Raw genomic sequence first — 57671 nt, forward strand, 5'->3', positions numbered from 1 at the left:
GAGCCATCTTCGGCCGTTCCGCTGGCCACGATCCTAAAGAACCCGGACGCATTCAAAGGCAAGCGTGTCGGCCTGATCATAACCGGGGGCAATGTCGATCTGGACAGGCTGCCCTGGCTGAACGCGTGACATCAATCCCGACATAGGAATACGGACATGAAAGATATGACCAATCTCGACGAATTCGAAGTAGGCTTTGACATTCCGGCCAAGCCCGGAATGGATGAAGCAGATATCCAGACCCCCTGTCTTGTGCTGGATCTCGACGCGCTTGAACGCAACATTAAGAAGATGGGCGACTATGCCAAGGCGCACGGCATGCGCCACCGCGTGCATGGAAAAATGCACAAATCGGTAGACGTGGCCAAATTGCAGGAGAAGATCGGAGGCGCCGTGGGCGTCTGCTGCCAGAAAGTTTCGGAGGCCGAAGTGTTCGTGCGCGGCGGCATCAAGGACGTTCTGGTGTCGAACCAGGTACGCGACCCCGCCAAGATCGACCGTCTTGCCAGCCTGCCAAAGCTGGGCAGCCGCATCATCGTCTGTGTCGATGATCTGGACAATGTCGCGGATCTTTCAGGCGCAGCGGTGGATCACGGAACACAGTTGGAGGTCTTCGTCGAAATCGACTGCGGCGCTGGCCGGTGCGGTGTGACGACAACATCCGACGTGATCGAAATCGCCAAAGCGGTCGAAGCAGCCGAGAACCTGAAATTCACCGGCATTCAGGCCTATCAGGGCGCAATGCAGCACCTCGACAGCTATGAGGCGCGCAAGGAAAAGCTCGACACCGCAATTGCGATGGTAAAGGGCGCGATTGAAGACCTCAAAGCCGAAGGCATCGAATGCGAATTGGTCTCGGGCGGCGGCACCGGCTCATATTACTTCGAATCCAACTCGGGCGTGTACAACGAACTGCAATGCGGGTCCTACGCCTTCATGGACGCCGATTATGGCCGGATCCTGGACAAGGACGGCAACCGGATCGATCAGGGCGAGTGGGAAAACGCATTCTTCATCCTGACCAGCGTCATGAGCCACGCTAAGGCGGACAAGGCGATCGTCGATGCGGGCCTCAAGGCGCAATCGGTGGACAGCGGTCTGCCCGTTATCTTCGGCCGAGATGATGTCGAGTACATCAAATGTTCGGACGAACACGGCGTCGTGATGGACCCGAACGGTGTGCTGAAGGTCAACGACAAGCTCAGGCTGGTTCCGGGGCACTGCGACCCAACCGCAAATGTACATGATTGGTATGTCGGCGTTCGCAACGGCAAGGTCGAGACCGTCTGGCCCGTATCCGCCCGCGGACGCGCTTATTGATTCGAACTTGCTCTGTTTGGGAGGGCTGGCTCGGAAGCAGCCAGACAGCCGCCCGCGTGTATGCTCTCCTTCCGGCGGTGGCACGCGGGCGCACGAATGTTTGATTGGAGAATGAAATGCTGATCGTACCCGAGCGTGAGATCGCTGACCTTATGACCCGACAAGCGGCTTTTGACGCGGTCGAACAGGTCTTTGCCGCAATGGCGTCCGGCGACGCCTACAACTTCCCTGTCGTGCGTGAAGCCATCGGGCACGAAGATGCACTGTACGGCTTCAAAGGGGGGTTTGACCGCGCCGGCCTGACGTTGGGACTGAAGGCGGGCGGCTATTGGCCGAACAATCTGGAAAAACGCGGGCTGATCAACCACCAGTCCACCGTTTTTCTTTTCGACCCCGACACGGGCAAGCCATCTGCGATGGTCGGCGGGAACCTTCTGACGGCCCTTCGAACGGCGGCAGCATCTTCGGTATCGATCAAGCATCTCGCACGCAGGGACGCCAAGGTCATAGGCATGATAGGCGCTGGCCACCAGGCAGCCTTTCAGCTTCGCGCGGCACTGGAGCAGCGCGCCTTTGAAAAGGTCATTGGCTGGAACTACCACCCCGAGATGCTGCCGAATATCGAGAAGGTCGCCAATGAAGCCAACGTTCCATTCCAGGCGGTCGAGCTTGACGAAATGACTGAAGCGGATGTGATCATTTCGATCACTTCGGCCTTTGCGCCCTCGCTGATGGCGAACCATGTCAGCCCCGGAACTCATATCGCCTGCATGGGCACGGACACAAAAGGAAAACAGGAAGTCGAAGCGTCCCTTCTGGCCAGGGCAAGCGTGCTCACGGACGAAGTCGCGCAATCCGTCAGCATCGGCGAAGCGCAGCACGCGGTGGCCGAAGGCCTGATCCAAGAAAGCGACGTGGCGCAGCTTGGCGCGGTCATCAACGGCACCGATCCGGGCCGGATATCGGACAATCAGATAACGCTGTTCGATGGCACGGGTGTGGGCCTACAAGATCTTGCGGTCGCCGCGTCCGTGGTTGACCTCGCCGTTCGGAAAGGGGTCGCGATCAAGGTCGATTTCTGAAGCCAGACGGCGACACCTTCTTGGGCATTGTCTCGGCGGTCCTTTTGGGCGGAGAGCTTTTGACAGCAGATCTCCATTAAATGGTGACCAAAAAATGAAACGCGGCGCGCCAAGGCGCGCCGCTTCATGTTTTTTTCCAGGAAGATCAGTGTATCAGGTCGAACGCATCAGACGTGGTCGTCTTGCTCGATGGACCCAAGACCATGTCCGGCCATGCCGCCCGAGACCTCTTCCGTCGCTTCGTCGGAAAGTTCTTCGGGAAGCACCAGATTCAATACAATGGCGATGACGGCGGCGGGCAGGATTCCTGATGTCGCCAGAACCTTCAATGTGCCAGGCAAGTATTGCAACGCGTTGGGTTCCAGTTGCAAACCCAGCCCAAGGCTCAGGGCGATTGCAAAAATCACCATGTTGCGCCGGTTCCAGTTCACGTCCGACAGCATCGAAACCCCTGCGGCAACAACCATGCCGAACATCACGATCACGCCGCCGCCAAGAACCTCGATCGGAATGGACGAGATTATCGCCCCGATTTTGGGGATAAGCCCGCAAACGATCAGGAAAAGCGCGCCGATGGTCACGACCATGCGGCTCATGACGCCGGTCATGGCAATCAACCCGACATTCTGGCTGAACGACGTGTTCGGCAGCGCCCCAAACAGGCCAGAGATCGCAGTACCAAGACCATCAGCATAGGTCGCGCCCTGAATTTCCTTGTCGGTGGCTTCGCGGCCAGCGCCCCCTTTGGTGATACCGGATACGTCCCCAACGGTTTCAACGGCAGAAACAAAGGACATTGCACAGAAACCGATGATGGCCGCGACCGAAAATTCAAGGCCAAAATGCAAGGGGTTCGGCAGAGCAAAGGATGCCGCGTTGCCAACGTTGCCCAGATTCACCTGGCCAAGCAGGAAGGCCACGGCGTATCCGACCAGCAGTCCGATCAGAACCGCCGACACCGACAACATGCCCCGGGCAAAGAATTTCAGGCCAAGCGTGACCACGATTACGGTTCCGGCCATGAACCAGTTCAAACCCGAGCCATATTCCTCGGTACCAATGGCGGGCACACCGCCGGCGGCATATTGGATGCCGACTTTGACAAGTGCCAGGCCGATCATGGTCACCACAAGGCCCGTAACCAGCGGCGGAAGAGCAAAGCGAATGCGCCCTATGAACAACCCGAGGCAGGCGTGGAACAAGCCACCGACAACGACCCCGCCCATCAGGACGGCAATTGCGTCAACGCCCTTGCCCACCACCAGTGGAATCATGATCGGGATAAAGGCAAACGATGTCCCCTGCACGATCGGCAGCCGGGCACCAACAGGCCCCACACCAATGGATTGAAACAACGTGGCGACGCCCGCGAAGAACATCGACATCTGGATCATGTAGATCATCTGCGGAAAATCGGGGCTGTTCGAGCCAAAGCCGAAACCGGCCGCGCCACAAACGATAATGGCTGGCGTGACGTTGGACACGAACATCGCCAGTACATGTTGAATTCCAAGCGGCACCGCCTTCAGCAGCGGCGGAGTATAATTCGGATCGCGGAGTTGTTCCGGCGTTCCGATGGATGCATCTGACATTTGGTCTTTCCTCCCTTGAGGTTCGCAGCCGGCTCCTCTTCCGGCAACGCGCCTCATTCTGTGATTTCAAAAGCCTCCTCGAACCAATGCTCTTCGAGGTTGGGCCCGGCCCCAATTCGGTCGACCACCGCAAAAAGTCCGGGCGCATGAAGCGGGGTCAGAACGCCATGCCAGGTGTTGCGACGATAATTCACACCCTGCCCGGGCGCTGTTTTGAAGGCGATGGGGCGCCCGGGTGTTCCGTTTTCATCCGGGGCCACGACCACGACAAATGGTTTGTCCGACAAAGGCAAAAAGGCTTGGCTGCCATCCGGATGGCGTTCCACCATTTCCAACTTGATCGGCAGGCTGAAGGCTTCGGACTGAAACACGCTGATACCCGCGCGCCCATCGTGGAAATCCAACACGGCCCGGTCGTGATAGCGGGCGCATTTGCCCTGATTAATAAGCTTGTCCACCTGGCCAACCGCCTCGATGACATCGCCGAAAGGTGCAAATGCCTCTGACGTCAATGGGCGGAGTTTCAAGGCAGCCGTCATTGCGCGAACTTCTCGATCAGGCGCAATTCGGCAATGCGCTCGACCTGATGGCAGGCTTCGGCAAATTCGCTGTCGCGATCATTGTCGATGCGACGGCGAAAGGCTTCCAGAATGCTGGCTTTGGTTTTGTCTTTGACGGCAATGATGAAAGGAAAGCCGAACTTGGTCGTGTAGGCTTCGTTCAACGCCGTGAACGTTGCGCGTTCTTCATCGGTCAGCATGTCCAGACCCGCACCGGCCTGTTCCGCGGTGCTTTCCTTGGTCAGGCGGCCGGCGGCGGCCAGCTTGCCCGCCAGGTCCGGGTGGGCTGTCAGAACGCCAAGGCGCTGCTCGGGCGAGGCGGAACGGAACACACGCGCCAGCGCGTTGTGGACACCAGCGGCATTGTCATGCGTCGGGCCCAGTTCCAGTTCATACGCACCTTCGGCAATCCACGGGCTATGCTCGAACACGCCGCCGAATTCCAACACGAAGGTTGGTCGATCCATTTCGGACGGGGTCAGCCGTTGCACCGGTGGGTGTTCCCTGGCCCAGTGGTCGGCAATCTGCTCGCGCGTTGCGAACCAGACACCGTCGTGGTTTCTGAAATAATCAAGTGCGCGTTTCAGCGCCATGGCGCGACCCGGGCGACCGATCAGACGGCAGTGCAACCCAATCGAGAGCATCTTGGGCGCGCCCGCCTCACCCTCGGCATAGAGCATGTCAAAGCTGTCTTTCAGATAGCTGTCGAATTGTTCCCCATTGGTGAACCCAGCCTGGATTGCAAAGCGCATATCGTTGCAGTCCAGTGTATAGGGCATGATCAGTTGATCCTTGCCCCCTGCCTTGATCCAATATGGCAGATCGTCGGCGTAGCTGTCGGCGATATAGGCAAAGTCGCCTTCCCTGGCGGCCAGTTCGACCGTATTCATCGAACAGCGGCCCGTATACCAACCACGGGGCGGCTGACCTGTAACCTCTGTGTGCAGGCGGATTGCTTCGCGGATCTGGGAACGTTCTTCTTCTGCGCCCATGTCCTTGTGTTCAATCCACTTCAAACCGTGGCTGGCGATCTCCCACCCGGCATGCTTCATCGCCGCAACTTGAGCAGGTGCACGCGCCAAAGCGGTTGCAACGCCGTAGACGGTAACAGGCAGATCCTGCAAAAGGCGATGCACGCGCCAGAACCCCGCGCGGCTGCCGTATTCATAGATCGATTCCATGTTCCAGTGCCGTTGCCCCGGCCAAGGGGCGGCTCCGGTGATCTCGGACAGAAACGCTTCGGATGCGGCATCGCCGTGCAGAACGTTGTTTTCACCGCCCTCTTCGTAATTCAGCACGATCTGAATGGCGATTTTGGCGTCGTTCGGCCAGTTTGCTTTGGGAACTTGCCCACCGTAACCGGTCATGTCTCGTGGATAAGGCTTCACATCGGTTTCCTTCTTCTTGAATTGATCAATACCCCAGATAATCAAAGATGTTTTTCAAAAAATGCAGAAAGCAGCTTCCCACAGACTGCCTTTGCTCCTGGATGCGAAAACAGACTAGTAACTGTATAACTTGAGGAGTAGCGCAAATGACCGGTTACCTTACAACACATGTTCTGGATACGGCCCGGGGGTGCCCCGCCGAAGGATTGAAAATCGAACTGTTCCGCATTGAAGGTGCAGACCGCCAGTTGCTGAAAACTCTGGTCACCAATGGCGACGGCCGGACCGACGAACAAATTCTGCCCGAAGCAGAGTTTTCAACAGGTGACTACGAACTTGTCTTCCATGCCGGGGATTACCTTGATGCCTGCGGCACACCACCTGAAAACCCGCGCTTTCTGAACGTCATCCCCATCCGGTTTGGGATGTCCGAACATTCGCATTACCACGTGCCTCTGCTGCTTTCGCCCTTCGGGTACTCGACCTATCGCGGCAGCTGAGCGACCTACCGGGCCGTATTTGCCGCCGCAATCGACGACCCGATGCGTTCGATTATGAATTCCATGAAAAGCCGCGTTTTGGGGTCCTGCATACGGCGGTGCGTAAACAGACATGCCATCTGAATCGGTTCTGGCGGCGTCTTTTCCGCCACCGGAACCAGTGTCCCGGCCTTGAGATGTTGAGCGATCTCAAAAATCGGCTTCAACGCGATACCATGTCCGCCAAGGGCCCAGTCTGTCAGCACGTCGCCATCGTCTGACTCGTAGCGCCCGGAAACCCGGAACCGTTTTGGCCCCGTATCGGTCCTCAAAAGCCATTGAAACTCGGTCGCGCCCGGGAACCGCAAATTGAGACATTCGTGCTCATCAGCGATCAACGCGTCCCCGCTTTCGGGCATCCCGCGCTTTTTGATGTATTTCGGGGATGCACAAAGCACTCTTTCGACATCCGCGATCTTGCGAATACGCAGGTTGCTGTCCTCTGGCTGACCAAGAAAAAATGCCAGGTCCAGACCTTCGGTTGTCAGATCAACCTTTCGGTCGGTAAGCCTTAGCCGGACGTTCACCTCGGGGTACTCGGCGAGAAATTTCGGGACCTGCGGCGCAATCAACCGACGCCCGACCCCCAAAGGCGCCGCGACATAGAGTGACCCTTTCAGGTTTTCGGTAAGATTGACGATCTGGGCTTCGGCACTTTCGACTGCTTCTAGGATCTCTGCCGCGCCACGATAGAAAGATTTTCCCTGCTCGGTGGGCGTCAGGCTGCGTGTCGTGCGTTGGAACAAACGCACGCCAAGATGCTCTTCCAATTGCGATATACGCGCCGACGTGACGGCTGGCGAAACCCTCAGATCACGGCCCGCAGCGGACATGCTGCCCAATTCATAGACCCGGACAAAGGTTCTGATGTTATCAAGGTAGGACATTTTTTTGCATTTTTTGATACTGCTTGGTCTTTACCAGCAATACCAGAACAAAACACACTCGCATAGAGTAACCGGAAGCAAAGAAACTTAGGAGCAAAGCCATGTATGACTTGGCCGTGATGTGGGAGTGGATCGCTTTTTCCGTCCGCTGGCTGCATGTGATCACCGCGATGGCGTGGATTGGGGCGTCATTCTACTTTATCGCGCTGGACCTCATGCTAAAGCCGAACCCAGCCCTTCCAGACGGGGCCTACGGCGAAGAATGGGAAGTACATGGCGGCGGCTTCTACCACACCGTCAAATACCTGGTTGCGCCCTCGCGCATGCCTGAGCACCTGACCTGGCACAAATGGCAGAGTTACACGACCTGGCTGTCAGGTGCGGCGTTGCTCATGATCATATACTGGGTTGGTGGCGAGCTGTTCCTGCTTGATCCGACCAAAGTGGACCTGGCGCTGTGGCAGGGGATTCTGATTTCCGGCGGATCACTGACCATTGGTTGGCTGCTCTACGACCAGATGTGCAAATCCAAGCTGAGCGATCACCCGACCGTTCTGATGCTGCTGTTGTTCGTGATCCTGGTGATCATGTCCTGGGGTTACAACCAGATCTTCACCGGTCGTGCTGCGCTTTTGCATCTTGGCGCCTTCACTGCGACGATCATGACGGCCAACGTGTTCTTTCAGATCATGCCGAACCAACGGATCGTGGTCGAAGACCTCAAGGCCGGTCGGACACCTGATGCCAAATACGGCAAGATCGCCAAGGTACGATCCACGCATAACAACTACCTGACTTTGCCGGTCGTGTTCCTGATGTTGTCGAACCACTATCCGCTTGCTTTCGGCACCGAGTATTCCTGGATAATCGCCAGTCTGATCTTTCTGACGGGCGTCACCATCCGTCACTATTTCAACACGATGCACGCAACTGGGAAAGGCCCGCACTGGACCTGGGGCGTGACGGTTCTGCTAATGGTCGTGATCGCCTGGCTGTCTTCGGTGAGAAACACCGAGACATGGGAAGACGCCGAAGCGCGCGAGCTGACACCATACGAGCAGAAATATGCGTCCGCCGCGGGCTTCGACGATGCCTATGACACGGTCTTGGGCAATTGCTCGATGTGCCACGCCCGCGAGCCGGTGTACGGCACCATGAAATGGGCCCCGAACAAAGTTTACCTTGAGACACCCGGCGATGTCGCCCGACATGCTGACCAGATCTATCTGCAAGCCGGGATCAGCCACGCAATGCCGCCACCATCAGCAGTGCAAATGGATGAAGAGGCACGCCAAACCATCATCGCATGGGTGCGTGAAGTCAGAAACCAATAGTCGCCTGCGCGCGAAACCATGACAGCGAACCGGGCCGTGATGCCCGGTTTTCTTTACGCGAAAAAGCGTTTGCTGTGTTGCGCGATATGTTCGACAAACAGGCGCACCTTGGGATCTTGCAGCTTTTTGTGCGGATAAAGACACCCGAAAATCGTTGGCAAGGGGGGCGTCTCGGGCAGGACCTCGACCAGCCGCCCATCCTCGAGAAACTCCCGCACGTCAAAGCGCGGCTTGTTGACGATCCCACGACCGGCCAAAGCCCAGTCCGTCAGCACATCACCATCATCCGCGTCATATTTACCGCCAACTTCAAGCTTTCGCGGTCCCATGTCAGTGCGAAGGGTCCAATAGTATTCCGGAGACCTTGGATAACGCAGCAACAGGCAGTTATGGGGCATGTGCAACAAATCATCCGGTGTTTTGGGCGTCCCAAACCGCGACAGGTAATCGGGCGAAGCGCACAGAACACGATCACAATCCGCGAACTTCCGCAGTTTCATGGTTGAATCGCCGGGTTCACCAATGAAAAAGGCGATATCCAGACCGTCGGCCAGAATGTCTACCTTGCGATCAGACAGACGCATGCGAATCTCTGTTTCCGGGTAGCGGTCAGAAAATTCCGGCACCAGAGGCGCAACGATTCTGCGCCCGACACCCAAAGGCGCGGTGATGCGGATCGCCCCCCGAGGCGCATCGGAAAAGCTGGCGACGCGCGCTTCGGCGTGATCAAGCGCCAGCAGGACCGCCTTGGCTTCATCGTAAAAAACCGTCCCCACTTCGGTTGGTGTCATCGACCGGGTGGTTCGGTTGAACAGCCGCACACCCAGATGGTTTTCAAGCTCTTTCAACCGTTTGCTGGCCACCGCCGGGGTCAGCCGAAGATCACGCCCGCCAGAGGTGATGCTGCCCAACTCCATCACTCGGACAAAAACACGCAGACTTTCGATGTAAGACATTGGAACCTCCCAGCAGCGAAAGAATGCGGTATGGCCCCATCTTTTTCAACGATCTGTTGAAAGTATTTGCCATTTGCAGCGATTTTCCACCTCAATCTTTGCTCCTATGGTTCCACTGACCACCCTCCGGAAGGCAGGGGCAGAGGGAGAATTCCATGACGCATCGCACCCACATCCAATTTGTCCTCAATGGCAAGGATGTCGCCGTCCCAGACGTGTCGGCAGGCCAGACACTTCTTGATTTCCTGCGCCTGGAACGCCGGCTGACAGGAACGAAGGAAGGCTGCGCCGAAGGCGATTGCGGCGCGTGCACCGTGCTTGTCGGACGGCTTGGGCGCACGGGCCTGCGCTATACTCCGGTCAATGCCTGTATCCGGTTTCTTGCCTCTGTCGACGGCTGTCATGTCGTGACGGTTGAACATTTGTCCGGGCCTCAAGGCCGGCTGCACCCGGTTCAACAAGCCATGGTCGATCACCATGGCAGCCAGTGCGGGTTCTGCACACCGGGCTTCGTCATGGCCCTCTATGCGCTTTGGATGCAAACTCCGGAACCGACCGAATTACAGGTTGAAACCGCATTGCAGGGCAACCTGTGCCGCTGCACCGGGTATGAGCCGATCATCCGAGCGGCCATTGCCGTCAGCCGCTACGGCACCCCAGCATCTGATCATCTGAACACCGAACGCGAAACCATGACCGCGCGTCTGGCGGCCCTGAAGGACGGGCGGCGCGTGGTCTCCGGACCCGAAAACAACCTGAGCATTCTGCCATCCAGCGTCGATGATCTTGCCGAATGCCTGCAAGCATATCCAAACGCCACGATCGTGGCCGGAGCCACCGATGTGGGCCTGTGGGTGACCAAGTTCCTGCGCGACGTTGGCCCCGCCATCTTCACCGGTCATCTCGAAGACTTGAAAACAGTCGAAAGACAGGGGTCTCTCCTCCTGATCGGCGCCGGCGCCAGCTACACCGACTGCCAGGACCTTCTGTCTGAACACCTGCCACACCTGTCCTCCTACTGGGATCGCATCGCAGGGTGGCAGGTGCGGAATATGGGAACCGTGGGTGGAAACATCGCCAACGGCTCACCCATCGGGGACACGCCGCCGGTTCTCATCGCGCTTGGCGCGGAAATCACTCTGCGGCGCGGTTCCGAACGCCGAACCCTGCCTCTGGCTGACTTCTTCATCGACTATGGCAAGCAGGACCGCCGGCCCGACGAATTCGTCGAAAGCATACACGTGCCCCTGCCCCGACCCGATGATCTGGATGCGGCTTACAAGATTTCCAAGCGCCGTGACGAGGATATTTCTTCCGTGGCCGCCGGACTGCACATGAGCGTCACAGACGGGATCATCAGCAATGTGCGCATCGCATTCGGGGGCATGGCCGCCACGCCCAAACGCGCATCGACAGCTGAGGCGGCGCTGAACGGCCAACCCTGGGCACGCGAAAGTTTCGAAGCCGCCGCTGAAGCGCTGGCCGAGGAATTCGCGCCTCTTACAGATTGGCGCGCATCGTCGGACTATCGGATGCTGACCGCCCAAAACCTGCTGCGCCGGTTCTTCCTTGAAAACGACGGCGAAACCGAAACACCCGTTCAACTGGCTTGTGCCTGATCAGGAGACGAAACCATGAAAGACAACGTTTCCATCACTGGATCGGCTCACACCAGTGTAAACCATGACAGCGCGGTCAAGCACGTCACAGGGCAGGCCGATTACACGGATGACATTGCGCTGCCACAAGGCGCGCTGCACGCGTATCTCGGCGTTTCCGACGTCGCGCACGCCAGGCTTCTGGGTATCGATTTCAGCGACGTTCTGGCAATGCCCGGCGTGGTCGGCGTGCTGACCGCTGATGACGTGCCGGGCGCCAATGATATCAGCCCGACGCACCTGAACGACGAACCGGTTTTCCCGACCGACGCCATACAATTCCACGGCCAGCCGTTGTTTGCCGTGATTGCCGAGACCCGCGACATCGCGCGCCGCGCTGCGGAACGGGCAAAGATCGAATACGAAACCCTGCCCCACGCGCTGGACCCGATCACCGCGCAGAAAGCAGGATACCCGCATGTCACAGCGCCCCTCAAGCTGGAGCGGGGAGACGTGGCACCGGCTCAGGCGGCCGCGCCCAACCGGATCAAAGGCCGCATGAGCGTTGGCGGTCAGGATCACATGTACCTTGAAGGTCACATCGCCTTTGCGATTCCCGGCGAAGACGACGATGTGGTGGTGCATTGCTCGACCCAGCACCCGTCCGAGGCGCAGCACATGGTGGCGCATGTCCTTGGGGTGCCGTCCAATGCGGTCGTGGTCAACGTCCGTCGCATGGGTGGGGGGTTTGGCGGCAAGGAAAGCCAGATGAACCTGTTCTGCGCAGTGGCGGCCATGGCTGCCAAAAAGTGGAACCGCGCCGTCAAAATCCGCCCCGACCGGGATCAGGACATGACCGCAACCGGCAAACGCCACGACTTCGTGATCGACTATGATGTCGCCTTTGACGATGAAGGCCGCATTCAGGCGGTCGAAGGCAGCTTTGCCGCGCGCTGCGGCTTTTCGGCAGACCTGTCCGGCCCCGTGACCGACCGGGCGCTTTTCCACGCGGACAACGCCTATTTCTATCCGAATGTGCGCCTGAACAGTCGCCCGATGAAGACCAACACCGTGTCGAATACCGCGTTTCGTGGGTTTGGCGGCCCGCAGGGCGTGATCGCGGCGGAACGGATGATCGAAGAAATCGCCTATGCCACGGGGCAGGATCCGTTGGATGTGCGCAAGGCCAATTTCTATGGCACCACGGACCGCAACGTGACCCCGTATCACCAAGAGGTCGAAGACTGCATTCTCGACCGGCTGGTCGGAGAGCTGGAAGAGACCTCGGAATACCGCCAGCGCCGTCAGGACATCATCGCGTTCAACAAGACATCGCCGGTTCTGAAAAAAGGCATCGCGCTGACACCGGTCAAGTTCGGCATTTCCTTTACCGCGACCTGGTACAATCAGGCCGGTGCGCTGGTGCATGTCTACAACGACGGGTCGATCCACCTGAACCACGGTGGCACCGAAATGGGCCAGGGTCTGAACACCAAGGTTGCTCAGGTCGTGGCCGAGGCCTTCCAGGTCGATTTCAACCGGATCAAGATCACCAAGACGACGACTGAAAAAGTTCCAAACACCTCGGCCACTGCGGCGTCCAGCGGGACCGACCTGAATGGCATGGCGGCGTTGAACGCAGTCGAACAGATCAAGGAACGTCTGGTGAAGTTCGCATCCGAGACCTGGAACGTCTCGCCAGAGGAAGTGGTCTTCCACGCCAATCAGGTGCATATCGGCCAAGACGTTCTGGCCTTCGATGCATTCATCAAACAGGCCTATCTGGCGCGCGTGCAACTCTCGGCGGCCGGGTTCTACAAGACGCCAAAAATCCACTGGGACCGGGCCAAGGGACAAGGCCGCCCGTTCTATTACTTCGCCTATGGGGCGTCCTGTTCAGAGGTCACGATTGACACTCTGACCGGTGAATACCGCGTGGATCGCACCGATCTGTTGCACGACGTCGGACGTTCGCTGAACCCTATGCTGGACAAAGGTCAGGTCGAAGGCGCATTCATTCAAGGTATGGGATGGCTGACCACTGAAGAGCTTTGGTGGGACGATGCCGGCCGCCTGCGCACCCATGCCCCGTCGACATACAAGATCCCGCTCGCGTCAGACCGCCCGCGCATCTTCAACGTGAACCTTGCCGATTGGTCGGAAAACCGCGAGCTGACCATCAAACGCTCCAAGGCCGTCGGCGAGCCGCCATTCATGCTGGGAATTTCGGTGTTCGAGGCCCTGTCGATGGCCGTGGCCTCGGTCGCTGATTACCGGGAATGCCCCCGCCTTGACGCGCCGGCCACGCCCGAACGTGTGCTGATGGCAGTCGCGCGGCTGCAAGCAGGGTCCTGAGCCATGGTTGCCCCGGGTTCTCTGAACGAATTTCTGTCCGCGCAGCATAGCGTGATCCGCGTTGCGTTGACCCGAGTCCGCGGGTCTTCGCCGCGCAATGAGGGGACAGAAATGTTCGTCGCGCCCGGGGCGTTGTGGGGAACCATAGGCGGTGGACAATTGGAATTCCTCGCCATCAACGCCGCGCGGGACATGCTGCGTGACGGTGCGTTGCATCAGGATCTGGACGTGCCACTTGGCCCCGAGATCGGGCAATGCTGTGGCGGACGGGTCGAACTGAACCTGTCCCGCATGCGTGCGTCCGACAAATGGGCCGCGACGGAACGCGCGGCCCGGAACGAAGATGCTTTGCCTCATGTCTATGTCATGGGGGCGGGCCACGTGGGGCGTGCCTTAGCCAATCAGTTTCAGCATCTGCCGGTTCGCTGCATCCTCGTCGATACCAGACCCGAAGAGATCGCCCTTTGCGCCGCAGATGTCGAAACCCGGGTCAGCGCGATTCCCGAAGCCGAAATCTGGCGCGCGCCTGCAGGCAGCGCCTTTGTCGTTCTGACCCATGATCACGGGCTGGATTTTCTGCTGACGACCGCCGCGCTGGAACGAAATGACGCCGCTTATGTGGGGATGATCGGTTCCGCCACAAAGCGGGCAAAGCTCAGGAACTGGGCGCAGAAACACTGTGACGGACAGTCCATCGAATATTTGAAATGCCCCATCGGGGCTAGCGGTAGCCGCGACAAGCGGCCCAGCGTCATCGCCGCCTTCGTGGCGGCCGAAGTGATGGCTGAATTGACCTCTGAAACTGCCGCGACCGCCCTGACCGGGGCAAACCAGGCACCCCTGCGGGGCCATCATCACGACCGGAAAGGGAGATCGGCCTAACACCTGTCGGGCCAAACCGGTCACATCAGAGGAGGAGACCGTCATGGACGGGAGGACCTATGAATACAAGCTGTTTACCCGCAGCGATTTCAGCGCTTTCTGGGCGCTGTTTACCGACAACCTTGTCAACTTGCTGATCCTGTCCGGGGTCTGCCAGTTCGTGTTTCAAATGCCTGCGGACATCGTCTTTGGCCGCATCGTTCCCGGCGCTGCCATCGCGATTTTGGCCGGTGTAACCGTCTACGCATACCTCGCCAAATGGGCGGCAAACGCGCAGGGCAAAGACGTAACCGCGCTGCCCTACGGCATCTCGACGCCAGTTATGTTCGTCTACCTGTTCGGGGTGATCGGACCCATCTATTGGGCGACAAATGATCCAATGCTTGCCTGGCAAGTGGGCATCGGCGCCGGGTTCATGGGCGGCATCGTCGCGGCTCTGGGCGCCGTGGTTGGGCCGTATCTCAAGCGGATCACGCCACGTGCGGGGATGCTGGGGACGCTGTGCGGCATTGCCCTGGTCTTCATCGGCTCTGTGCCGCTGGCCGAAGTGTTCGAGAACCCCATCATCGGCTTTACGTCGCTGCTGTTCATCCTCTGGGGTTTGATCGGCCGTTTCCGCCTTCCGGGCAATGTTCCGGCCGGCCTTGTCGCGATTGCTGCCGGTACCGTGATCGCCCTTCTACTTGGCGAGTCCAAAATTGATGTCAGCGGCATCGGGTTCTACCCGCCGATCCCGTATTTCGGTGATCTGATCGCCGGCGTGCAATACCTTTTTGCCAACCCCGAGCTGTTTCTGGTGCTGATCCCCGTGCAGATCTACAACTTCATCGAAACGATGAACAACGTTGAATCTGCCGAAGCGGCAGGCGACCATTACCCTGTCGGGCTCTGCCAGGTGACGGACGGCGCGGGCACGATGCTGGGCGCTCTGTTTGGTTCGCCATTCCCGACAACCGTTTACATCGGCCATCCGGCCTATAAACGGCTGGATGCCCATGCGGGGTATATTGTCGGTGTGGCCGTTGTAATTGCCGCCGCCGCCTTTCTGGGGTTCCTGTCCTTCCTCGCGGGGCTGATCCCGATCGCCGCAGCCGCACCGGTACTGGTCTTTGTCTCAGTCAGCCTGATCACTAACACCGCCTGGGCCGTTAAACCGATGCACATGGCTGCGGTATCCTTTGCGATCCTGCCCCATATCTCGGCCTTTCTAATGGTCAAATGGGGATCGTTGATGAACGCGCTGCGCAGCAGCGGTGTCGGAGGGCTGCCATCCTTGGGAGATCCTGATCTGACCTCGGCCCTTCTGATGGAAGGGGCTCATTACGAGGGGCACCTTGCCCTGAGCCAGGGGGCGATCATCACCGGTCTCGTCTGGGGTGCCATCGTGGCCGATGTGATTGACGGGCGCTTCCGGATGGCCGGCGCGTTTGCTGTCGCAGGTGGGCTGATGTCTTCGATCGGCATCATCCATTCCTACACGCTACAGATGCCTCAGTTCGACGGGATAACCATCGGATATCTGATCATCGGTGCGTTCCTGTACGTCTACCCGGTGTTCGCCCCCAAAGAGGATCTTGAGCATCGTATCATCGTACCGGACGAGCCCGACCTCATCGATGACGACTCACCCGCTCAACAGGCCTGATCGGCAACGGGGCAGTCGCATGGCTGCCCCAAAAACCATCCCTTCCCGTTCAATCGCGGCCGTTCAAGAGGCAGAGTTTGCCCTACGGTCGCTTGTTGATCTTTCTCTCGCCTATCTCCGAGCAGGGCATTTGGTTCGCACAGGTCTTGCAGAGGATCACCCTTGTGAACCACGCATCTACGCCGCCTGGGCATCTTCCAACACGAACACGGGCGCCGCATCGGCTGGGTCACACAAAACAGACGACCACAGGTGATGTGCGCGGGGTCAAGACCCTCACCCGCAAGCCCCGCAATCGGCCAGGCGTGACGAATTTTGTCGTTTGCAGGCTTTTGTGTCGCTTTCCGGCTTGTTGCGGCATGCTGGTATGAACAAGAATACCTGCTGATGAACAATTGTTTTCCAAATCCCATGGACCGCCGTGCCACCGGCTGTGACCTTGTGATCCCAGCCTGATCTCAGGGCCTCTGGCCCTTACGCATCACGCTGTGACTACGGATTTTTCGGATAACCTCATGACAACTCAAACGCTGCGCCTGGCCATCGATATTGGCGGCACGTTCACGGATACGGTTCTTGTCTCTGGCGAAGAGACGATACTTGCCTCGACCAAAACCCTGACCACACATCACAACCCCGCCGACGGAGCCATGCAAGGCGCAGCGCGCGTAATGCAACAGACAGGGCACCGTCTGAGCGAAGTCACCGGTTTCATTCACGGCACCACGCTGGCCACCAACGCGCTGATCGAAAAACGCGGCGCGGTCGTGGCAACCGTGACCACCGAAGGGTTCAGGGACATTCTGGAAATCGCCTACGAGCGACGCTATTCGCAATATGACATCAATCTGGAAAAACCTGATCTGCTGGTGCCACGTGAGCGCGCGCTGACGGTCCGCGAGCGCGTTTCGGCGGATGGCAAGGTATTGATTCCGCTGGAAGACACAGCCATCGACGCGCTGTTGAAGGACATCGACGCCAGCGGAGCGGAAGCCATCGCCGTCTGCCTGATGCACGCATATGCAAACCCCGAGCACGAGCGCAGGCTGCGCGATATGCTGGCGGACAGGCGACCCGATCTGACCGTCTCGATTTCGTCGGACGTCAGCCCCGAAGCGCGCGAATTCGACCGGCTGTGCACGACAGTCGCCAACGCCTATATCCAGCCTCTGATGGCAACGTATCTGGCCCGGTTTGTCCGGCAATTCGAGGCCCAGGGCGTCACCTGTCCGATCCTGATGATGACAGCGGGTGGTGGAATGTGCACCATGCGAACCGCCGCGCGGTTTCCGATCCGGCTGGTGGAATCCGGCCCTGCCGGCGGTGCCATTCTGGCCGCCCGCGTCGCCGCCCGCGCCGGTCTGGATCAGGTTCTGTCCTTCGACGTCGGCGGCACCACCGCCAAACTGTGCCTGATCGACAACGCCCGTCCCCAGACCTCGCGCCAGTTCGAGATTGCCCGCGCCGCACGGTTCATCAAAGGGTCCGGAATGCCGGTGCGTATACCGGTCATCGAAATGATCGAGATCGGCGCCGGAGGCGGTTCGATTGCCGGGGTTGACCGGTTGGGGCGGCTGACCGTGGGGCCAAAATCAGCGGGATCCGAGCCCGGCCCCGCCGCCTTCATGCGCGGCGGAACCGAACCTACGGTGACTGACAGTGATATTGCACTGGGATATATCGTACCGGACACGTTTGCCGAGGGGCATATTCAGCTTGATCCCGACGCTTCGAAACGAGCGCTGAGCCGGGTGATCGGGTCAAAGCTGGATCTGGATGCCGTAGGCGCCGCCGATGGCGTCAGCCGTATCGTCGACGAAAGCATGGCCAGCGCGGGTCGGATGCATGCGGTGGAATCCGGCAAGGACCTTGGCCCACGAACAATGATAGCGTTTGGGGGCAACGGGCCATTGCACGCCAGCCGGGTCGCGCGATCCGCCGGGGTCAGCCGCATCGTGATCCCGCCCGATCCCGGTGTCGGATCGGCCGTCGGCTTCCTGTTCGCGCCGGTGTCTTTCGAGATCGTCCGCTCGCGTTATACGTTGCTGGGCAGCATGGACATGAACGGGATCAACACGCTGTTCGAAGCCATGATTTCCGAGGCAAGAGAAGTTGTCTTCCAAGGGGCCGGCGATGTCCCGACCCAGACGCTGCGCACTGCCTTCATGCGCTACCACGGACAAGGGCACGAGATCGAGATCACCCTTCCCGACCGCCCCCTGACCGCCGAAGATATCGTGCCGCTGACCGCTGCTTTCGAGCAGGAATACCGCAAACAATTCTCGCGCCCGGTGCCTGGAATGCAGATCGAGATTCTCAATTGGGCGGTGCGGGTCGCGACCTGTGACAGCGGCGTGCCGGCGGTTCCTGAAACGCCCCGGTTGAAGACAATCTCGGCGCCGGAAACCCGTCCGATCACCTGTGACGTGGACGGTGTATCGAAACCGGCGGCTTTCGTTGCCCGAGCGGATCTGAACCCCGGCGACCACCTTCACGGCCCCGCATTGATCACCGAGCCGCAGACAACCACGCTCGTATCCGCCGACTTCTCGGCGCATGTGGATGCCATTGGAAACCTCGTCCTCGTTCAGGACCAGAAATGAGGCGCATGATGTTGTCCGATCTTTCACACGATCTTTCGCCCGCCCGATTGCAGGTGATGTGGAATCGTCTGCTGGCCGTGGTCGAAGAACAGGGCCAAACCCTGATCCGCGCCGCCTTCAGCCCGATCGTACGCGAATGTGGTGACATCTCTGCCGGGATATTTGACGCCGATGGCCGGATGCTGGCGCAGGCCGTGACCGGCACACCAGGGCACATCAACACCATGGCCGAGGCGGTGCAGCACCTGCGCCGGGCTTTCCCGGTTCAGACCATGAAGCCGGGCGACATCTACATGACGAACGACCCATGGCTTGCCTCGGGGCACCTGAACGATTTTCTGCTGATGATGCCCGCATTCAAGGATGGCAAGGTGGTGGGCTTTACCTCCTGCACCTCGCATCTTGTTGATCTGGGTGGGTTGGGCATGGGCCCCGAAGGTTCCGACATCTATGACGAGGGCCTGCTGATCCCGCCCTGCAAGCTGGTTGAACAGGGCACTCCCAACGCTTTGCTGCTGGACATCATCCGCGCCAACAGCCGCGAACCCGTCGCCAATGATGGCGACATCTATGCACTGATCGCCTGTTGCGAAGCCGGGGTTGCAAGGCTGCTGTCGATGATGGAGGAATTTGGCCTCGACGATCTGGAGACGCTCGGCTCGTACATCATCGACACGTCGCGCCGCGGCACGCTGGAGGCCATCGCCGACGTGCCCGAAGGTGTCTACAAGAATGTTCTGAAGATGGACGGCTATGAGAATGAGCTGGAGCTGCACGCCACCCTGACCGTAAGGAAGGACGGCATGCATGTGGATTTCTCGGGCACCTCGGGCTGTTCGCGCAAGGGCATCAACGTGCCGCTGAACTATGCCACCGCCTATACGGTGTTTGCCTTGCGCTGCATTGTCGGCGCGGACATTCCCAACAATGCGGGATCGCTGGAGCCGTTTACCGTTGACGGGCCAAAGGGCTGCATCCTGAACGCGCAGCGCCCGGTGCCGGTTGCGATGCGGCATACCCTGGGTCAGGTCACGCCCGATCTGGTTCTGGGCTGCCTGCATCAGGCCCTGCCCGATGCGGTCCCGGCCGAAGGCGCAAGTTGCATGTTCGACTTGCCCATGCGCCACGCACCCGAAGTGGCCCGTGACGGCGGTCGCGAATTCGCGGTGGAACCCGTGCACAATGGCGGAACCGGCGCGCGACCTCATGCCGATGGTCTGTCGGCCACGGCCTATCCGTCGGGCGTGTTCGGCAGTCAGGTCGAGATCACCGAAAGCGTCGCACCCGTGACGATCTGGCGGCGCGAACTGCGCCCAGATTCCGGCGGCGCGGGCAAGTATCGCGGCGGGCTGGGGCAACGGATCGAGATGACCTCGTCCAACGGGGCGCCCTTTATCGTGTTCCTGTCGGTCGAACGGCTGAAATACCCGGCGCTTGGCCGTATGGGCGGCAAACCCGGCGCCCCCGGTCGCATCCGTTTCAGGGACGGTGCAAAAGATATTCCGGGTAAAGGAGAATTGCGGGTGGAACACGGTGATTACCTGATCTTCGATACACCGGGCGGCGGCGGCTTTGGCGACCCTGCCGAACGCGACCCGGATGCGCTGGCACTGGACATCAAACGCGGGTTGGTAAGTGCGCAAGGCGCCAGGATTTACGGGGGTGACGCATGATCCGACCGGTTCCTTACGTTGGCGCCATGGCCGCTTATGCGCTGGCTGATCCGAACGGCGCAGACACGGTTTCACTGGCGCAGAACGAAAGCGCCTTTCCCGCAAGCCCCGCCGCCGTTGCGGCCGGGCAGGCAGCGCTGGCGGATCTGGCCCTTTATCCCGATCCGGAATGGGCCGAAATGCGCTCGGCCATTGCCGAGGTGCACGGGCTCGACCCCGCGCGCATTTTATGTGGGGCGGGCTCGATGGAACTGATTGGCTGCCTGATCCGCGCCTTTGCCGGGCCGGGCGATCAGGTGCTGGGCACACAATATGGCTATGCCTTTGTCGCCTCGGCCACAGCTCAGGCACAGGCCGAATATGTGGCAGCACCCGAGGTCGATTTGACCGTATCGGTGGACACGCTTCTGGCCGCTGTCACACCTGCCACCCGCATCGTGTTCGTCTGCAATCCGGGCAACCCCACCGGCACGCTGATCCCGAATGACGAAATTGCCCGCCTGCGATCGGATCTGCCTGGCGATACATTGCTGGTGGTGGACCAGGCCTATGCGGAATTTGCCGATGCCACGAACGATCCCGCGCAGATCTTTGCGCTGGTGGATCGGGGCGACACCGTGATCACGCGTACATGTTCCAAGGCCTACGGGCTGGCGGGGGCGCGGGCCGGCTGGGGCTGTTTCCCAAGCGAAGTCTCGGGTGAGGTCCGCAAGCTTTTGAATCCCAACAATATCTCGATTGCCTCGCAGGCAGCGGCGGCGGCGGCGATGCGGGATCAGGCCCATATGCGCAACGTGGTCGCACGGACAGCCGAAATTCGGGACCGGTTTGCGCGGGAGTGCCGCGAACTGGGCCTGAGCGTGCCGGAAAGCCACACCAATTTCGTGCTGATCCGCTTTGCCTCGACCGCGCAGGCACAGCGCGCCGACACGGCCCTGCGGGCGGAGGGCCTGATGATGCGCGGCATGGGCGGCTATGGTTTGTCGGACTGTTTGCGCGCCACGATCTGTGCGCGCGAGGTGATGGACAAGGCCCGCGACATCTTGAAAGGAGCGCTGACATGACCGAGACCCGCACAGCCGCCAAGATCGGTGTTCTGGTGCCCTTCACCAACACTAATCTGGAACCGGATTTGGAGATGCTGCGACCACCAAACACCACCATCCATTTCCAACGCATGGGCGGCTATGACGTGAATGAAATTCCCGGCTCGGATCAAATGGCAGGTTTGGGCGCTTCGGATATCAGCCACGATCTGCGGATGATCTCGGGGGTGCGGCCCGATGTGGTGCTGTACGGCTGCACCTCGGCCACCCTGACCCATGGGCCGTCTTTCGACGCTGAGCTGGCGCAACAGATCAAATCGGAATCCGGTGCGCTGTCGCTGACCGCGGCCGGATCATTGATCGCCGCAATCAAGGCACTGGGGGCCACAAAGGTCGGCTTTTCCTCGCCCTATCTGGGCGAAATAAACGTACAGGCGATGGATTTCATGGCCCAGAACGGAATCGAGACCGTTCGATACGCCGATGTGGGCCGCAAGCTGGGCAATTACGGTCAGGGCGAGCTGACACCGGACGACGTCTGTGATCTGGCCTGTCAGGCCGATCACCCGCAGGCGCAGGCCATAGTTCTCAGCTGTACCGACATGCGCGCGGTCGAGGCGATCGACCGGATAGAAGCAACGTTGGGCAAGCCGGTGGTCACCTCGAATCAAGCGATGATGTTCTGCCTTATGCGGGCGCTGAACCTGCCGCGTCATGACGCGCTGCCGGGGCGATTGTTCGACCTGCTCTGACCGGATCAGGGCGCAAGGCGACAATGTAAAAAAGACAGCTCACCTCGAACGGGTCTTGGATCACCCAGACTTGTTCGCAGCTCCAATTCAACCTGTGCAGCGGGCAGCAAGACCGGCGTCATCGCCGCCAACAGGATCAAGGGTGTCGACGCGCTGGTCGGAATGCGTTTCAACGGCATCTTCAGCAGGTTTTACGGCTGGTCGGCGGGGGCGTAGATCAACGCGCCAAGGTCTGAGAATTTCGAGCCTGGCGCGCCCAGCCCCAGAACCGCATCACGAATGGCGGCAGCACGGGATGCACCCAGTGATGGCGTCGCAAATTCCATGAATTTGTCGATCACTTCTGACTCATCCATTGGTGCCTCGGGTCCGCCGCGTGCGTGTACGTCGCCCGACTCAAGTATCCGCCCATCGGTCAGGGTGATGCAGACATCGGCAAACCGGCTTTTGGGGAACCGGTCGGAATGGCGTGCGGCCTCTGCAACCGAGATACGTTCGACGATCGAGGCGACCAGCGGGTCGGCCAGGCCCGCACCGGTGATGTTCTCGACCCCGATCCGGCCATGCGCAACCATTGTGGCGACGGCAAATGGCAGCGAATACTGCGCCTTGGACGTATCGTCCGGCATGCCTTGAAAGAGGCAGGCGCTTTCCCGAAACGTGTTTACCTGGATTGCCGCAATTTCCTGGTGCGTCAGGTCGTTTTCACGCATCAGCGCCCGGGTGGCGTCAATCGCCGCATGAGCCCAGCGGCAGATCGGATAGGGTTTCACATATTGATGTTCCATCTGCCAGAAATGGCCCAGATCTTGCCAATGCGGGGCCACGTCTGCCGCTTCGATGGTGATGGCCGGCGCCCCGGTAAAGCCTTTCTCGGCCAATACCGCTGAAGAAATGCCAACCAACGCGCCCCAGCCCGAACCATCATGCAGCATGGTGGGATTGGAGATCTCGCGCATCATCTGGCTGCGCGGGCCATGATATTCGGCAATCCCCATGGCCTGCCGCATCTGTTCAGCCGTCAAACCGCGCAAGCGCGCCGCCACAGCCACCACGCCAAGCGCGTTCCAAGCTCCGGATGTGTGATAATCGCTGACAGTGTCATGCAAAGAAATGCCCGCGCGTCCCGCGACCTCGTATCCGATGATCACCGCCGCCAGCGCCTCGGGGCCTGAAAAATCTTGAACGGTTTCAGCCAATGCCGCCAGTGCGGGAACGACGACAACCCCGATGTGGCCTTTGGTCGGATTGTATCCATCATGTCCGTCCAAATTGTCGGTCTGTGTGGCCGCTGCATAGGCCGCACCCGCGACGCTGACGCGTCGACCGTCGAAAAGCATGCGCGCGCTCAGCCCCGGGTCGCCCGCGCCAAACAGCGCTACCGCACTCTCGCGTGCAATCCGTCCGGCCTGCATCGGCCCCGAACCTATGGTGATCCCCAGCGTATCCAGCAGCATCAACGCCGCTGCCTTGCGTGCGGTATCAGGAAATTCCTGCGCGGCACGATTCAGCGCAAAATCTGCAACGGTCTGAAAGGTATCTGTCACGGTGTCCAGTCGAGGTTTTTCTTTCGGGTTCCGGTTACAAGAAAAAGCCTATGTGAGTTTGCGCATAGCGGCACGAAAACAATCATGGGGCAATGGCCCCGGATTATTTGTGACTAGGACCAGATCACATTTCGAGGCAGAACCATACGTGTGAGTCGCTCATGGGCAAGACAGCAAGCCCTGGGCTTATTAATTCTTTGCGATGTGCCTTGCCTGAGAAACGTCCGTCATGATGAATCTTCCACACCTGACCTTTCTTCGCTCGTTCGAAGCGGCGGCAAGGCACCTGAGCTTTACCGCTGCTGCCGAAGAGCTGAACTGCACCCAATCTGCCGTCAGCAATCATGTCCGCTCGTTGGAAGAGTTTTTGCAGCGCCCCCTGTTCGTGCGCCATCCCCGTTCCCTGTCGCTGACAGATGTGGGCGAGGCCTATCTGCCGTCGGTGCGCCATGCCCTCCAGGAAATCAACGCTGCCACGCAATCGGTCATCGTGCGGTCGCATACCCGCAAAGTGGTGGTTTCTTGCCCGGTCAGTCTGGCCGAGAACTGGTTGCCGGATGTGATCCGTGGTTTCAACGCGGTGCATCCCGGTATTGATCTGACGGTTCATGGCACTGTCTGGACTGATGTCGAACCAAATGTTTCGGACATCTCGCTGACAATCAATCATGTCGACGATGTGTCGCCGGACGCCCAACGTTTGTGGGTCGAAAAGCTGGCCTTGGTCTGTGCACCCGGCTTTCTGGTCGATGGCGCGCCGCTGACCGACCCCAAGCAATTGCAGAATGCACCGCTGATCCACATCCTGGGCCGCCCCTCCTATTGGGAGCACGCGGCGCGGCATTTCGGGTTGTCCGATCTGAGCCAGAAGGGCGGGTTGCGGACGAATGTCTCGAATTTGGCGATGGAAATGGCCGCCAAGTCACTGGGATGCGTCGCCCTGCCCCGGTCGCTGGCCCGGTCCTATGTCGAGCGGGGGCTGCTGATCGAGCCTTTCCGGTTTGATCTGAACAGTCCCTGGACCTATTTCATGCGTCTCAAGGAAAAACCCGTTTCACCACCGGTCCGGCTGTTTCAGAACTGGCTGTTGCAAGCCGCCGCTGAAATGGACAGCTGATCGACCTGTCATTTGCCGGGGCATGTCACGCGGCCCCTATTTTCCCTTGCCAGCCAGCTTGTTGGTGGCGAGAACGCGCAATCACTTCCGCGCGTCATCAATACCCAAGGCAGGGGCTATTCCAGCCATCAACAGCACCCTCTGCGCAACCGAGTTTCGACACCAACCGGTTTTTCCTGGTCCTCGGTTCCGCTGAACAAAGCCGACATGATCGCGATTTCGAAGGGCTTTGCACTATCTGCGCTTCTATTGCCTCAATATCCGCAAGAATCTATGGGATGCATTACGCAACTGCTGACGGCCATTGAAACCGGCGTCAGTTTCTTTGATTGTGCCCACGCCGTCCGTGGTAATTGGTAAGAAGGATTTTTGGATGCGTATTGCAATGATCGGCACCGGTTATGTTGGCTTAGTGTCCGGTGTATGCTTTTCGGACTTTGGTCATGACGTGATTTGCGTCGACAAGGCTGAGCAAAAGATCGACATGCTCAAGGCCGGAGAAGTGCCGATCTATGAACCGGGCCTGGATGTGCTGATGGCAAAAAACGTTGCTGCTGGTCGCCTGAGTTTTTCAACCGATCTGAAGACGGCAGTTGATGGCGCCGATGCGGTTTTCATCGCGGTCGGAACTCCGACCCGACGAGGGGACGGCCACGCGGATTTGACCTATGTGATGGCCGCGGCAGAAGAGATCGCCCAAGCGGTTGCCGGTTACACGGTCATCGTCACCAAATCGACCGTGCCGGTGGGAACAAACAGAAAAGTTCAGGAAGTCGTTGCGGCCGCCAACCCCACAGCCGAATTCGACGTGGCCTCGAACCCTGAATTTCTGCGCGAAGGCGCTGCAATCGACGACTTCATGCGCCCCGATCGCGTCGTTGTCGGTGTGGAAAACGATCGCGCCGCCGAAGTGATGGCCGAGATTTACCGACCGCTTTATCTGCGTGACTTTCCGATCCTGACCACCGATCTGGAAAGCGCCGAGATGATCAAATACGCCGCCAACGCGTTTCTTGCGACCAAGATCACTTTCATCAATGAAATAGCAGGCCTGTGTGAAAAGGTCGGTGCGGATGTCAAGGAAGTTTCCCGGGGCATCGGTCTGGACGGACGAATTGGCAACAAATTCCTGCACGCGGGGCCGGGCTATGGTGGCTCTTGTTTTCCGAAGGATACCGCCGCGCTGGCGCGGATCGGGCAGGATCATGCCTATCCGATGCAGATCACGGAAACCGTCATTCGGGTGAATGACGAGGTCAAGAAGCGGATGATCGAGAAAATCCGCGACGCCTGTGACGACCGCCTTAACGGCAAGACGGTGGCGGTTCTGGGTGTCACTTTCAAACCCAACACGGACGACATGCGCGACGCGCCATCACTGTCCATCATTCCCGCTTTGATCGGCGGAGGGGCCAAAGTGCGCGTCGTCGATCCGCAGGGCAAAGCGGAAGGCGATGCGCTATTGCCCGGGGTCGAATGGTGCGACGATCCCTATGCAGCGGTCCAAGGGGCTGACGTTGTGGTGTTGCTGACAGAGTGGAACGAGTTCCGCGCGTTGAACCTGACCGAGCTGGCCGGTTCCATGAACTCTGCCAGAATGGTGGATCTGCGCAATATCTATTCAAAGTCACAGGCGCTGAAATCCGGCTTTGAAACCTATGTCGGCGTTGGACGTTGAAGGCACCCCGCCTTTTGGATCAAACACGCCCACCGGACCCGCTTGGGTCCGGCAGGTATCTGCCTTTACGGGCTATTCGGTGGCCCAGATCTTGCGGCGGCGTTCCTTGACCATGTCATTGCCTTCATCGGTGCCGTCGTGGAACGTGTTGAACCATTCATCCCAAGGGGTTTCCCAGGTGCCGTAGTTGCAGTCAAAAAACCGATGATGCAGCTGGTGAAAGAAATCCCCGACCTGAAGCTTGGCCTTGTCGCCGAACTTCACATGCTCGAACCCGGCATGAGAGGTCGGAGCGCCGATGCCGTGATGGAACAGCAGGAAAATGGCGTGGATCGGATGGGACGGCAGCAGGAAGAAGATCATCGTATCGAACATCAGAAAGAAACTTTCGACCGGATGCATCGCAAGCCCCGACCAAGGACCGGTATTGATGTTGCGGTGATGCCAAGCGTGGACTTTTTTATAAAGCACACCCACATGCAGCAGCCTGTGCAGCCAGTAGAAATGGAACCCGGCCCAGATCGGCACAAAGACGGTCATGGCGATGAACCAGATCGGGTTGCCGTCTAACGTGATCATCGTGATCCAGCCATTGGCATAAGAATACAGGATCAGACATTCCCAGAACGTCCAGAACATCAACGCCGGGCCCAAGGTCCAGAACATGTTGTCCCAGACCTGATTTTTGAATGTGAACACCTTGGCGCCCTTCATCATCGGGCGCATGTCATAACGGTATTCATCCTGCTGCGTGCGGAACCTCCAAAGAGCCAGGTGCAAGCCGCCTGCGACCACCATCAGGATACAGAAATTGCGGAACCAGATTTCCGCAACCCAATCCCAGCCGAAGGTCTCGATCCTGCTCAGTGAAGGCGTCAGATAGGTCCAGGTGATGACCGCAAAGACCAGCAGCAGCGCCCGCAATGCAAGCGGATTCCAACTTTGCAGCAGGTATTTCAACGCGGCCAGAGGTTTCATCGGCCAATCCCAATAGGGCGCGGTCTGAATCGGCAGCTGAGGCGTGTAATTCCAGATCTTGCGCTTGGCTCGTGGCGGCAGGGCGGGGTCTGACATAGAAGGCTCATTTCATCTGTTCACTGATCACAAGCCTAAGGCGTGGGATCAAAAGCTCAGACCTAATTGTCTTGCCGGAGAGGCTAAGTTCTGCTTAGCCTGTCGGAATGAACACCCGCGTCCCTTCCCTCAACTGGCTGCGCGTATTCGAGGCTGCGGCCCGAACCGAAAGCTTTGCCCGCGCCGCGACCCAGTTGAACATGACGCCTGCCGCCGTCAGCCAGCAGGTCAAGGCGCTGGAGACAAGACTGGGCACACCCTTGTTTCACCGTCACGCGCATGCGGTCACTTTGACCGAGACCGGGCGCGCCTATCTGCCGTCGGTACAGCAATCCTTGCTCATGCTGGAAACGGCAACCGCCGGTCTGTTCGGCGAAACCCGCGAGCAAAGGCTTTACGTGCAGTCGGTGCTGCTGTTTGCACATGGCATTCTGGCCGGGGGTGTTCCCGATTTTCAGGCGGCGCATCCTCAGATCAACCTTTCGCTTTCGACCGGCAATGTCATGTCGGATTTTGCCAATCGGTTCACTGACCTTCAGATCGTGTTCGGAAACCCCGCGCTGTTCGGCTCGGAAAGTGACGAGTTGATGCGCGAACATCTCTATCCCATCGCCCCACCCGAGATTGCTGCCCGGATCAAGACGGCAAGTGATTTGTTCGACTTCACCTTGATCGAAGTTTCGACCCATCGGGCAAGCTGGCCGCATTGGTTCGAACACCAACGGCTGCCAGCGGGCCAGGCACGGTATTTTTTCGCCGACAATTCGGTGATGGCGGCCGAGCTCTGCGCCAGAGGATGCGGCATTGCCTTGGCGCGCGCGCCCGCGTCAGATCGCATTATGAAGCTTTCCGGTTTGGTCCCCTGCCTGCCGGACTTCTCCTGCCCTGGGCAGGAAGCCTATCATCTAGTCTATCCCTCCCGCACGGCACTGCGCCCGGCAGCGCGTACGTTTCGCGATTGGCTGATGGATTACAGCGCCGCCGTCCAGACGCGGTAACGCCCCTGCCCGGTGACTTCGCGAACCAGACCCCGCTGCGCGAACAGGTCGAAATTGCGCTGTACCGCGGCGCGGGAAGCCTTGGTCAGGTCTTCGGCCAAAGGCGCGGATACCATGGGCCAGGCCGTCAATGCATTGATCAGGCGCGGTGGGGTGCGGCCGCTCAGATCCTGCGTGACCTCTTTGGCTTTCGCCTCCCACGCGCTGATCCGGTCTAGGTGCAACAACGCCGCAAGGGCAGCCTGGCCTGCGCCGCCGATCCATGCGCTCAGTTTTTCCGACGGATCCCCCGAGCCGCGCAGCGCACGCGGCCCGGACAAGGCCAAGGGCATGAACTGCGCACCGCCACGCCCCATCGAGGCCGCATGCCGCGCGGCTATGACGGCTGCTTCCGTGTCCTGTCCGATGCCTTGTGACACCGCCCGCCAGGCGTGAAACGCAATTGCCGACTGCGTCACAGGATGCAACCCTTCGGCGTTTTGCATGACCTCGGCCAGATCAATGATGGATTCCGGGGTCGCGTCGGCCCCCTGAGCCAGTCGGTCAAGAAACGCGGTCAGCCCGCGTTCCCAACCGCCGGCAGCAGGCGGCGCGCCCGAACTCAGGCGTCGCACGGCCCATCCGGCTCGGAACAGGGCCTGCACGTCATCATGAGTCGCGCCGATCCGCAAACCGGTCCACAAAGCCAATCGATCCACGCTGATCCGGTCTCCGGTCCACCACCCCAGATCGGACGTCTCCATCAATGCCAAGCGATGCGTCCAGCCTTCGGGGCCCGCTCGCAACCGTTCATCCAGCGCGCCAAAAGTCAGGGCCAGATCTGCAAGTTCCGCAGAAAGGTCGGACTGCGCAGCCCGCCAATCACGCGGATCGAACAGCAGGCGCTGTTCGCGTCGCGGCCCGGGCAGGAAGAAACCCTCGTCTTCCTCGACTTCATCCGGCGGCAAGAACCACAGGTCGTCCTCTTCGGACGGATCGCCGTCATAGATGCTGGCGGGGCCAAGATCTTCGGCCTCGTCTTCAGGAAGGGGCAAGGGTTTCTTCGACGTCATACCCCGCATTCTTCGGGCATTCCCGTTGGTTCACAAGGGGTATTCCGTCAGCCCGCAAAGGTTCGGGTCAGAACACCCAGTTCGCTGCTCAAATCGGTCTGCGGAGAGCTGCCCAGCAGCATGTAACCATAGCCATCCTGTGCCCAGGTCGCTGTTGCCAAACCGCTCAGAATGGCCTGTTTGACCTCTGCCTTCGGGGCGTTCGGCCCCTGGCGGATAACACAGAAGGCAAAAGGTTGACCCTGCTCATCGGCGAAAACGACCTGAACCAAAGGCTTTCCCTTGAACGAAAGAACCTGTGCTCGCTTCAACTCCAACCCTGGCAGGGAGTCCAGCGCTTCACGGTTCAGAGACCTGCCAAGTGCTGCCTCGGCCATCGCGAACTGCTTGTCCAGCGATGCCTCGGAACTGTCCAGCGAGACAATCGTCTCGGGCACATATAGCGACTGATAGATCGCCGCTTGCTGCGCCCAGCCCAGTTCCGCCGGACGCGTCGCCCAGAATGTCAGGGCAACGGCTGCAACCCCGACGCCCGCGGCCACGGCCAGAAGGCGCAGAAACCCGCCATTGGTGTTTCGCGCCACGGGTTCCGGCAAATCGACCTTCGGCGCCGCGGTGGGCAGTTTCTCAAAGACCTGCCCAACGACAGGCGCAAACGGATCCAGCGCCATCAGGCGGCGTTCAACCTCGACATCATCCTCAACCGCGGCCTCGATGGCGCGGCTCTGAGCCTCATCCAGCGTGCCTTCCAGATACGCCAACAGCGTCTCGTCGGAAAACGTCATTTGCCACTCCGTCGCGCGGCATCTGCCGCCTCAAACTGCATCACGATTTTCAGTTTCCGCCGGGCATTCGATAGCCGGCTCATGATTGTGCCGATGGGAACGTCCAGCAATGCAGCGGTTTCGCGGTAGCTGTACCCTTCGACGAACACAAGCATGACCGTTTCCCGCTGCGCTTCTGGCAGCTGCATCACTTGAGTAAACACTTCAGCCGCAAAAATATTCGTTTCTGAATCCGGCAAAGTTGCGACCAGTTCCGATTCTGGGGTCACGGACAGCGCCTGTGCCCGCCGGACGGAACGAGACCGCACTTCGTTCAACCAGATTGACCGGCAGATCGTCATCAGCCAACTGTCCAGACGATCATGCGACGTTACCTGATGATGCCGCTCGAGCGCACGCAGGCATGTGGCCTGCACCAGATCGTCCGCCACATCCGATGCCCCCGACAACGCCAGAGCAAACCGCCAGACGCGTCTTGAGTGCATCTGTACGGCGTCACGAACGGCCTGTTCGGAAGTCATCTCGGCACTCATCGAATAAAACGCGACCTGTGTGTGTTTGTCAGAAACGGACCCGGCCCGCAGGGCCAAAACTGACATAAACCGCGGAGGAAAGAAATGAAACTTCTGTTGAAGGCAGTCACGTTTGCGTCGGCAATTGTTGCAACACCCATATGGGCAGCGGGCTGGACACTGGAGTCCGATCGCTCGCATCTGGCCTATGGAACGATCAAGAAAAACGCGGTGGGCGAGGTCAACAGCTTCACCAGCCTGAGCGGACACGTGACGCAGGAGGGCGTGGCCGAAATCGAGATCGACCTGTCCTCGGTCGAGACCAACATAGAAATTCGCAACGAACGGATGATCGAATTTGTATTCCGCCAAGCACCCACTGCGCGCCTGACGGCCGAATTCGACATGGCGAAGGTTGCAGGGCTGGCCGTGGGTGAAACCACCACTCTGGATGCTGCTTCCGTGCTTTCGCTGGCCGGCACGGAAGTTGAGTTTGACGCGGAAATGTTCGTCGCACGCTTGTCCGAGACGTCAGTGCTTGTTTCGACAAACGACATGGTGTTTCTCAGCACCGAAGACGCCGGTGTCAACGCCGGCGTGGACAAGCTTATGGAATTGGCAAGCCTGCCCGGCATCACCCGAACGGTACCGATTACAGCCCGGCTGATCTTTCACACGGATGAAGAACAGGCCGCGACGGCATCGGAAGCCACAGAGGTTGTTGCTGCCGCAGCTGTTCAGGGTGACGCGACGGCCGGCAAAAAGGTGTTTCTCAAGTGCAGCGCCTGCCACAAATTGAAAGAAGGCCGCCATGGTGTTGGCCCGTCCCTGCACGGCATTCTCGGCGCAAAGGCCGGTCAGGCCGAGGGATTCAAGTATTCGACAGCGCTGGAAAGTTCCGACATCGTCTGGACCCATGAAACCCTGAGCGCATTCCTGACGGATCCCAAAGGGTATCTTCAGGGCAATCGAATGCAGTTTCGCGGCCTGAAAAAGGACAAAGATATTGTTAACCTTCTTGCGTATTTGCAAGAAGAGGGGTGACGGCAACACCCAAGAGACCTGCTGAATTTCGATTTCACGCAACCGGCCCCGGGATCGGATACGATGCTTGTGCCCGTCCCCTGTCTGGTTTCGGATCAACACGTGTTCAAAGTCAGGAATTACAGCCTTCTATCAGCGGATTCATGCCGGACATACGACTCGTTTGTGGCAAAACAGCCCGTATTTTAAGGCGTTTTTTGCGGATCCTGTCGCGCCACCAACCCTGCCTGCGCCCGTACAAAGGGGCAAATCGCGGTTGTTGTTGCGCTTTCCAACTCTTGTCCGATCGTCAACCAGTCATTATTTAGCGGGCGTACAGCTCAAATGGTCGGGATGGGCCGCTCTGCCGCAGCATGGCATCTGTCCTTTAGGCCCGACAAGATATAGGTTAACTGAGCGTGCGCACAGTTTCACGATTTGGAGAACGCAATGATAAAGCGCGCCTGGAACAAGTGGCGATCAGGCTATATGGGCCGCCTTGTAGGTGAAAGCTTTTACGCGCAAGGCAAGCTGTATGGTATTGCGGTTCTGGCAATGATTGCCGTGGCGGTCACCACGGCCGGCTCCGCATATATGATGGAATTCATTGTCGATGCCATGACCAGCCCCGACTTGCAGGGTTGGGTACATTTGATTGCGCTGGGGGTTGTCCTCCTGTTTCTGGTCAAGGCGGTCGCATCCTATATTCAGGCTATCTTCCTTGCCCGCGCAGGCAATCGGATCGTGGCGGAACAGCAGGACAAGGTTTACCGTAAACTGCTCAGACATGGGGTCTCGTTCTTTTCGACCAATGAATCGTCGGACCTTCTGATGCGCACCACCCATGGTGCGCAGGCGGCCAGAAACCTGATCGATTTGCTGGTCACCGGGTTTGTCCGCGACACCCTGACTCTGGTCGGGCTGATTGTGGTCATGGTGTATCAGCAGCCCGTTCTATCCGTCTTGTTCTTTGTCGTGGGTCCGATTGCCCTGTTGGGTGTTCGCTATCTGCTGAAGAGCGTACGTACGATCATGCAGGCCGAATTCAAGTCGCTGGCAGAAATTATTCGGGTGCTGCAAGAGACCTCGGCAGGGATCAAGGTCATCAAGGTCTTCTCACTCGAAGACCGGATGATCAACCGCATGGACACCGCCATCCGCAAAGTTGAAGAGCGGTCGAATGACATCGCCAAGTTGCAGTCCATTGCCAGCCCTCTTATGGAGTTTCTGGCTGGCCTCGCCGTGGCGGGTGTGCTTTTGGTCAGCACGATGGGAATCGCGGGCACGGAACAACCCAGCGCGGGCCAGTTGATGTCCTTTATCACGGCATTGCTGATGGCCTATGAACCTGCCAAGCGGCTGTCGAAAATGCGCGTTCAGATCGAAACCTGCATGGTTGGTATCAGCATGTTGTTCGGCCTGCTGGATCAGGACGACACGATGGTGGAAAGTCCCGAAGCCCATGACCTGATCGAAGGCCCCGGCCAGGTCACGTTGCGTGATGTGACTTTCGGCTATCAAGGTGCCGTACCTGTAATTGAAGATATGAATATCACGTTCGAGGCCGGCAAGACCACCGCGCTCGTCGGTCAGTCCGGCGGTGGCAAGTCCACGTTGTTCGGCCTGATCATGCGTTTCTATGATCCCGATCAGGGCAGCGTTGAGATTGATGGTCAGGATCTACGCGAGGTGAGCTTTGCCTCGCTGAGACGCAAAATATCCTATGTCGGTCAGGATACATTCCTGTTCTCGACATCGATCATGGACAACCTGCGCTGCTCGTCCCCTGACGCCACGGACGAAGAAGTCATAGACGCCGCCAAAGCCGCACATGCGCATGATTTCATCATGGATCTGCCCGAAGGCTACAATACGCAGGTTGGCGAAAACGGCACCTTCCTGTCAGGTGGCCAGAAGCAGCGAATTGCGATTGCCCGCGCTATTCTGAGAAAAGCCGAGATCCTGCTTTTGGACGAAGCCACAAGCGCGCTGGATGCTGAATCGGAATCGCTTGTCAAAAAGGCTTTGGACACCCTGACAAAGGACGTGACCGTCGTCGTCATTGCGCACCGACTTTCGACTGTTCTGGAAGCGGATAAGATTATCGTGGTTCAGGATGGCTCGATCGTGGAACAGGGCAATCTGGACGAGTTGATGAAAAAGAACGGAAGCTTCCGCAACCTGTTCGATCAGCAATTCAAAAAACACGAACCCTCGGCGGAAGTGGCAGAATAACCCCTGCATTCAGCCTGGCACATGGCTCCCTTCTCCGGGCAAGACCTGTCCGGAAGAGGGGCAGAGTATTCTCATCACGCGCGTCCGTGCATCGAAATCATCAGGCCCAAGCCGCTTTAGGAATGTAGATAGCTCAGGCCCAATCCCGGGAAACGAACGGGTCTATCTCGCGCGCGGATTCGAATATGGCGATCTTGGTCGGTAGCGACACAAACATGTGGCTTGGTCGCCCACGCTGGCGCCTTGGCTGAGTGGTTCTGCCACAAGTAGTCAACGTCGCTTCTATCGAGACCGCCCTGTTTGCCACAGTCTCACACCACGCGAAAACCTGCTTGCATTACAGGGGGTACAGACACGCGACCTGATGCGTTTCTCCGGCCAGTTCAGGCAATGTTGCCCTGCACTGATCGGTTGCCAGCCAACATCTTTGCGCAAAGGCGCAACCTTTTGGAATATTCATCGGCGACGGCAGTTCGCCCTCAAGCTTGATCCGTTCTTTTCGGGCCGTGGGGTCGGCCCGGGGCGTCGTGGACAGCAACGCCTTGGAATAGGGGTGGCGCGGCGCGGCGAACAGCTGTTCTTTGGGTGCCTTTTCAACAGCACGCCCCAGATACATCACGATCACGTCGTCGGCAAAATGCCGAACCACGGAAAGATCATGCGAAATGAACAGATAGGCGAGGTCAAGCCGTTCCTGCAAATCCACAAGCAGGTTCAGGATCTGCGACTGGATAGAGACGTCCAGTGCCGAAACCGGCTCATCCAGAACCAGGACCCTGGGATTCAACATAAGCGCGCGTGCAATGGCGATACGCTGACGCTGCCCGCCAGAGAACATATGTGGATAGCGATCATAATGCTCGGGCCGCAATCCCACCATCTCGATCATGTCGCGCGCTTGTGCCTCGCGGTCTGCGGCGGACATGTCCGGGCGATTGATGATCAGCGGTTCCTGCAAGATCTGGCCGATGCGTTGACGCGGATTCAGCGATCCATACGGATCCTGGAACACGATTTGCACCGTTTCCCGCATCTTGCTCCACCGTGACGGGGTAATGTCGACACCGTCAATCGTCAGCCTGCCCGACGTCGGCTCTTCAATCATCGTGACCAATCGCGCCAGTGTTGACTTGCCACAGCCGGACTCTCCGACGATGGCCAGTGTCTTTCCCGGTTTCAGTTCGAAATCCACCCCCGAAAGGGCCTTTACCGTCGCTGACTTGGACAGCAACCCGCGCTTCACCGTGTAAAACCGGGTCAGATCTTTCGCCTGAACGATAGGGTCGGTCATGCCAATTCTCCGGCCGCAATTCTTTCAACGTGGTGACAACGTGCCTTGCCGAAGGCCTCGGCATGAGGGGTCGGCGGTATTTCAGCGCAAGTTGCATCAGCGAACCGGCATCGCGGGCTGAACAAGCACCCTGCGGGGCGATCGAATTGACCCGGCACAACGCCGGGAATCGTCGGGAGGATCTTGGAGGTCGCGCGCTCGGGCAAGGCGCTCAGCAGGGCGGATGTATAGGGATGACGCGGCGTGCGGAACAAATCGCGCACGGGCTGCTCTTCGACTTTTTGTCCGGCATATTGCACCTGAACCCGTTCGGCGGTTTCGGCCACCACTCCCATGTCATGGGTGATCAGCACAAGGCCCATATCGTGTTCGTCCCGCAACCGAACCAGCAGGTCGAGTATCTGCGCCTGAATGGTGACATCCAGCGCCGTGGTCGGTTCGTCCGCAATCAGCAGCTTGGGCTTGCAGGCGATGGCCATCGCGATCATGACGCGCTGGTTCATGCCACCTGACATCTGATGTGGAAAGGTGTTCAGGCGGCTTTCCGGGGCCGGGATGCCGACCTGGTCGAACAGCTCAATCGCGCGCTGGTGGCGGTCCTTACGGTTCAAGCCCAGATGGATGCGCAGGGCCTCTTTGATCTGGAATCCCACCGTGAAACAGGGGTTCAGCGACGACATCGGCTCCTGAAAGATCATCGCCATGTCCTTGCCGATGATCTTGCGACGCTCACGGGCCGAAAGACCGGCCAGATCCACCCCCTCAAAGCGCATCTCGTCAGCGGTGATCGTCGCGGTCCAGGGCAACAACCCCATCAGCGCCAACATCGACACCGACTTGCCCGAGCCGCTTTCGCCGACGATGGCCATCAGCTCGCCCCTGTCGACCGACAGATCGACACCGTCCACGGCGCGGAACTTGCCCGAGGCCGTGGCGAATTCAACAGTCAGGTTGCGGATCTGCAAAAGGCTCATGCGATCAGCTCCGTTTCAGTTTCGGGTCAAGCGCATCACGCAGGCCATCACCCATCAGGTTGATGGCAAGAACGGTGACAAGAATCGCCAGACCGGGGAAGGTGACTACCCACCAGGCGCGCAGTATGAATTCGCGCGCTTCGGCCAGCATGGTGCCCCATTCCGGAGTGGGCGGCTGCGCGCCCATGCCCAGAAATCCCAAGGCAGCTGCATCCAGGATCGCCGTCGAAAAGGACAGCGCCGCCTGTACGATGATGGGTGCCAGACAATTGGGCAGCACGGTGATGAACATCAGCCGTGACCTGCCAGCACCGGCCACACGCGCCGACGTGACATAATCCTTCTGACGTTCCGCCAGAACCGACGCGCGGGTCAGGCGCACGTAGTGGGGTTGGAAAACGATGGCGATGGCAATCATCGCGTTGGTCAGCGACGGGCCAAGGATGGCCACCAGCACCAGCGCCAACAGCAACGACGGGAAGGCCAGAACGATATCCATCACCCGCATGATCAGCGTATCGACCCATTTGGGGGCAAAGCCCGACAGCAGGCCAATCATCACGCCACCCGATACGGCCACACAGACGACGACGATTCCGACAAAGAAGGAATAGCGCGAGCCCATGATCAGGCGCGACAGCATGTCCCGACCCAGCGGATCGGTACCCAACGGGAAAGCCCAGCTTCCGCCCTCCTGCCATGCGGGCGGTTGCAGGATATGATCGCGGAACTGTTCGGTTGGGTCATAGGGGGCCAGAAGGGGCGCAAAGGCTGCACAAAACACAAAGGCTGCAAAAACCCAAAGCCCGATGACAGCGCCACGGTTTTCACTGAAGTAGTACCAGAACTCGCGCAGGGCGCTGGGGCGGTCTTCCGTTCTGGGCGGGGTTGAGGATAGTTCGGCCATCACCGCCTCCGAATTTTGGGGTTGATGATGCCATAAAGGACATCGACCAGCAGGTTCACCAGCATCACGATCACCGCGATCATCAGCAATCCGCCCTGAACAACCGGGTAGTCACGACGAAAGATGCTGTCGACCATCCACTTTCCTATGCCCGGCCAACTGAAGATGGTTTCGGTCAGAATGGCCCCCGCCAGCAAAGTGCCCACCGATAGGCCGATCACCGTAACAACCGGAATCAAAGCGTTTCGCAGCGCGTGCAATCCATTGATCCGCGTTGGTGACAAACCCTTGGCGCGCGCGGTGCGGATGTAATCTTCGCCCAGAACTTCCAGCATCGCCGACCGGGTCTGGCGTGCGATTACCGCCAGCGGAATCGTTCCCAGCACAATCGTCGGCAGGATCAGATGGCGCACGGCTGATCCGAATGCTCCTTCCTGACCCGACAGCAGGCTGTCGATCAGCATGAAGCCCGTGACGCTGGGAAAGTAATACAACAGGTCGATCCGGCCCGAGACCGGCGTCCAGCCCAGATTGCCCGAGAATATGATGATCAACAGCAGCGCCCACCAGAAGATGGGCATCGAGTACCCGACCAGCGCCGAGGACATCAGCGCCCGGTCAAAGAACTTCCCTCGGTTCACCGCCGCGATCACACCTGCGGGCAGACCCAGCGCAACGGCAAAGATCATGGCGCACAGGGACAACTCCAGCGTTGCGGGGAACAGCGAAAAGAACTCATCCCATACGGGTTTCCTAGTGACAAAGCTTTCGCCCAGATCACCTTGAAGCACTCCGGTGAGGTAATCCCAATACTGCTGCAACACCGGCTTGTCGAAACCCAGCTTTTCGACCATTTCCTGATAACGTTCTTCCGTCATGCCGCGTTCTCCGGCCATCACGATGATCGGATCGCCGGGCAGCACCCGGATGAACATGAACGAAATCAGCGTCACGCCCAGAAATGTCGGAACAAACAGGCCAAGACGGGTGAGGAAATAGCCAAGCATCAGCGACCTATGATTGTAAGTTCTTTGGGAAAGCGGGTCAGTGACCGACAGCCATCCCCGGTGACAAGAACATCATCTTCTATGCGAACGCCGAACTTGTCCAATGCATACAGACCGGGTTCGTTGGTCCAGACCATGCCCGGCAGGATTTTCTGGCTGTTGCCGCGCATGATATACGGCGCCTCATGCACATCCCGGCCCAGACCGTGACCTGTCTTGGTCCGGATACGATCGGCAAAGGGCGAGGCCTCAAGCACGCCTGTGACGGCGTCGTCGATGTCATGCGCTGTCACGCCGGGGCGGCAGGCTTCGAACCCGGCTTTGTTTGCGCGCAAAACCGTGTCGTAGACATCCCGGCCTTCGTCCGGGATGTCCTGAACGAAAAAAGTTCGCGTGATGTCGGCCACAAAACCATGTTTTCGAGCGCCAAAGTCGAACAGCAAGGCGTCGCCTGCCTTGATCCGGTAGTCGGCGCGCGCCTTGCCGTGCGGTCGTGCCGAGTTGTCCCCCGCAGCCACGATGGGGGAAAAGGCCAACGACTCGGCGCCTTCCGCAAAAAGCGCCTGTATCAGCGCCTGCTCGATCTGTTTTTCGCTCTGACCTGTGCGAACACCTGCGATCACACGCTCCAACGCGCGTTCCGAAATATCGATGGCCGCTTGCAGCGCGGTGATATCTTCTTCGGTTTTGATGATGCGAAGGCCTGAGATTTCGCGTTCGCCGTCCACAATCCGCAGATCCGGAAATGCGCGGGTAAACGCGTCTGACACGAAAAACCGCATCACCTGACCTTCGACGGCCAACGATCTGATAGGACTATGCGCTGCTAGCGCGGAAAAGGCGCTGTCATAGCCGGTCTGATCGCGCCAGTCGAACACGGCACCCTCAAATCCGACCAGATCCCATGAAGCGAGTTCCAGATTGGGCACGATCGCCGCCGGATCACCCAGGGCCGGAATCACCACGACAAAAGGGCGCTCGTGGCTCATGAAGGATTTGCCCAATGCGCGGGTGAAATTCGGACCCGGCACCAGGGCCACTGCGTCCACTGACATTTCCATTGCCAATTGGCGGTATTCGGACAAATCCGGCATTCTGCCCGACCTCCTCAATAAGAAAGCCGGAGCCACCAATCTGGTGGCTCCGGTTTGTGAGTGGTGGTTTATTCGACGCCCACACCATAGAAGATGTGACCGCCCAGAGGGTGCACCTTATAGCCTTGCACCTTGTTGCTCATGGGCATGTAAACGACCGAATGCGCGATGGTTGCCCACGGAGCCTGCTCTTTGAACACAACCTGTGCTTCTTCATACAGTTTGGTCCGCTCGGCCTGATCCGTGCTTTGCTTAGCCTTCAGGATCAGGTCTTCGAATGGCTGATGGCACCATTGCGCCCGGTTGGATGCTTCGACCCCGTCACAGCCCAGCAAAACCGCCAGAAAGTTGTCCGGGTCGCCATTGTCCCCGGTCCAGCCCAGCAGAACGGCACCGTCCCGGTTCAGTTCTTTCGACCGAGACAGGTATTCACCCCATTCGTACGAGACGATTTCGACGCCCACACCGATCTTGGCGAAATCCGCCTGGATCAATTCGGCCATGCGACGGGCATTGGGGTTGTAGGGGCGCTGGACGGGCATGGCCCAGATTTTCATCGACAGGTCCGAAACACCTTCGGCCTCAAGCATCGCCTTGGCCGCTTCGGGATCATAGAGATCGTCCACGATGGCATCGTTGTAGCCCCACATGGTAGGCGGGATCGGGTTCTTGGCCACCTGGCCCGAACCCTGGAAGACCACGTCGATGATCGCCTGCTTGTCGATCGCCATGTTCAGCGCTTTGCGCACCTTCGGATTGTCGAATGGCGCCATGGTGGTGTTGTAGGCCAGATAACCAACGTTCAGGCCCTCTTGTTCCAGCATGTTGATGTCCGGATCATCCTTCATTGCCTGAATGTCGGCAGGGTTCGGATAGGGCATCACATGACATTCGCCTGCTTTCAGCTTTTGATAGCGCACAGATGCATCCGGTGTGATGGCAAAGATCAGGTTTTCGACCTGCGCCGGGTCTTTCCAATACGCATCATTGGCCGCGTAACGGATCACCGCGTCTTTTTGATAAGCCACGAACGAGAAAGGTCCGGTTCCGATGGGTGCCGTATTCAGTTTTTCCGGCGTACCGGCTTCCATCATTGCCGCAGCGTATTCCGCCGACACGATCGAGGCAAAGTCCATCGCCATATTGGCGACAAATGGCGCTTCGGGCTTGGACAGAGTAAATTTCACCGTGTAGTCGTCGATCTTTTCGATGGACTCGACCAGATCAGGCATCCCCATACCTTGGAAGTATTCCCAGGTTCCACCTGACACTTGATGATAGGGGTGGTTTTCGTCTTTCTGACGCATGAAGGTGAAAATCACGTCATCCGCGTTGAAGTCGCGGGTCGGCGTGAAATCGTCGTTCGAGTGGAACTTGACGCCCTGGCGCAGCTTGAAAGTGTATTCCAGACCATCATCGCTGGCCTCGACACTTTCGGCCAGGCCGGGGACCACATTGGTCGTGCCCGTTTCAAATTCAAGCAACCGATTGTAGATCGGATGAGAAGACGCATCAAAGGTCGTCCCTGCGGTGTACAGCGCAGGATCGAACCCTTCAGGTGATCCTTCGGAACAATATACAAGTGTATTTGCCTGCACCACAGCACCCGTCAGGGCGATCGCAGTGGTTGCGGCCAGAAGTTTGAGGTTCATGATTTTCTCCCAGAAAAGGACTTTGAAAGACAATCGCATGGCTCTTTGTCGCCAGAGCATTCAGTGACAGCACAGGTCGTCGCGATCCCTCTGCCCAATGTATCCAAAATACAAAATCTAATGTCAACAGTGTCTTTCTGCGGATATCTTTGAAGGCTTTTTCTGCCATTGCACCCTGATTTCCGGATTTCACTCTCATCTTCGCTGCGCAAGCGATACGACGGCCCGAAACCCCCTGCCGCGCACTCAGAGCTTTCTGTTCACGGGTGCGAATTGCATGCTCTGACGGCCTGCACGCTTACGTCTTGTCCGTATGCGTAACCGCACGCCAATCCCCCGAGGGAGGGTTGGTCAAAAGTTTCGTTGCGCGCAGCTTCATGGCGACGGACACTGGGTCCCCGCCCCGCATTTTGTCCGCGGCCTCAAACGCAGCTATCGCCTGCTCGAACCGGCCGGAACGATAATGCGCAAGACCTTGTTCGTAGGTCTCGATCCAATCAAGGGATCCTTCGAAACCGTCGGCCATCGCAATCAGCTCATAGACCACCAGCTCCTCGGTCCGGCCAAAGACCGCGAGCGTGTCCAGCTCTCGGACGACAATTGCATCGCCTGCTTCGCGCCGGGTCTCGGGGCCGATCAGAATACGCGTGCCATACTCCTTGTTGGCCCCCTCCAATCGGCTGGCCACATTCACGACGTCGCCGATCGCCGTGTAGTTCAACCGCTGCTCTGACCCAATGTTGCCAACCAGAGCTTCACCGCTGTTCAACCCGATCCGGACGCGCAGGGAATTTCCGGCCTCGTCTTTGATGCCCGCATCTTCCACGGTCGCGACAAGATCCAGTGCCGCGCGGCAGGCATTTTCGGCATGGAGCGCATCCTTGCGCGGTGCCCCCCAGATCGCCATGACCGCGTCACCCATGAATTTGTCGATCGTCCCGTCATGGCGCGCGACGGCTGCTGCGGCCGCAGAGAAAAAAGGCTCCATCAACTGGATGATTTTGGGGCCGAGTTTTTCCGATAGCCCGGTGAATCCGGTCACATCGCAAAACAATACGGATATCTGCTTCATGTCGCCACCGGGCTGCGTTTTGATGCCCTCGGCGACCAGCATCTTCACAAGATCGGTCGGCACGTATTTTCGGAACGCGGACAATCCTGCTGCCATGCTGGCCGTTGCCGCAGACAGATTGGCAAGCTCGGACAGGTTTGAAGGCCGGCGAGGAATGCGTTCGACGTCGAAGCGTTCGATCTTGCTCAGATCCTCGGCAATGCGCGCCAGAGGATTGGCCACAATTCGACGGATCAACCAGATCGCCAGAGCGGTTGAGACGATCACGACCCCGATCAGGATATAGATCAGGTCTATCAAGGTTGCATCGATGCCAGACAAAAAGGCCGCCTCAGGAATGACCGTAGCGACGCGCCACCCGTAAAAACCCAAAGGTGTCAGGGCCACCGCATAAGGGACGCCATCGATCACCACGCGTTTCGTCGAACTGCCCGCAGTATTGCCATCCGGGTCGCCCAACAGTTTTTCCCCCGAGATCTTGGCAACCTCGTACAGCTCACCCTCGCCCATGCGCGCCGGTGTAACTTCGTCCGCCTTTGCGTCGGGAACAGCAATTACTTTGCCATCGGCATCCAGAATAAAGGCGGCTCCGAATTCGCCGGGCTCGAGCGTCGCCAGAAAGCGTGACAAACGGTCGGTTTCGATTGCGACCGCAAGAACTCCCTGCCGTGCCCGGTTGACATCGATCGGCCCCGCAAATGCGTATACGGTCTTGTCACTGCCCGGAAGATCGCGCGCTTCGATCCATCCCATCGTGCTCAGAGACATAAAATTGTTGAACCAGGCATGATCACGAGGATCATAGGAGGTCGGAACAAAGGTCCTTTCTTCGAACTGAATATCCCCGGGAATAAAAATGTATCGATCGGTCCGCAAGTTCCGGTCGCGGATGTCCTTGTCGATCTCTATCATCTCAAGCCCGCTGTCGCCCAACCGATGCGACGCGAAAAAGTTGCCATCCGGCCAGCCGAAGAAAATCCAGGAAATATTCGGCTGCGCCTGCAACTGAGACAGAAAGACGAACTCTCGTTTATCGGCCTGCCGCGTTGCGATGACATTCTGTACAAAGATCGTGCGCACCGCCGACCATGCGGCTTCGGCGGATCTGAGGGTTGCCCCGACTTCGATACGGACCGCGTTTGCAATCTGGCTGTTGATCTCAGCGGCAAGCATGCGGCTGTTGTCACGCGCGGTCGTCCACCACAGCGAATGAACAACGAAGGTCGACACGCCGATGGATACGGCGACCAGCATAGATACAGCAATGCCGACACTGAACCGCATGAAAACCCCGAAAAGAATGTCCTGTACCACAGTATTCGGTTGAGATCGCAGGAAGAGCAAAGCTTAGTTTGCTCCTACCCCGAAAAATCACGCAACTGTTAAGCACATGTGTATGCCGCGACCGAAATCCACGGCACCTGGTCACTTGCCGATGCCCAGAGGACAGACCTTGCGCGTGGCGGAAATCAACTGCCCTTGGGTCCGGATTTGCGACGTTTTGGAACTGCGTTGCCACCCTTGGCGGATTTGACGGCCGCCGCGCGTGCACGATTCTTCTTGCTGTTTGGCTTGCCCTTCGGCGGCGGCGGACCTTTCGGCGCGTCTCCGGCTGGTTTAGAGCGACCTCTCCTTTGCTCGACACTGCCGGGCTTGCGCTTTTTCGGTTTTGCACCCGAAGCGCTGAACTGGCTTTTTGCGTCGTCATCCGACGCTCGACGGGTTTCGGTCGCGGGCACGGTCTGGGCAGGCTGAACCTCGGGCTTGGATTGGCGGCGGTGGGCTTTCCGCTCAGCCGGAGAGTTTTCCTTTTTGTGTCCCGTAGGTCTGCCTTTGAACTTTCTATTGAGACCGGACCGACCGGTTGACGACAGGTCCGGTGCTTTGTCCAACCGCACAAGGTCTTTGGTTTCTTCGATTTTCATCTCTGGACCAATGGCGGTCAGAAAGCGGTCGACACTGGCTTCACTGATTTCGAAATAAGTTACGTCCTCGGCAATCCGAATGGCACCGATATCGTCTTTTGTCAGATCGCCCGCCTTGCAGATCATCGGCAGCATATGACGGGGAGACGCATTCTGATTGCGCCCTTCGGACAATGAAAACCAGACGCCTGGCCCAAAAGATGCGCGTGGCTTTGGGGCGGTCTGATCGACCGCCGACAGCTCTTCCGGGGCGGAATGGCGCAGTTTGTATTGCCTCAGGTAAGCGGCTGCAATTTGTTCGGGCGTGAAGCGAGCAATCAGTTTTTCAACAGACGGGCGTTCGCTTTCCGTGATCTCGACCTGCCAGTCCTCTGATGCCAGCATCCGAGCCTGATCACGCTCGTTCACCTCATCCGCAGACGGGGCCGATCCCCATTCTGCTGTCAGCTTGGCAAATTTCAGAATACGCTCTGCCTTTTTGCTCGATGATGGCGCGACGATCAGGGCACTGACGCCCTTGCGCCCAGCGCGACCCGTGCGGCCAGACCGGTGCAGCAGTGTTTCATGGCTGTTGGGCAGTTCGGCATGGACCACCAGATCAAGGTTGGGCAGATCGATGCCGCGGGCCGCAACATCGGTTGCGACACAGACCCGGGCCCGTCCATCGCGCATGGCCTGCAACGCGTTGGATCGTTCGCTCTGGGTCAGCTCACCTGACAGGGCCACGACAGAAAACCCCCGGTTCGACAGGCGCGCGGTCAGGCGCGAAACCATCGCTCGGGTGTTGCAGAAAACGATGGCATTGGGGGCCTCGTAATATCGCAGCACATTGATTATCGCGTTTTCACCATCACGCGGCGCCACCGTCATGGCCCGATACTCGATATCCGCATGCTGGGTCAGTTCGCCGACCGTGCTCACACGTTCCGCGTCGCGCTGGTACCGCTTGGCCAGATTGGCAATTGCGCGTGGCACAGTGGCAGAAAACAACAAGGTCTGACGATCTGCGGGTGTTTCATCAAGGATGAACTCAAGATCCTCGCGGAACCCCAGATCCAGCATTTCATCCGCTTCGTCCAGGACAACCGCTCGGATAGCTGTCAGATCGATTGAACCTCGATTGATATGGTCGCGAAGTCGTCCCGGAGTGGCCACAACGATATGGGCGCCTCGGGCCAACGCGCGACGTTCATCCCGAATGTCCATGCCCCCGACGCACGAGGCCAGAAACGCTCCCGCTCCGGAATACAACCAGCCAAGTTCCCGTTTCACCTGAAGTGCCAGCTCGCGGGTCGGTGCAACAACCAGCGCCAATGGCGCTTCGGGTTTGCCGAGCGTTTCTTCATCGCCCAGCACCCTGTGCGCTATCGCCAGACCAAACCCAATGGTCTTCCCTGATCCGGTCTGGGCCGAAACCAGCATGTCGCGCCCTTCCAACTCGGGCTGGGTGACGGCTCGCTGAACTTGGGTCAATGTATCATAGCCCTTGCGCGCTAGCGCATCTGCAATGGTTTGTTTCACGGTGGTGGTTCTTTGTATCGGCCAGGTGATAGGCGCTGTGCGGAATTGCGATCAGCGGATCATCCAAGGGTAAAGACAGCCCCTTACCGGCTGCCATCCCGGTTGTATAGACGGGAAAACGGGCATTTTCGCCGAAAAGCTTCTCATAAGGGAACACCCTGACAGGTCAGACCCTGACGCAACCGCCAGGGCCGGGCCGCGTCAAGCCTGGGTCAACGCGGGAACATAATTCAACATCTTGCCGGCAGCTGCCTGCTGTTGGGCGTCGGAAACATGCACCGGGCACGCATAACCGTGCCGATCATTTCGATGACATGACCGTCGTCGATGCGACATGGGTCAAACAAGAGCCCGAGCGGGATCGTTCCTGATCTTGTTGGCCCAATCTCAAGCCCCTGTTGCCCGATGAAGTACTCTGCCACGGGTCAAGCCATTCACTTTTTCGATGATGGCATCGGCATCAATACAGTGGTGGCGATAGAGATCACCGATCGTTCCTGTCTGGCCAAAATGTTCGACCCCCATCGGAATGGTCTGATGACCGCGCACAGCGCCCAGCCACGACAATGTTGCAGGATGCCCGTCAATCACGGTGACCAGATTGCAGTGCGCTGGCAGACCAGACATCAGGGTTTCGATGTGGGATAGTGCGGCGGGGTTGCCGCGCGACCGCGCGCGTTGTGCAGCCGTCCAACCGGCATTCAGCCGATCCGCGGACGTCACGGCCAAAACGCCGATATCGCGACGGCCCTCGCCGATCACACCGGCGGCCTTGATCGCCTCGGGCGCGACGGCACCTTGATAGGCGATTACAACTTCGCAATTGGGCCCCGGTTTTCGCAACCAATAGGCCCCGTCAATGGCACCCTGCCGAAACTGGTCATCCACGCGTTTGCCCGGCTGCTCAATCGGGTTGGTCGTCAGACGCAGATAGACGGAACCGCCGGTTTCATCGCGCAGCCATGTACGCTCGTCCGGTTGTCCTTCACCGTCGCGTTGCAGATAGTCGAAGGCCCATTCCATGATCACCGCCAGTTCATCAGCAAAGGCGGGTTCAAATACAGCCAGCCCGTCCTGGCTCATGCCGATCAGCGGTGTGCCGACGGATTGATGCGCTCCGCCTTCTGGCGCCAGTGTCACGCCCGACGGCGTACCAACGAGAATAAAGCGTGCATCCTGATAGCAGGCATAGTTCAGCGCATCGAGGCCGCGACTGACAAAGGGGTCATAGACGGTGCCGATCGGGATCAACCGTTTGCCAAACAGGGAATGCGACAGACCCGCCGCTCCCAGAAGCAGCATCAGGTTCATTTCGGCGATCCCAAGCTCGATATGCTGCCCTCCCGGCGTGAATTCCCATTTCGCCGTCGAAGGGATCCGATGTTCTATGAAGGCATCGGCTTGCATGGATCGGGCAAACAGCTTGCGCCTGTTCACCCAAGGCCCCAGGTTCGTCGTGCCGGTGACATCCGGAGAGGTTGTCACGATGCGTTCGGTCAACGGGCCATCACCTTTTGACAGATCGTCAAGGATCTTGCCAAACGCCATCTGGGTCGAGATTTCACGGCTGGTGTCGACCTCGATCCTTGGCACGTCCAGCTTGTCATCGAAATAGCGGCGCGGACCCTTGGCAAAGAACGGTGCCCTGGCCAGAAAATCCTTGAATGCGGCGGGGTCCTGTACTGTCGCAAGCGGCTCCCATTCCTCGCCGTCTGGCACGCCCATATGCGACTGCCACGCGGCGAACTGGCTGTTGTTCATCAGCCCGCCGTGATTGTCCTTGTGACCTGCGATGGGGGTGCCCCACCCTTTGACGGTGTAGGCCAGGAAACAGGTCGGGCGATCATGATCGATGGCGGCAAATGTCCGGGCCATGGTCTCGACGCAATTGCCGCCAAGATTTTCCATCAGCGCCGCCAGCTCTGCGTCCGTCCGCCGTTCGATCAGGGCGGTCACATCCCCCTGATCCCCCAGATCGTCCATCAGGCGCTGCCGCCAGACTGCGCCCCCCATGAAGGTCAAAGCCGAATAATCCTGATTGGGGCACGCATCGATCCAGTCGCGCAGGCGATCGCCACCCGGTTCTTCAAAGGCCGCGCGTTGCAGAACCCCATATTTCACGCGCACGACATCCCAACCGAACGCATCGAAGATCTTTTCAATCCGTTCGAATAGCCCTTCGCGGACGATGCCATCCAGGGATTGCCGGTTGTAATCGATGATCCACCACGTTTTTCGTAGGTCGTTCTTCCAGCCTTCCTGCAAAGCCTCGTACACATTGCCTTCGTCCAGTTCGGCGTCGCCTACAAGGGCCACCATCCGCCCCATCGGAACATCCGAGCCCCAGCTTTTGGCCTTGATGTAATCCTGAATGATCGAGGCAAACGAGGTGATCGCGACACCCAGCCCCACAGACCCGGTGGAAAAATCAACGTCGTCGATATCCTTGGTCCGGCTGGGATAGCTTTGCACACCGCCAAAACCACGGAAGTTTTTCATCTTCTCGCGCGTTTGATTGCCCATGAGATACTGCATCGCATGGAAAACCGGTGAGGCATGGGGTTTGACAGCCACCCGGTCTTCAGGGCGCAGGGCCGAAAAATAGAGCGCGGTCATGATCGACACCATCGAAGCAGACGACGCCTGATGGCCACCAACCTTGATCCCATCCACCTTTGGCCGGATGTGGTTGGCATGGTGGATCATCCAATGCGACAACCATAACAGACGTTGTTCAACGATCTTCAACTGGGTGGGATCAATGTGCATGGCGGTCTCCGGGTTCAGGCGGCGCTGCGGGCAGGATAAGGCAAAGCTTGCTCCAGGTCTGCGAGGATATCTTCGACATCCTCAAGCCCGACGGACAAACGGATCAAACCATCGCTGATCCCATGCTCGGCCCGTTCTTCCGGGGTATAGGTCGAATGAGTCATGGATGCAGGGTGCTGGATCAGCGTTTCGGCATCGCCCAAGGACACCGCGCGCTGGATCATGTTCAGGCGGTTCATGAATTCGATCCCACCGGACAGGCCGGACTTGATCTCGAACGCGATCATGGCGCCGGGTTGGGACATTTGCCGCTGCGCGACATCATGCTGGGCAAAGCTTCTCAGCCCGGGAAAGTAAACCTCGCCGACGGCGGGATGGGCCTCGAGGAAATCAGCGACGACCCTGGCTGACGCGCAATGACGATCCAGACGCAGGTTCAGTGTTTTCAGGCCACGCAGGATCAGCATCGCGTTGAAAGGGGCCATGACCGCACCGGTCATATCCTTCATTCCGACCAGGCGGATTTCGGCGATCTGTTCGGCGGTGCCGACAACCAGACCAGCGACCACGTCGCCATGCCCGCCGAGATATTTGGTGGCAGAATGCAGAACGATATCCGCCCCGTGCTCGATCGGGCGGGTAAGATAGGGGCTGGCATAGGTGTTGTCGACGACAACCGTTGCACCGACCGAATGCGCGATCTCGGCGCTGGCGGCGATGTCCACCAGGCGCATGTTCGGATTGGCCGGAGTTTCGAAATAGACAACGCGGGTTTTGTCAGAAACGGCGGCTTTCAGGTTCTCAGGGTCTGTCATGTCGACATGGGTGATCGTGACCCCCCATTTTGCCAGACCGTGGCGCATGAAGGCGAAGGTGCAGCCATAGAGCGTTTTGTCCACGATGACTTCGTCCCCCGGCGACAGCAGGGTCCAGAGCACTGCCGTGATCGCCCCCATGCCGCTGGAAAGGGCCAGTCCGGCCTCGGCCCCTTCAAGCACCGCAATGCGTTGTTCCAGAAGGTCACATGTGGGGTTCGAAATACGGCTGTAGATATGACCTGCGCGTTCACCGGCAAACATCTCTCCACCGGCCTCTGCGGTTTCAAAGGCAAACGTGGACGTCAAATGCAGCGGTGGGGTAAGGGCGCCGTCATTTTCCAAAGGGTTGTAAGCGTGGTGAATGGCGCGGGTGGCAAATCCGGTTGAACGAGTCATTGCAAGCTCCTGTTTCAAGCTGGCGCCAGTTTGCACCTTTACTTTGGGCTTTTACTTGCAAGTAATACCAACATCATGATCAATATTGGCAGATTCTGCCAAGTTTAAGGTTGAAATGGACGATAAAGACAGACAGATCATTCGGGCGCTGCAAAAGGACGGGCGCATGACAAACCAGGACCTTGCCGACGAGGTGAACCTGTCTCCGTCGCCGTGTCTGCGCCGGGTCAAGAACCTCGAAGCGCGCGGAATCATCAAGGGTTACAGCGCAGATGTGGACGCCGCCGCATACGGCATAGGCATTACCGTTTTTGTGCGGATCCGGTTGGAGCGGCACAATGAAACGGACGTTCAGAATTTCGAAAAACGCGTTCGGATGATCGACGAAGTTCTTGAATGCCACGTGCTGACCGGGGCGATGGACTATCAGTTGCGGGTGTTGGTATCGGATCTCGAGGCATATGAAGAATTCATTCGAAACAGAATTCACCCGATCGGTGGGATTGCTTCGATTGACACCAGCTTTGTTTATGGAACGGTTAAGAAGACCGCCGTTTTTCCACCCTGATGGAACGCGTCTGACTACGCTGCAAACTCAGGTTGAGGTGCATGTTTAACGGGCGCTGGGATGAGGAGTCACTGCCAACATATGACGATGGCGACGCGGGCGAGAGGACCTTTGAGCCTCGGTCGCACAGGGTTGCGACGCGCCACCAGCCGTTGATCCTGTCGAACATGATCTAGGCGCGATTGCGCCGCTTGGCGTGCTTTGCAGGCAACCAGCACTGTTTGCGACCCTGGTTTCTGGCACGTATCCCGAAGATCAGACATGTTCACCGCTCGTTTTTTTTGAACCGTGAACACGCTGACCTGCCAAGTTCAATGGGTTCCGGGCCTAGTAGGCGACCATCGTCAAAAGCTCATATTCCGCAACCATTTCATCATCCTGCTGGGTCAGGGTGACATGCCAGCGGACTTCGCCGTATTCCTCGTTCCGTTTGGTCTTGGCCTTGACCGTCAACCGCACCTTGATGGTATCACCCGCCTCGACGGGCTTCATGAATCGCAACCCGTCAAGACCGGTGTTTGCCAGAACTGGGCCTTCGTTCGGTTCAACAAACAATCCGGCTGCAAATGACAAAAGCAGATACCCATGGGCCACACGGCCCGGGAAGAACGGGTTCCGTTCGGCCGCTGCCTGATCCATATGCGCATAGAACGTATCGCCGGTGAAATTGGCAAAGTGTTCGATGTCTTCCATCGTGATTGTACGGGGCGCCGTGTGGAGGGTCTCGCCAATCGCCAACTCGTGAAACCGGCGCGTGAACGGATGGGCTGGCCCTTCGACCTCGGTCGCGCCGGGAACCCATTTGTTCCCGATCGCGGTCAGCAGATCAGGCGATCCCTGAATGGCTGTCCTCTGCATGTAATGCTTCACGCCACGCACACCGCCCATCTCCTCGCCGCCGCCAGCGCGTCCGGGGCCGCCGTGAACCATATGCGGCAGAGGAGAGCCGTGGCCGGTGGATTCCTTCATCGAGTCGCGATTGTTGAAATACAGCCGCCCGTGATAGGCCCCGGCCCCCAGGGCAACGTGCCGTGCCACATCCGCGTCACGGGTGATGACCGATGCCACCAACGACCCTTGCCCGCGATTTGCCAGTTCGATCGCATGGTCAAGATCGCGATACCCCATCACCGTGCTGACCGGGCCAAAAGCCTCGGTGTCATGGACGCGTCGGGCCGCATCCGGATTGGCACAGTGGTACAACATCGGCGGCAGGAACGCGCCTTTCTCGGCATCCGCCCCATCAACCTCAAAATCGTCAGGGTTGCCGAAAACGCGCTCGGCTTCCTGCCCGATGATTGCCGCCTTTTCCAGAACATCACGTTTCTGACCGTTCGAGACCAGCGCACCCATGCGTGTGGTTTCCAGCCTTGGGTCGCCGATGACCGTTTTCGCCAACCGCGCGAACAGGGCTTCGATCACCGCCTGCACCTGAGGCTCTGGGGCAATGATCCGGCGGATCGCAGTACATTTCTGCCCAGCCTTCGTGGTCATCTCGCGCTGGACTTCTTTGACAAAGAGGTCGAATTCCGGCGTTCCAGGCTCGGCATCAGGGCCCAGGATCGAGCAGTTCAGACTGTCCTGCTCGGCCACGAAACGAATTGAGTTTTCCAGAATCACCGGGTTGGAACGCAGTTTCGATGCCGTTTCCGCAGATCCGGTGAAACTGACCACGTCCTGCATGGTCAGACGGTCCAGCATATCGCCCAGACCACCCGAAACCAGCTGCAACGCGCCAGCAGGCAAAATGCCGGAATCCAGCATCAGCCGGACGCATAGTTCGGTGACGTAGCACGAGTTCGTTGCTGGCTTTACGATGGCCGGAACGCCTGCCAGAAGGGTTGGAGCCAGCTTTTCCAGCATCCCCCAGACAGGAAAGTTGAACGCGTTGATGTGAACTGCCACCCCGTGCAACGGGGTACAGATGTGCTGCCCCAGGAAGGTGCCATTGCGCGACAACTGCTCGACCTCACCGTCCAGATAGACATGTCCGTCCGGCATCTCGCGTCGACCTTTCGAAGCGAAGACGAACATCGTGCCGATACCACCGTCTATGTCGATCAAGTGGTCGGACTGGGTCGCACCTGTGCTGAAAGACAGGTCATACATTTCCTGTTTGTGCTGACCCAAATGAACGGACAACGCCTTGAGCATCTTGGCCCGCTCGTGGAACGTCATCTGCCGCAGCGCCGGCCCGCCGACATTGCGCGCATAGTCCAGCATCCCCTGCACATCCAACGCGCTATTGCCGGCCGTGGCGATCACCTCGCCGGTGACCGCGCTTGTAATATTGCGGGCACCCGCACCGGGCGAAACCCATTCACCGGCCGCGAAGCTGGAAATCTGTTGGATTGTCATGAGCGTCTCCTCATTTGTTGTGTGAACTTCGCGCGGCCATATGCACGTCTCACGAAATCATAATATAAACCGATCGGTCGGTCAATAAATTGGCGAATTGGCAACCCAAACCTCACATCTCAGACTTGAGCTGGCAGTCGCGCGAAACCCCGAAACCGGATGCGGCCGCCCCGTTCGGCGCCGTCAGTGATGCGATAGGTCGGGAATCGCGCCAGAAACCGTCCGACGGCCACGCGACCCTCCATACGCGCCAAGGTTAGGCCGACGCAGGTATGGGGCCCTCCGGCAAACGCGTGATGCTTGTTGGGACGTCGATCCAATACAACCTCATCAGGTTGTGCAAACTGCCGCGGATCGCGATTGGCCGCGCCGATACACAGGTTAATGTCCGTACCTGCCGGAATGGTCTGACCGTGGAACATTACATCTTCGGTGGTCAGACGATTGCCAAACTGATTTGGGCTTTCCAGCCGCAGAAACTCGTCCACTGCCGTGTTGATCAGATCCGGATTGGCCAGAAGCTCGGCCCGTTTGTCGCGGTGCCGTTCCAACAGTTCCAATGCGTTGCCGATCAGGTTGGTGGTGGTCTCGTGCCCTGCATTCAGAATGAAGATACAGTTCTGGTACAGCTCGACCTCGGTCAAGCCACCATCGGTGTCATCCTGCATCAAACGTGTCAGGACATCCGTCGCAGGATCTCCGGGGTTGGCCCGGCGATCTTCGATGACATGCCGAAGATAGTCCTTGAAATCAGATACCGACCGGTTGCCCCACTCTTCCTGCTCGGGCGTCAATTGGGGTTCCAAAGCGCCCAGAATAGCCAAAGACCAATCCCGCAAAGGGCCACGTTCCGATCTGGGAATGCCAAGCAGGTTGCCGATGATCTCGATCGGGATGGCACCGGCGAAATCCTCGATCAACTCTACCGAGCGCTTGGCCTGCATCTCGTCCAACAGCCCATCGACAAGTTGAATCAGGCCCGGTTCCATCTGCGCCAGCGCCCGTGGGTTCATCGCACCGACCATGACCTTGCGGACGCGGGTATGCAGAGGCGGATCATTGAACACAAGGCTGGTGGTATGGTGTTCGTACAGCGGGCTGTCGATACCGTATTTGGGGCCGAAAACCGCCTTTTTATCCGATATGAAACGCTCGGTATCCCGGTACACCAGATCCAGGTCGTCATACCGCGACAGGACCACCGAACCATCGGGCTGCCAGCAGACGGGCGTGTCTTCGCGCAACGCGGCGTAGGTTGGATAGGGATCCGTATGAAACCCGTCCGGAAGCGCAGTCAAAGAGAACATCAGTGACCCATCGCTCCCATTTGTTCGGGAAGGACCAGAACCAGCCAAGGCACCAGAACGATCAGAGCCAGACGGAAGATGTCTGCCACCCAGAACGGTGTGACCCCCTTGAAGATTGTTCCGGTCGATACGTCCCCGACCACGCCTTTCAGAATGAACACGTTCAGACCCACGGGCGGCGTGATCAAACTGATCTCGGTCACGACGACGACAACGATGCCGAACCAGATCGGATCATATCCCAATGACGTGACCAGTGGGAAAAAGATCGGAACCGTCAGCAACAGCATCGACAGCGATTCAAAGACGCATCCCAGAATGATGTAGATCCCGAGGATCATCAGGATCACGACGAAGGGCTCCACCTCATATGCGGTGACCAGGGCGATCAACGCTTCGGGCAGACCGGCCAGGTTGATGAAATTCGAAAAGATCTGCGCCCCGATCAGAACCGAGAACAGCGCCGCGGCGGTGAAACTGGTTTCCTTCAGCACTTCAAAGGTCGATCCAAGGGTCAGCCCGCCGCGCGACAATGCGATCAGGAATGCCCCCATCGCGCCCATACCGGCGGCTTCGGTCGGGCTGAAGGTCAGGTTCAGGGGGTAGAAATCGAACGCTCCGTACAAGCCGCCTATCACCAGGAAGAACAGCAGCAACACCGCCCAGACCGAGCGCAGGGCCGACAGGCGTTCGCCCCAGCCGTGGCGTTCACCGGCCGGGCCGGCCTCGGGCCTGCGCCAAACAGTCCAGCGCACCGCGAACAGATAGAAGAGGATGCCAAGTACACCGGGGATGATGCCAGCAACGAAGAGCTTGCCGATCGATGTTTCGGTCAGCAGGCCGTAGATCACCAAAATGACCGACGGTGGGATCAGGATACCCAGCGTGCCCCCCGCTGCAATCGACGCGGTCGACAGCTCATCCGAGTAGCGGTACCGGCGCATCTCGGGCATCGCGACTTTGGACATGGTCGCTGCCGTTGCCAGCGAGGAACCGCAAATGGCCGAAAAGCCGCCGCACGCGGCAACCGTCGCCATGGCGATACCACCTCGGAAGTGGCCCAGGAAGGCGTTTGAGACCGCGTATAATTCGCGCGCGAGCCCGCCCTTGTTTACGAACAGACCCATGAGGATGAACAGTGGCACGACCGAAAGGCCATAGTCCTGTGCCGTATCCGTAATCTGGCGACCCACCATCGACATGGCGGCCTTCAGCCCGCGCTCGGACAGGATGCTGCCACCGCGTTCATATGCGAACCCAAGCGTCCCCACGAGGCCCATCGCAAACACGATGGGCAAACGTACCAACACAAGAACCAGGACAAGGGCGAAACCGATCAGTGCGGCAGTCATCAGGCGTGCTCCGACAAGGTTTGGGGGGCAAAAATGTGCAAAAGACCGGTGATGACCATCGCAACGGCCGTTATTGCAGTGAAGGCGGCGATGAACCAGCCGACATAGAAGACGGGGATCGACAGGTATTCGGTGACATCCCCGTAATCCCGCGCACGTTCAGCCAGAACCCAAACGCGCTGAATCGGCCAGATCAGCATGATGCCGGACACCAGATAGACTATCGCATCGCGCGCCCTGCTCAGCCGCAGGCGGGAAAAAATTCCATCGGTCAGGTCAACGGCGATTTGCCCCTTCCCGGCCGAAATCATCGGCAAAACCGAGAACACAAGGATCGCCATCAGAATCCGCGTCAGTTCGGTTGCCGCCTCGATCGGAGCATTGAAGACTGAGCGCAGGATGACGTCAAAAAAGGTCATCACCATCAGGATGAACAGCGCCACACAGGCCAGCACCGTCGGAATGATACTGACGCGACGCGCGAAGGTCACGATAGATTGCATGATTGGCCCCCAACGGGTGAAGATGGCTGGCGGGTCAACCCCGCCAGCCCGGCTGCGTTACTGGGCAGCCATTTCGTTAACGATCATGTCATAAGCGGCTTGCGCATCAACACCGGTGCCATTGACCTCTTCGATGACCTTGGCGCGCACATCGGCAGCGATCGCATTGAACTTTTCCAGATCTTCAGCAGAGGCTGCATTGATCGCGTTGCCCTCGGTCTGTTCGGTCGCTTCACGGCCGATCGCGTCGATCTCATCCCAGATTTTACCGATTTCGCGGCTCAGCGGTTCGCCGAAGACCTGTTCTTCCAAAGCGGCCTGCACATCGGCGGGAAGATCCGCAAAAGTGTCTTCGTTCATGATGAACGCAAATGACCCGCGATACAGGCCACCCGGAACTTCATATACGTTTTGCGCCACTTCGGTCAGCTTGAAACCCTTGCGGGATTCAAATGGCATGACCACACCATCAGCAGCTTTCGACGCGAGTGTCTCGTATACTTTCGGCGCAGGAACCTGAATTCCGGTTGCGCCCAGCGCGGTGCCGACATCTCCGCCGACACCACCCGGGATACGCACCTTGAGGCCCGATACCTCGTCGAGCTTGGTCACCGGGCTGCTGGAATGAAGCTGTGCCGGGCCGTGGGTGTGCAGGGCGATCACTTTCACACCGCGATGTTCGTCCGCCGCCTTGAGATACTTGTCGTATGTACGCCAATACGCGACCGAGGCCGCTTCGGCCGAGCCCTCATATCCGGGCAGCTCAATCATCTTGGTGGTGACGAAACGACCGGGCTGGTATCCGTGGAAGATGATCGACGCATCCGCCGCGCCATCCATGATCAGGTCCATCTGCGCCGGCGGCGGGGCAATTCCCAGCTTCAGTTCAGCAGTGACTTTGCCATCGGTGGCTTCTTCGACCATTTCCACGAATTTCGGCCACATCTTCGCGTTGATGCCGTGGGTCGGCGGTGCCCAGCTGGAAATCGTCAGCGTGTAATCCGCCGCCAACGCCACCGTGCCCGAAACGGCCAGCGCGGCCGAGGCCAAAAGAGTGCTCAACTTGGTGAACTTCATGGTTTTGTCTCCTCCCTGTGAAACATGACTCGAGAATGCGTTAATGGTCACTTTTGTAACCATCAACATGTTAATTGTTTTCCAATTGGCCCGCGAGGCGCCACGAACCGGGGCTTTCTTTCGCTACGGTTAGCATATTTGCGGCGCACCGGCTGATGCCGACTCCGTTGCAATAGTTCATCGGTCCTCCTCTCCAGCGGGGGAAGCCGTATCCATGGATTTGAACCATATCGACAGCTTCGGCGTTTTCCGCGATCCCCTCTTCAATGATCAAAGCGCCCTCGTTGGCCAAGACTGCCAGCAACCGCGAACAGATTTCCTCGTCCGAAAAATCCCTGCGAGTGATGCCCTGCTGGTCGGAATAGGCTTCGATCAATGCCTCAACCTCGGGATCCCGAACCGGATCGCGACTGCCCTCTTCGTAGCGGTACCAGCCTTTGCCGACACGCTGGCCGAAACGCTCGCGCTGACAAAGCTGGTCCGCGATGGTGACATAACGTTCGTTCGGGGCGCGGTTGGCGGCATTGCGTTTGCGGTTTGCCCAGGCAATTTGAAGACCGGTCAGATCCTGAAGCTCGTAAGGCCCCATGGGCATCCCGAACGCCCGCATTGCACGGTCCACCTGATAGGGAAGCGCCCCATCTGCCAGCAGATAATCGGCCGCGCGCCGATAGGCGGCCAACATGCGGTTGCCAATGAACCCATCGCAGATACCCGACAGCACCGAAACCTTGCGAAGCTTTTTACCAAGCGCGACCGCGGTTGCGACAACTTCAGCAGACGTTTGCGGAGCTACCACGACCTCGAGCAGTTTCATGACATGGGCCGGGCTGAAGAAATGCAGCCC

46 protein-coding genes (2 of these 46 running past the window's edge) are annotated in these 57671 nt (G+C 58.7%); 20 read left to right on the forward strand and 26 right to left on the reverse strand.

Annotation, left to right across the window (positions count from 1 at the left end; genetic code table 11):
* The 3 genes from bhcB to bhcD all read left to right on the forward strand — a co-directional run.
* A protein-coding gene (gene bhcB / locus GOW04_RS16345; RefSeq protein ID WP_171233268.1) for a beta-hydroxyaspartate dehydratase BhcB crosses the window boundary here: on the forward strand, positions 1-129 show its 3' portion. The gene continues 840 nt to the left of window position 1, outside the view; 129 of the gene's 969 nt are visible here — the last part of the coding sequence; the start codon falls outside the window, past its left edge; it ends in the stop codon at positions 127-129.
* A 27-nt stretch (positions 130-156) separates the two neighbouring features.
* Positions 157-1320 carry a 3-hydroxy-D-aspartate aldolase BhcC gene (gene bhcC, locus GOW04_RS16350; RefSeq protein ID WP_171233269.1) on the forward strand — a complete coding sequence of 388 codons (1164 nt, stop codon included), beginning with the start codon at positions 157-159 and terminating at the stop codon, positions 1318-1320.
* Between the two features lie 116 nt (positions 1321-1436).
* Positions 1437-2402, forward strand: a complete 966-nt coding sequence (gene bhcD / locus GOW04_RS16355) for an iminosuccinate reductase BhcD (protein WP_171233270.1) — start codon at positions 1437-1439, stop codon at positions 2400-2402.
* A 167-nt stretch (positions 2403-2569) separates the two neighbouring features.
* Here bhcD and GOW04_RS16360 read toward each other — a convergent pair whose 3' ends face one another.
* From GOW04_RS16360 to puuE, 3 genes are read right to left on the reverse strand one after another with little or no spacing between them, the layout of a single operon-like run.
* Positions 2570-3994 carry a uracil-xanthine permease family protein gene (locus tag GOW04_RS16360; protein ID WP_152460534.1) on the reverse strand — a complete coding sequence of 475 codons (1425 nt, stop codon included), beginning with the start codon at positions 3992-3994 and terminating at the stop codon, positions 2570-2572.
* A gap of 53 nt (positions 3995-4047) precedes the next feature.
* Positions 4048-4533 (reverse strand): ureidoglycolate lyase, encoded by a 486-nt coding sequence (locus GOW04_RS16365; protein ID WP_171233271.1) that lies wholly within the window; start codon positions 4531-4533, stop codon positions 4048-4050.
* Entirely contained in the window at positions 4530-5942 is a 1413-nt protein-coding gene (gene puuE / locus GOW04_RS16370) for an allantoinase PuuE (RefSeq protein ID WP_371814411.1), read from the reverse strand. The genes GOW04_RS16365 and puuE overlap by 4 nt, the downstream gene beginning before the upstream one ends.
* 146 nt (positions 5943-6088) lie before the next feature.
* Between puuE and uraH the strand changes: the two genes are divergently transcribed.
* Positions 6089-6442: a hydroxyisourate hydrolase gene (gene uraH / locus GOW04_RS16375; protein ID WP_171233272.1), complete on the forward strand. Its 354-nt coding sequence runs from the start codon at positions 6089-6091 to the stop codon at positions 6440-6442.
* Between the two features lie 5 nt (positions 6443-6447).
* On the opposite strand, the gene GOW04_RS16380 is transcribed toward uraH, so the two are convergent.
* Positions 6448-7368 carry a LysR family transcriptional regulator gene (locus GOW04_RS16380; RefSeq protein WP_152460538.1) on the reverse strand — a complete coding sequence of 307 codons (921 nt, stop codon included), beginning with the start codon at positions 7366-7368 and terminating at the stop codon, positions 6448-6450.
* A gap of 101 nt (positions 7369-7469) precedes the next feature.
* Here GOW04_RS16380 and GOW04_RS16385 point away from each other — a divergent pair, with 101 nt between their 5' ends.
* Positions 7470-8702 carry a urate hydroxylase PuuD gene (locus GOW04_RS16385; RefSeq protein WP_171233273.1) on the forward strand — a complete coding sequence of 411 codons (1233 nt, stop codon included), beginning with the start codon at positions 7470-7472 and terminating at the stop codon, positions 8700-8702.
* A gap of 53 nt (positions 8703-8755) precedes the next feature.
* Here the strand turns inward: GOW04_RS16385 and GOW04_RS16390 are convergent, their stop codons facing one another.
* The gene (locus tag GOW04_RS16390; protein WP_152460540.1) at positions 8756-9658 is read right to left on the reverse strand and encodes a LysR family transcriptional regulator; all 903 of its coding nucleotides are present in this window, start codon (positions 9656-9658) and stop codon (positions 8756-8758) included.
* Between the two features lie 155 nt (positions 9659-9813).
* On the opposite strand from GOW04_RS16390, the gene xdhA reads away from it, so the two are divergent.
* The 8 genes from xdhA (at position 9814) to GOW04_RS16430 (ending at position 22212) form a co-directional block, all read left to right on the forward strand.
* The gene (xdhA, locus tag GOW04_RS16395) at positions 9814-11277 is read left to right on the forward strand and encodes a xanthine dehydrogenase small subunit (RefSeq protein WP_171233274.1); all 1464 of its coding nucleotides are present in this window, start codon (positions 9814-9816) and stop codon (positions 11275-11277) included.
* A 15-nt stretch (positions 11278-11292) separates the two neighbouring features.
* The gene (gene xdhB, locus GOW04_RS16400; RefSeq protein ID WP_171233275.1) at positions 11293-13611 is read left to right on the forward strand and encodes a xanthine dehydrogenase molybdopterin binding subunit; all 2319 of its coding nucleotides are present in this window, start codon (positions 11293-11295) and stop codon (positions 13609-13611) included.
* A 3-nt stretch (positions 13612-13614) separates the two neighbouring features.
* Complete coding sequence (xdhC, locus tag GOW04_RS16405; RefSeq protein WP_171233276.1) at positions 13615-14493, forward strand: xanthine dehydrogenase accessory protein XdhC; 879 nt, start codon at positions 13615-13617, stop codon at positions 14491-14493.
* Positions 14494-14536: 43 nt separating this feature from the next.
* Entirely contained in the window at positions 14537-16138 is a 1602-nt protein-coding gene (locus GOW04_RS16410) for a xanthine/uracil/vitamin C permease (protein ID WP_171233277.1), read from the forward strand.
* Positions 16139-16653: 515 nt separating this feature from the next.
* Complete coding sequence (locus GOW04_RS16415; protein ID WP_171233278.1) at positions 16654-18741, forward strand: hydantoinase/oxoprolinase family protein; 2088 nt, start codon at positions 16654-16656, stop codon at positions 18739-18741.
* Between the two features lie 8 nt (positions 18742-18749).
* On the forward strand, positions 18750-20414 hold the full coding sequence (locus GOW04_RS16420; protein ID WP_171233279.1) for a hydantoinase B/oxoprolinase family protein: 1665 nt from the start codon (positions 18750-18752) through the stop codon (positions 20412-20414).
* Positions 20411-21478: a histidinol-phosphate transaminase gene (locus GOW04_RS16425; protein WP_171233280.1), complete on the forward strand. Its 1068-nt coding sequence runs from the start codon at positions 20411-20413 to the stop codon at positions 21476-21478. The genes GOW04_RS16420 and GOW04_RS16425 overlap by 4 nt, the downstream gene beginning before the upstream one ends.
* Entirely contained in the window at positions 21475-22212 is a 738-nt protein-coding gene (locus GOW04_RS16430) for an Asp/Glu racemase (protein WP_171233281.1), read from the forward strand. The genes GOW04_RS16425 and GOW04_RS16430 overlap by 4 nt, the downstream gene beginning before the upstream one ends.
* Positions 22213-22403: 191 nt before the next feature.
* On the opposite strand, the gene GOW04_RS16435 is transcribed toward GOW04_RS16430, so the two are convergent.
* Entirely contained in the window at positions 22404-23759 is a 1356-nt protein-coding gene (locus tag GOW04_RS16435; RefSeq protein WP_171233282.1) for an MmgE/PrpD family protein, read from the reverse strand.
* A 229-nt stretch (positions 23760-23988) separates the two neighbouring features.
* On the opposite strand from GOW04_RS16435, the gene GOW04_RS16440 reads away from it, so the two are divergent.
* The 3 genes from GOW04_RS16440 to GOW04_RS16450 are packed head-to-tail and all read left to right on the forward strand — an operon-like array spanning position 23989 to position 26554.
* Complete coding sequence (locus GOW04_RS16440; protein ID WP_171233283.1) at positions 23989-24876, forward strand: LysR substrate-binding domain-containing protein; 888 nt, start codon at positions 23989-23991, stop codon at positions 24874-24876.
* Between the two features lie 12 nt (positions 24877-24888).
* Positions 24889-25236 carry a hypothetical protein gene (locus tag GOW04_RS16445; RefSeq protein ID WP_171233284.1) on the forward strand — a complete coding sequence of 116 codons (348 nt, stop codon included), beginning with the start codon at positions 24889-24891 and terminating at the stop codon, positions 25234-25236.
* Positions 25237-25249: 13 nt separating this feature from the next.
* Positions 25250-26554 carry a UDP-glucose/GDP-mannose dehydrogenase family protein gene (locus GOW04_RS16450; protein WP_171233285.1) on the forward strand — a complete coding sequence of 435 codons (1305 nt, stop codon included), beginning with the start codon at positions 25250-25252 and terminating at the stop codon, positions 26552-26554.
* A gap of 72 nt (positions 26555-26626) precedes the next feature.
* Here the strand turns inward: GOW04_RS16450 and GOW04_RS16455 are convergent, their stop codons facing one another.
* The gene (locus GOW04_RS16455) at positions 26627-27628 is read right to left on the reverse strand and encodes a sterol desaturase family protein (RefSeq protein WP_171233286.1); all 1002 of its coding nucleotides are present in this window, start codon (positions 27626-27628) and stop codon (positions 26627-26629) included.
* A gap of 107 nt (positions 27629-27735) precedes the next feature.
* On the opposite strand from GOW04_RS16455, the gene GOW04_RS16460 reads away from it, so the two are divergent.
* Entirely contained in the window at positions 27736-28626 is an 891-nt protein-coding gene (locus tag GOW04_RS16460; RefSeq protein WP_171233287.1) for a LysR substrate-binding domain-containing protein, read from the forward strand.
* On the opposite strand, the gene GOW04_RS16465 is transcribed toward GOW04_RS16460, so the two are convergent.
* Genes GOW04_RS16465 through GOW04_RS16475 form a run of 3 tightly spaced genes read right to left on the reverse strand, consistent with a single transcriptional unit; the run spans position 28599 to position 31062 of the window.
* Complete coding sequence (locus GOW04_RS16465; RefSeq protein WP_371814412.1) at positions 28599-29687, reverse strand: helix-turn-helix domain-containing protein; 1089 nt, start codon at positions 29685-29687, stop codon at positions 28599-28601. The genes GOW04_RS16460 and GOW04_RS16465 overlap by 28 nt on opposite strands.
* A 38-nt stretch (positions 29688-29725) precedes the next feature.
* A complete protein-coding gene (locus tag GOW04_RS16470; RefSeq protein ID WP_171233289.1) occupies positions 29726-30463 on the reverse strand; it encodes a hypothetical protein in 738 nt (245 codons plus the stop codon).
* Positions 30460-31062: an RNA polymerase sigma factor gene (locus GOW04_RS16475; protein WP_254430184.1), complete on the reverse strand. Its 603-nt coding sequence runs from the start codon at positions 31060-31062 to the stop codon at positions 30460-30462. The genes GOW04_RS16470 and GOW04_RS16475 overlap by 4 nt, the downstream gene beginning before the upstream one ends.
* 18 nt (positions 31063-31080) lie before the next feature.
* On the opposite strand from GOW04_RS16475, the gene GOW04_RS22005 reads away from it, so the two are divergent.
* Both GOW04_RS22005 and GOW04_RS16485 read left to right on the forward strand, forming a co-directional pair.
* Entirely contained in the window at positions 31081-32019 is a 939-nt protein-coding gene (locus GOW04_RS22005; RefSeq protein ID WP_254430185.1) for a cytochrome c family protein, read from the forward strand.
* 429 nt (positions 32020-32448) lie between these two features.
* Positions 32449-34233, forward strand: coding sequence for an ABC transporter ATP-binding protein (locus GOW04_RS16485; RefSeq protein ID WP_171233290.1), 1785 nt, complete (start codon positions 32449-32451; stop codon positions 34231-34233).
* Between the two features lie 337 nt (positions 34234-34570).
* Here the strand turns inward: GOW04_RS16485 and GOW04_RS16490 are convergent, their stop codons facing one another.
* The 10 genes from GOW04_RS16490 to GOW04_RS16535 all read right to left on the reverse strand — a co-directional run bounded on the left by GOW04_RS16490 (position 34571) and on the right by GOW04_RS16535 (position 49659).
* Positions 34571-35524, reverse strand: a complete 954-nt coding sequence (locus tag GOW04_RS16490) for an ABC transporter ATP-binding protein (protein ID WP_171233291.1) — start codon at positions 35522-35524, stop codon at positions 34571-34573.
* Complete coding sequence (locus GOW04_RS16495) at positions 35521-36498, reverse strand: ABC transporter ATP-binding protein (RefSeq protein WP_171233292.1); 978 nt, start codon at positions 36496-36498, stop codon at positions 35521-35523. Before GOW04_RS16495 ends, GOW04_RS16490 begins: the two co-directional genes overlap by 4 nt.
* Positions 36499-36502: 4 nt before the next feature.
* Complete coding sequence (locus GOW04_RS16500) at positions 36503-37405, reverse strand: ABC transporter permease subunit (RefSeq protein ID WP_152460560.1); 903 nt, start codon at positions 37403-37405, stop codon at positions 36503-36505.
* Complete coding sequence (locus GOW04_RS16505) at positions 37405-38412, reverse strand: ABC transporter permease subunit (protein WP_152460561.1); 1008 nt, start codon at positions 38410-38412, stop codon at positions 37405-37407. Before GOW04_RS16505 ends, GOW04_RS16500 begins: the two co-directional genes overlap by 1 nt.
* Positions 38412-39506 carry a Xaa-Pro peptidase family protein gene (locus tag GOW04_RS16510; RefSeq protein ID WP_171233293.1) on the reverse strand — a complete coding sequence of 365 codons (1095 nt, stop codon included), beginning with the start codon at positions 39504-39506 and terminating at the stop codon, positions 38412-38414. The genes GOW04_RS16505 and GOW04_RS16510 overlap by 1 nt, the downstream gene beginning before the upstream one ends.
* Before the next feature lie 68 nt (positions 39507-39574).
* Entirely contained in the window at positions 39575-41158 is a 1584-nt protein-coding gene (locus GOW04_RS16515; RefSeq protein WP_305848800.1) for an ABC transporter substrate-binding protein, read from the reverse strand.
* Between the two features lie 298 nt (positions 41159-41456).
* A complete protein-coding gene (locus GOW04_RS16520) occupies positions 41457-43514 on the reverse strand; it encodes an adenylate/guanylate cyclase domain-containing protein (protein WP_171233295.1) in 2058 nt (685 codons plus the stop codon).
* Between the two features lie 185 nt (positions 43515-43699).
* Positions 43700-45676, reverse strand: coding sequence for a DEAD/DEAH box helicase (locus GOW04_RS16525; RefSeq protein ID WP_171233296.1), 1977 nt, complete (start codon positions 45674-45676; stop codon positions 43700-43702).
* Between the two features lie 387 nt (positions 45677-46063).
* Complete coding sequence (locus GOW04_RS16530; RefSeq protein ID WP_171233297.1) at positions 46064-48445, reverse strand: 1-deoxy-D-xylulose-5-phosphate synthase N-terminal domain-containing protein; 2382 nt, start codon at positions 48443-48445, stop codon at positions 46064-46066.
* Between the two features lie 14 nt (positions 48446-48459).
* A complete protein-coding gene (locus GOW04_RS16535; RefSeq protein ID WP_171233298.1) occupies positions 48460-49659 on the reverse strand; it encodes a methionine gamma-lyase in 1200 nt (399 codons plus the stop codon).
* Positions 49660-49774: 115 nt separating this feature from the next.
* Between GOW04_RS16535 and GOW04_RS16540 the strand changes: the two genes are divergently transcribed.
* On the forward strand, positions 49775-50227 hold the full coding sequence (locus GOW04_RS16540) for an Lrp/AsnC family transcriptional regulator (protein WP_171233299.1): 453 nt from the start codon (positions 49775-49777) through the stop codon (positions 50225-50227).
* A 327-nt stretch (positions 50228-50554) separates the two neighbouring features.
* On the opposite strand, the gene paaZ is transcribed toward GOW04_RS16540, so the two are convergent.
* The 6 genes from paaZ to GOW04_RS16570 form a co-directional block, all read right to left on the reverse strand.
* Positions 50555-52585 (reverse strand): phenylacetic acid degradation bifunctional protein PaaZ, encoded by a 2031-nt coding sequence (gene paaZ / locus GOW04_RS16545; protein WP_171233300.1) that lies wholly within the window; start codon positions 52583-52585, stop codon positions 50555-50557.
* 119 nt (positions 52586-52704) lie between these two features.
* The gene (locus GOW04_RS16550; protein ID WP_171233301.1) at positions 52705-53892 is read right to left on the reverse strand and encodes a cytochrome P450; all 1188 of its coding nucleotides are present in this window, start codon (positions 53890-53892) and stop codon (positions 52705-52707) included.
* Positions 53892-55244 (reverse strand): TRAP transporter large permease, encoded by a 1353-nt coding sequence (locus GOW04_RS16555; RefSeq protein WP_171118134.1) that lies wholly within the window; start codon positions 55242-55244, stop codon positions 53892-53894. The genes GOW04_RS16550 and GOW04_RS16555 overlap by 1 nt, the downstream gene beginning before the upstream one ends.
* On the reverse strand, positions 55244-55747 hold the full coding sequence (locus GOW04_RS16560; RefSeq protein ID WP_152460571.1) for a TRAP transporter small permease: 504 nt from the start codon (positions 55745-55747) through the stop codon (positions 55244-55246). The genes GOW04_RS16555 and GOW04_RS16560 overlap by 1 nt, the downstream gene beginning before the upstream one ends.
* A 57-nt stretch (positions 55748-55804) precedes the next feature.
* On the reverse strand, positions 55805-56824 hold the full coding sequence (locus tag GOW04_RS16565) for a TRAP transporter substrate-binding protein (protein ID WP_171233302.1): 1020 nt from the start codon (positions 56822-56824) through the stop codon (positions 55805-55807).
* A gap of 70 nt (positions 56825-56894) precedes the next feature.
* Positions 56895-57671 carry the 3' portion of an FAD-dependent oxidoreductase gene (locus GOW04_RS16570; RefSeq protein ID WP_171233303.1) on the reverse strand. 1257 nt of this gene lie beyond the right edge of the window, so 777 of the gene's 2034 nt are visible here — the last part of the coding sequence; the start codon falls outside the window, past its right edge — the gene reads right to left on this strand; it ends in the stop codon at positions 56895-56897.

Origin of the sequence: Ruegeria sp. HKCCA4812 (assembly GCF_013034245.1) — a bacterium.
In the GTDB taxonomy this organism is placed as follows: Bacteria; Pseudomonadota; Alphaproteobacteria; order Rhodobacterales; family Rhodobacteraceae; genus Ruegeria.

Coding starts and splice junctions, on each gene's coding strand:
- bhcC (WP_171233269.1), top strand. CDS start 157: ATGAAAGATATGACCAATCTCGACGAATTCGAAGTAGGCTTTGACATT.
- bhcD (WP_171233270.1), top strand. CDS start 1,437: ATGCTGATCGTACCCGAGCGTGAGATCGCTGACCTTATGACCCGACAA.
- GOW04_RS16360 (WP_152460534.1), bottom strand. CDS start 3,994: ATGTCAGATGCATCCATCGGAACGCCGGAACAACTCCGCGATCCGAAT.
- GOW04_RS16365 (WP_171233271.1), bottom strand. CDS start 4,533: ATGACGGCTGCCTTGAAACTCCGCCCATTGACGTCAGAGGCATTTGCA.
- uraH (WP_171233272.1), top strand. CDS start 6,089: ATGACCGGTTACCTTACAACACATGTTCTGGATACGGCCCGGGGGTGC.
- GOW04_RS16380 (WP_152460538.1), bottom strand. CDS start 7,368: ATGTCCTACCTTGATAACATCAGAACCTTTGTCCGGGTCTATGAATTG.
- GOW04_RS16385 (WP_171233273.1), top strand. CDS start 7,470: ATGTATGACTTGGCCGTGATGTGGGAGTGGATCGCTTTTTCCGTCCGC.
- GOW04_RS16390 (WP_152460540.1), bottom strand. CDS start 9,658: ATGTCTTACATCGAAAGTCTGCGTGTTTTTGTCCGAGTGATGGAGTTG.
- xdhA (WP_171233274.1), top strand. CDS start 9,814: ATGACGCATCGCACCCACATCCAATTTGTCCTCAATGGCAAGGATGTC.
- xdhB (WP_171233275.1), top strand. CDS start 11,293: ATGAAAGACAACGTTTCCATCACTGGATCGGCTCACACCAGTGTAAAC.
- xdhC (WP_171233276.1), top strand. CDS start 13,615: ATGGTTGCCCCGGGTTCTCTGAACGAATTTCTGTCCGCGCAGCATAGC.
- GOW04_RS16410 (WP_171233277.1), top strand. CDS start 14,537: ATGGACGGGAGGACCTATGAATACAAGCTGTTTACCCGCAGCGATTTC.
- GOW04_RS16415 (WP_171233278.1), top strand. CDS start 16,654: ATGACAACTCAAACGCTGCGCCTGGCCATCGATATTGGCGGCACGTTC.
- GOW04_RS16420 (WP_171233279.1), top strand. CDS start 18,750: ATGTTGTCCGATCTTTCACACGATCTTTCGCCCGCCCGATTGCAGGTG.
- GOW04_RS16425 (WP_171233280.1), top strand. CDS start 20,411: ATGATCCGACCGGTTCCTTACGTTGGCGCCATGGCCGCTTATGCGCTG.
- GOW04_RS16430 (WP_171233281.1), top strand. CDS start 21,475: ATGACCGAGACCCGCACAGCCGCCAAGATCGGTGTTCTGGTGCCCTTC.
- GOW04_RS16440 (WP_171233283.1), top strand. CDS start 23,989: ATGATGAATCTTCCACACCTGACCTTTCTTCGCTCGTTCGAAGCGGCG.
- GOW04_RS16450 (WP_171233285.1), top strand. CDS start 25,250: ATGCGTATTGCAATGATCGGCACCGGTTATGTTGGCTTAGTGTCCGGT.
- GOW04_RS16455 (WP_171233286.1), bottom strand. CDS start 27,628: ATGTCAGACCCCGCCCTGCCGCCACGAGCCAAGCGCAAGATCTGGAAT.
- GOW04_RS16460 (WP_171233287.1), top strand. CDS start 27,736: ATGAACACCCGCGTCCCTTCCCTCAACTGGCTGCGCGTATTCGAGGCT.
- GOW04_RS16465 (WP_371814412.1), bottom strand. CDS start 29,687: ATGCGGGGTATGACGTCGAAGAAACCCTTGCCCCTTCCTGAAGACGAG.
- GOW04_RS16470 (WP_171233289.1), bottom strand. CDS start 30,463: ATGACGTTTTCCGACGAGACGCTGTTGGCGTATCTGGAAGGCACGCTG.
- GOW04_RS16475 (WP_254430184.1), bottom strand. CDS start 31,062: ATGTCAGTTTTGGCCCTGCGGGCCGGGTCCGTTTCTGACAAACACACA.
- GOW04_RS22005 (WP_254430185.1), top strand. CDS start 31,081: ATGAAACTTCTGTTGAAGGCAGTCACGTTTGCGTCGGCAATTGTTGCA.
- GOW04_RS16485 (WP_171233290.1), top strand. CDS start 32,449: ATGATAAAGCGCGCCTGGAACAAGTGGCGATCAGGCTATATGGGCCGC.
- GOW04_RS16490 (WP_171233291.1), bottom strand. CDS start 35,524: ATGACCGACCCTATCGTTCAGGCGAAAGATCTGACCCGGTTTTACACG.
- GOW04_RS16495 (WP_171233292.1), bottom strand. CDS start 36,498: ATGAGCCTTTTGCAGATCCGCAACCTGACTGTTGAATTCGCCACGGCC.
- GOW04_RS16500 (WP_152460560.1), bottom strand. CDS start 37,405: ATGGCCGAACTATCCTCAACCCCGCCCAGAACGGAAGACCGCCCCAGC.
- GOW04_RS16505 (WP_152460561.1), bottom strand. CDS start 38,412: ATGCTTGGCTATTTCCTCACCCGTCTTGGCCTGTTTGTTCCGACATTT.
- GOW04_RS16510 (WP_171233293.1), bottom strand. CDS start 39,506: ATGCCGGATTTGTCCGAATACCGCCAATTGGCAATGGAAATGTCAGTG.
- GOW04_RS16515 (WP_305848800.1), bottom strand. CDS start 41,158: ATGAACCTCAAACTTCTGGCCGCAACCACTGCGATCGCCCTGACGGGT.
- GOW04_RS16520 (WP_171233295.1), bottom strand. CDS start 43,514: ATGCGGTTCAGTGTCGGCATTGCTGTATCTATGCTGGTCGCCGTATCC.
- GOW04_RS16530 (WP_171233297.1), bottom strand. CDS start 48,445: ATGCACATTGATCCCACCCAGTTGAAGATCGTTGAACAACGTCTGTTA.
- GOW04_RS16535 (WP_171233298.1), bottom strand. CDS start 49,659: ATGACTCGTTCAACCGGATTTGCCACCCGCGCCATTCACCACGCTTAC.
- GOW04_RS16540 (WP_171233299.1), top strand. CDS start 49,775: ATGGACGATAAAGACAGACAGATCATTCGGGCGCTGCAAAAGGACGGG.
- paaZ (WP_171233300.1), bottom strand. CDS start 52,585: ATGACAATCCAACAGATTTCCAGCTTCGCGGCCGGTGAATGGGTTTCG.
- GOW04_RS16550 (WP_171233301.1), bottom strand. CDS start 53,892: ATGTTCTCTTTGACTGCGCTTCCGGACGGGTTTCATACGGATCCCTAT.
- GOW04_RS16555 (WP_171118134.1), bottom strand. CDS start 55,244: ATGACTGCCGCACTGATCGGTTTCGCCCTTGTCCTGGTTCTTGTGTTG.
- GOW04_RS16560 (WP_152460571.1), bottom strand. CDS start 55,747: ATGCAATCTATCGTGACCTTCGCGCGTCGCGTCAGTATCATTCCGACG.
- GOW04_RS16565 (WP_171233302.1), bottom strand. CDS start 56,824: ATGAAGTTCACCAAGTTGAGCACTCTTTTGGCCTCGGCCGCGCTGGCC.